Consider the following 45,086-nt stretch of genomic DNA (forward strand, 5'->3'; position numbering starts at 1 on the left):
CCATCTCTGGATGAAATTCTCTGGATGAATTCGTCCTGAACATAGAAACCTTCCTTCGGAATTTTTTTTATACCTTTTCAACAAAAAAAGGCTGTTGACTTTCTTTGTCAACAACCTCGGCGGGAGATTAACTTCTCCCGCTTTTTCTATGGACAACAAAGACAAAACTGATGGAAACTATTACTACGAGGAGGTGTCCTGGTGGATGATAAATACATAACTGCTTCTCAAGCAGCAAGGCTATTTGGATTTTCCCGTTTTTATGGTTCAAAGTTATCTAAGCTTGCACAGAAGAAAGGAAGGCCATTTCCTAAAAAAATAGGACGTTCTTGGATGGCCCCAATTAGTGAGTGGGAGAAAATTTTCAATGATCCCGATATTCAACCGAGGAAGGAGCGTAAGTCTGTACCAAAATCAAAGGCAAGTGGTGTTTCATCTCGGACTGATTTAATTACAGCTACTACTGCAGCTCAAATTTTAGGATGTTCACCTAGTTGGATGATGATATTGGCGAAACGAGGAAAGGAAAGAGGGTTTGAATGGCCTAAAAAAGTAGGCCGTTTTTGGTTAGCGACAAAGGAAGATTGGGAAAAAATCTATTCTTCTACTGAATTAAAAAGTTGGTCAAAAAGCAGGTAGTATAACAAAATTTTAAATAATTGTACTTGAATTAATCGGGTCATGTGTACTAATATTGATTATGTAGACATTACCAGTTGACAGGAGGGAAGGCTGGTTGAACGAAAAAGAGATTCTCGAGTTGTGGGATACTACCCGACGCACTCCACAGGATCCGAAGCGAGTTCTTGATTTATGGGATACCACACGAACAAACAACTATCAGTTTCAACAAATGAGAAACAGACAACGGATACAAAAGTTGGCGCTGATTCCTTTAGCATCTGGGGTAGCGTCCATTGTATTAGGGATTGGGCTTGTTGGATCTGCTTATGCGGAGGAAATCAATTTAGATCCGATTTTGAATGCAAAACCCGAAGTTCTGAACCAACCCGCGATCCCTGTAGATAACGTAGATAACACTGTTCCAAAACATGATAATAATGATACATCCTCTCCGAAGGAACCGAAGATCGGTTTTGATTTGAAAGATGATGGGCCTCAAAATATAAAACCAATCCATCATCAGAACCATCATCTGGATGATCAGACTGGTTCAGCTGAACCAAATATTAAAATAGATCCTCAACCTGATTCTCAAGATCAACCAGATGCATCTCAACCAGCACAACCGCAAAAGCAGCCATTGCCACCAGTAGCACCAGCACCGCCAGAGCCAAACACCAACTTATCACCGGCTCAAACGGATCCAAAGTCAGTGCAACAGCAACCGAATTTACCGAAAACGGACAAGGATGAAAAAACAAACTCTCCTCAAAAAGTAGTGAATAGTGAGCCTAAAACGGTCGCTGTAGGAACAGATTCAGAGCCACATACTTTGGTGACAACTGGGCCCACTCAAACAAAGGATACAAGTGTTGTTCAACTGGCTGCGTCTGAAAATCAAGTAGTGGAACCAGTGCAGAAAACAAAAGATGGCGTTAGTTTACCGAAAACAGCTACTCCGTACGGGAATCTCTTTCTTGCTGGATTTTCATTCTTATTGGGCGGTTGGTTGTTACAAATCTCACGGAAAATGAGGATATATGCTTAGGTTTTATTGGATACCGGTTGTGATTGGGATCTTTATGATGGGGTATGCTGGGTGGCACTGGTATCAGGCAATGGAAGTTCAAGCGGAGCCAATCAAACAAGAACGACCATCGCAGCCATCCCAAAAGCAAGAGCCAGTGAAGCTGTACCATCAGGTGCCTGCTATTGGGACACATATAGGGAATTTGGAGATTCCCCGAATTAAGGCAGTCTTGCCGATTATTCAGGGTGCAAATGAGGACGAGCTAGAAAAGGGTGTAGGCCACGTTTACGAAACTGCGCTTCCCGGGGAATCGGATACGGTTCTTTTGGCGGGGCACCGCGACACCGTTTTTAAACGCTTGGGTGAGGTGAAGGTTGGGGATCTCCTGATAGTCAAAACAAGAGCAGGAACCTTCACTTACCAGGTCAAAGGGGCTAAGATCGTTTCAAAAAATGATCGGTCCATCAAATCAACCTATCCCCATCCTCACCTTGTGGTTAGCACTTGTTACCCGTTTGGATACATTGGTCCAGCGCCTCAAAGATATCTCCTAATGGCTGATTTAGTTAGGGATAGATGATGATCTATCCCTTTTTCGATACAAAGAAAGGAGCTGAAGAAGTGAACTGGCGAATGGTTCGACTCGTGGCCAGTACCGGGCTCATAGTGTTTCTTGCAGCAAAAGGAGCCTTTGATATAGTGTTTCCTCACCAACAAAATGTGAGTGCTGAAAAAACTACTGAAAACAAAAATGCTCCCGTATTCGTAGAGTCTTCGCAGGGAGCAGAAAATTACGCAGTCTATTTTACAAATTATTGGCTTACTGGTGATATGGAGAGTGCCCAAAAGTATGCGGCTACCGGTTTTGAGATTCCAAAAGACGCACCAAAACCTATCAAGATTGAAACAATTTCTCCTTGGGGTGCTCGAAGCATTGATAAAAACAAAGTAAGTGTAATTGTTCGAGTGAAACCCGACAAAAGCAACCCAATTTTCTTAGATGTGCCGGTCGTAGTGGATCAAGGAAGATATGGGGTCATTGGATTACCTAACTTCATCCCGCAACCGGCGCCAGCCAATATGCCTGGGGATACAGATGTGAATTTGACGCAAGATACTCAAACACGTCAACAAGTGGAACAAGTGATTGAATCGTTTTTCCGTCAGTATACGGCCGGAACCCCTGATGATCTAACAAACCTGTATGCAGACGGAAAACCGAGAAAGGTATTGAGTGATTTGAGCGCGACTTTCCTCAGTATCAGCGATCTGGAGGTCAGTGATCCAACAAATAACAAGTTATATGCACGTTGTGTAGCACACTTGAACATTAATGGGGCCATTGTCCCGCAACAATATGAATTCTGGTTCGAAAAAGATGGGAATCGTTGGCTTATTGATTCAACCAATCCTGTGATTTCGACACCATAGAGAAAGGAGCATTTCAATGCAAGACGGTTTATCTAATTTCATGGGGAGGATTTATGATTGGTTGTACCCCAATATCACACAAGGATATATGTTAGCCTTTATCATTATTGTTTTGTTTCAGCTAGCGAATCGGCGTTTGCGTGCTTACCTTCCTCTTACGGTTCTTGGAATGGCGTTGGTAGGGATCTTTGTGCTTAAACCTACGGATACGATTCCGCAAGTGGTGAATTTTTTCTATAACCTGTTCAGTGGTGGTTCCGGTGCAAAACAATGACAAAGAATGGGTGCGGTCGTATGCGGCAGCATGGGATAGTTCTATTCGTGTTTACATCAATGTAAGGTTTTTTCCGCCTTTTTCGATAAGCTTTCAAGAGATGATTTTCTTCATCCTCATTGAAGGATTGATGCTGTTTTTAGATCAGGTATTGGGGATTTCCTTTGCCCTGCTGATCCATTATGGAGTGATTCCTGGTCTGGCAGTTTATTTCTTGAGAAAGTTGAAACTCGAAGGGAAATATCTGCATCATTGGCTTCTTTCAGTGGTCCGCTTTGTTTTCTCAGATAAGCATGTGAGCGGCAATTTGGAGCCGGTGGAATTGGATAAAGAAAAGCTTCGGTTGCTAAGTCGAAAAGCAAGTTGATTGGCGGTTCCGGTGAGCCGCCATCATCTTTATAAGGAGGGTTTGTAATGCCGTTAATTGCTCCTGTGCTTTTCCGGTCGGCAAATATGATCATTACGAAACAACGAACTGGCCAATGTTTTTTCAAAATCCCTCAAGTAAACTATTCTTTTTTGCCGGCGGACGAGAAAAAAGGATTGCGTAACCATTTGGCGTGGTTCATGAACGAGTTTCCGTACCCTGTGATCTGGATTCAGGTGCCGGTTCCTTATTCACCACGGGAATCCGTGCAATTTGACTTATCCAAAACTCCGCCCGAACTTCATCATGTGGCAAAAGAGGCGATGAAACAAACGGAACGCTACATACGGGAGCGGATCCCCACCAAATACAATCTTTATATTGCAGTTGATATGGAACCTGTTTCTGGAAACTGGTTAGAAGAATTGGGGCGAGGTTTTTATGAATTGATTCGTGATCCCTTTGTTTTGATTGATGAATGGATGGGAGGAGACTATTATCGACTTCCCTGGACCGAATGGAAACGGTTTGAAACGGCGGAAAGAGAGATCTATGAGTGGATACGCCAAAAGCTACATGGAGGAGTAGAACGATGCAGTGAGGCAGAGGTGCTTTGGCTAATTGAGCGTAGTGCCTGCAGAGGATATAATCCACCGCTTCAATCTGAGCCGATGGAACTGTTGGCTGAAGAAGACGGGTATATCTACGGCTCAAAAATCGATATGGATCGAGGTCTTCATGATGTTGACCTGTATTTTAACAAGCCAATTGGAATGATTCATTGGCAAAAAGATTGTGGTGGCGAAACCAAAAGGGGTTATTTTTCTTTCCTAGCGGTTTCCACACTTCCAGAAGGAGTGGAATTCCCCGGAAATGCAGAGGTTTACCATAAAATCCGTGAACTGGACTTTGAGGTAGACGTAATTGTCCGGACTGAGCCCATTCCGCCACAGGATGCGCGTCGGGAACTGAAGAACAAATTTGAGCTGATTTTAGGACAGATCACCCACACTGCAAGCAGCAAAAATAATGAGCTTGAAGGAACGGAAGAACTGGAAGGCGATATTTTACGGCGTGTAATGAACCGCGAATTGGACCGGAGGATTGCCACAGAAAAGATCCCGATCTTCAAAACGCAAATCCTTTTCGTAGTTTGGGGAGACAGTACAAAGGAAGTACAACGAAGGCGCAGGGATTTGCAAGACAAGATGAAGGAACTTGATTTGCGCTTGGAGATTCCACGTACCGGGCAAAAATCCCTTTACCATGACACATTACCAGGCGCGCCGCAAATGGATAAGTTTTATCTTGTTCGAACTACAGCCGAGTTTTTAGCTTCATTTATGCCGTTGGCCACCACGGAAGTGGGCGATCCGAGTGGAATCTATATCGGGAATACTGTGATGACAGTGCCAGGAGTTTCCGAAAATGCATTGGGACGCGCGCCGGTGTTCATGGATGTAGATCGGGCGCGGAACTTACTATCAATGACCTCCAGTTCCGTTTATGCCGGTTCGCTTGGTGCTGGTAAATCGATGCTGACAGGAGCTATCACCTATTACGAATTGCTTCGGGGGGTCCATCATCTCTTGCTACAACCAAAGGACGAACTTTGGGCCTGGCCGTATGAACTCCCGGAGTTAGCACCGATAACCAATATCGTTTCGATCTCCAACTCGGTCCGCGATAAAGGGAAATTTGATCCACTTGCCCGGGTGAGTGATGACCCAGAAGAGCGTTTGTATGCAAAAAAATTGGCCACCAGCTTGCTTTTGTTCTTGGCGGAGGAAAAGCCCAAAAGCTGGGCAGGGCAAGCAATTCAAACGGCGATTGACTTGGCACTAAAAGATAATCAACCCTCGATGATGCGAGTGTTGCATTATCTGGAAACGTATTTGCATGGGGAACTGGATCGGGAATTTGGGCTGAACCGGGATTTGGCCAAACACGAAGTAGAGCAGGTTTACTCCTTCTTACGCCGACAAGCAAGGGAATCACAAGCCCAACTCTTTTTCGGGGATGGAAGCGAAACTCCGATTGATGTCAGTAATCCGCTCACGATTATACAGATGCAGAACCTGGGGATTCCGGAAAAGGGCCGCGAGGATTACCGCTTAAACATGTCATTATTTATGGCGATTGCCGACTTTGCCCGTCGGTTCGTCAACCAAAGAACGAATGTGCCGCGATCAGTACTGTTTGAAGAATTGCATGCGATCAACCAAGCATCGGAAGGGCAACAAGTGTTGCGGGAATTGGTTCGGACGTGCCGTTCCAAAAATGCAGACCTCAAGATGGTCATCCATAACATGCGTGACTTGCGAATCGGATCGGAATTCAAGGGTGACGGTGAGGACGGCGGTGAGGAAATCCGCTCAAATTTGGGTTATCGCTTTGTCTTCCGAATGGGGGATGATGCAGAGGCTAAAAAAGCGTGTGAACTGTTGGGGATTGAACCCAATGACGAAAACGTAGCACATATCCGAAACCTTCGGACAGGTGAGTGGCTTATGGCCGATCTGGAAGGGCGTGTGGCAAAGGTACAGCTGGATCTGAGTGAGCTGAATCCACGATTATTCCGCTCGTTGGATACTCGTCCGGCGGCTAATCAACGTCGTGAGCGTGAATTTGGCCATTTGAGGAAAGTAGCAACACAACAATCACTGGAGGGAGTTCGATGAAGGCAATCCTGGTAAAAAAGAGGGCCTTGGTGGTCATAATCTTGGCCCTTTTTTTCTTAAGCGGAAGTGCAATTTGGATATGGAGCGACTCGGGAACAGCAACTGCTGATTTAACCCCATCTGAGCAGGCGGCACTTGATTTTTGGAAGGCAATTCATGTGGATGGGGACGCAAAAAAAGCAAAAGAGATTGATCTAAATAAAGCAGATTGGACATATGCGGTTTCTAAAAAAACAGTTAGCAAAGTGCTAATCATGCTATCTCCCGAAAAACCGGCTACAGATACAACAGCTCAAGTGTATATTTACAATCCCCAAAACGATAAGGGATACATGATTGATATGGTAAAAAGGGATGGAACTTGGAAAATGGATCACTACAAGTCCGCTCCTGGGTTATATGCGTATGTTGTGCGCTATTATCCAGATCATCAACGTGAGTGGAAAGAAGTGAAGCTCAGATGAGAAGATATGCTTTCCATTATCTTCTGCTGATTTTTCTTTTAGTAGTTCCCGGCTCTGCTCATGCTGCTGGTGCGATCGAAAACATGTTACCAGATCACTCTCCAATTAACGAGAATGGATCCATAACTGATGAGTTGTATGAAAAATTTGATGTAGATAATTACACGTTTGATGGAAACTATGACGTAACCAGTATTTTCAATAAAACACAAAACTTTGTGTTAAGCAATATTTACGTTGCTGAGATATTTCTATTGAAAGTTGGTATCTACATTTTCCAATGGGCTTCTCAGGCTCCGTTTTTTGATTACTTGGCATCTTGGACATCAGGTGCTGTCAAGTGGATGGGCGGAAACATATTTATAACCGTTCTCAAGTCGATATCTATATTGGTTAGCCTATGGATTTTGGTTGAAATCTTTCGGAAACGTTATGCAGACAGTGCTAAGTCTCTGCTTACTTCTCTTGTGTTTTTAGCACTTAGCATGGTGCTTTTCAACAATATGAACAGCGCGTTGCATTTCGTTAACAACTTCTCTAATCATATATCTGCACAGATCTTGGCAATCGTAGAGCCGTCTAAACAAGGCGATGTCAATAAAGAAGTAGTTGTCAAAAGCTCAAATAAGATATGGGAGAACTACGCAATTATTCCCTGGCAGTTTGGCGAGTTTGGGAAGTCAATGAAACCAGGCTCAAATATTTCTGCCGATTCCAAAGATAAAATTGCGAAGGATACTTATTTGATTTTAAGTGCGAATGATAATACCCGAAGTGATTACGTCGATAAGTGGACTGATGATCCACCACGGTATCCATCTATGAACAGTGATTCTGGCTTAACGGGTCGCTCAGTTGTGGTTATCGTTACCCTAGTTACCGATACGATCTTCGTGATTTTCCTTATCACTTTGTCACTCTTCCAGCTTTTCTACAAATTAGCGTTTCTCATCCTAGCCTTCATTGCTCCACTAGTTTGTTTATTTGCTGCTTGGCCAAGAAGCGGAGTATGGACTGTCATAAACTGGGGTTATAACTGGGTTGGTGCCGGGTTGTATGGGATTGTCGTTTCTTTCTTGATCGCTTTCTACCTGGGAATCTCTACAAAACTATATGAACTAGTACCGAAAATGGGTTGGTTTTTTGGAGGAATCGTACCCCAGTTAGTTTTGGTGATTATGTTGGTGATGTTCCGAAAACAATTGATTCAGTTTTTCCGTGCGCCAGTTAGACAAACAAAACGTGTATATGGACAAATGAACCGGTATTTTGCCAAAGGAGAACCACTTGTGTCTCAAAGCCGTCAATTTGCTGGAACCATCAATCGGGCCTTTGATAGCGTTGAAAAGAAATTACGTAGTCGACCAGCCGCTGCAAATTCAGGAAGTGGTCAAAGCAGTGGTTTTTCCAAACCTTATCTACAAAGCTCATTTACTGATCAAAACAAAAAAGAGAAATCGGCTTATAAATCTCAACCATTCCAGAACCAGAAATCTATTGATCCTGAAATCATTCCGCCTAAAGAGCTAAGAGAAGGACAAAAGCATGGCCCTACCATCATAGATGCAGAATACTCAGTGGTCGATGACCAAGAACCGCTTGGATTACCAGATAAACCAACACGAGGACGCATTATTAATGGCAAATTTCTCCCAGCTCCTGCTCAATTAACGACAGCTCCTCAGTCTACAACTCCTAAAGCAAAGCAAAAACCAAAAAAACGCAGGCTGGTGCAATTGAACGATGAGCAAAAGCGAAAATTGAAGACACAGGCCGTTGTGCTTGCCGGAAAAGCCGTAATGAAAATGGCTGCTTCCAAAGAGTCCAAACCAAAAAAATAAAGAGGTGAACCCATGAAAAAGCGTTTTTTTGTTGACTGGCCTAGAAAAAAACAACTCCTGTTTCTATTAGGCTTGTTGGTATGGGCTGTGTTGGCAGTTTGGATGTTCATGGATCAAGATGATCCAAAACCATCAAACATGAAAAAGACCCCGACCGATGCAGCGGTTTCGGGGTCTCAACCACCTCAATCCGAGGGTACCTCCAGTGTATCGAATATGCCCAGCTATACACAAGCAGATAAGCAAGCGGCTAAACAAGTGGCAGAAACTTTTGTCCCGCTTTACACCACTTATAAGGTTGAGCAAATCAACAGCATGGTCGAAAGTATTCGCCCTTATGTGACTGATCGGTTCTATGAACAGGAAAAGGAGAACGCGGCAAACGTTCGGCCTACAGCAGAGTTTTTTCAGTTCCGCTTTGTGAAGATGGACGGCTCATATATTGAGCCAATGGATAGTGACTTGTATTGGACCTCGACGATAACGGTGGAATCCATCCATGCAGATGGAAGCAAAGAGCAAGAGCAGTATGATTATGCGATCCGCCTACGCAATGAAGGGACATCCTGGAAAGTGGCAGAGGTGGAAATGCATGCAGTCTGAACCATCAACAAAAAAACGAAAAGGTATAGGAAAATGGATAGCTGTTGCTTTGTGCGTTTTTCTACTCATTGGCGGTTTTGTAACGGTAATAGGGGTAATCTTTATCACGACCATGCAGGAGTCGCTCGCACCGTTTCAATACACAGAGACACCTGGAGATGTTGAGTGGGCGATCACGGCAACCGGTGAAAAGTTGATCCCGGCTAAATATATTCCCATCTACAAAGCGGCTGGTCAAAAATATGGAGTGCCTTGGAATCTCTTGGCGGCTATTCATGCGCAGGAAACCTCGTTTTCCACCGATCTACGGATGAGCAGTGCGGGCGCAGTCGGAGCCATGCAATTCGAACCGTGTGCCTGGATTGGTTGGGATTACTACAAAAATGAGTGCGATAGCAAAGGAGATCTGAAACCGGGAGTAAACATCGATATCACAGATCCTCGCAACATTCACGGTGGACAGGGACTTGATGTTAACAGGGACGGAAAGGCCGATCCATACGATCCTGTTGACGCGATCAACGCAGCTGCAAAGCGCCTGGCCGCGGACTACAAACGGACAGGGAAGGATTGGTTTGCTCAAGGCGGACCAGTATGGCGTTACAATCCTAGCATGAAATATGTGTCAGATGTGGAACGCAAGTTTCATGAGTTTGCTCAGCCCTTGTTTACGGCTCAAGCAACGGCGCCAGCAGAAGGAAAAATGGGGGAGCTCATTAACGAAGCGAAAAAGCTGATCGGCGTAACCAAATATGTCTTTGGTGCCAACGATTTCCCCTATAAACTGGATTGCTCATCATTCACGATGAACTTGTACAAGCGCGTGTTTGGAATTGATATCGGGCGCGACACATTGACCCAAGTCACAAAAGGAGTTCCCGTAGAAAGAAATGAGTTGAAGCCAGGAGACCTTGTATTTTTCCGTGGGACCTATCGTCCTGGCGTCAGCCATGTGGGGATCTATATCGGTGGTGGCGAGTTCATCAACAATCAGGGCACCGGTCAAGATGTGCAGATTGACCAATTGAACCAGGGATATTGGGATTCGCATTACTACACAGCGCGGCGTGTGGTGAAATAGAGAGGAGAAGCAAGATGAGTCGTGGATACAATCGATACGGAAGAGAGCATGGTGGAAGCGGAATTGATTGGCTCATTCTCCCCTTTGGTTGGGGAGTGGTTGCGTTGATTGTATTGGCCCTAGTCTGGAAGAAGTATATCAGAGGGTGGCTGGCATCGCTCAGCCCGAATACACCAGCTGCACCCGGTGTATTACCCCATGTTGATTTGAGCTATGTTACTACCTTAATTGAGTGGATAATAGGAATCGGAATTTTAATCGGTGTTGGGATTCTGGTGGCTCCTTTCTTTTATCAAAAACGGGCCCAGAAGGATGTACGTTGGAAACGAATCATCCTGCATGCCGACACGCAGCACGACGGGAAACAGGCGGAGAGACTGGTCACATCCTTATGGGAAGCCAAACGGTCGTGGCTTAAACGTTTGTTGCGTGGCCGAGAATGGTTCCAACTCTTGGTTACATGCGTACCAGGCAATCATCTGGACGGAGATATCCTGTTGTATGTCGGGTATCCGCAAGATCGGGACCCCTATATTGTGAAAGTGATCTTGAACATTTACCCAAATGCTGATCTCATTGATATCCCCCATGATCAAGTGCCCCAACCTTTTCTGGAAAAGGGAGTAGGGGGAAAGCTGATCTGGCAATATCCCAAACAACCGGGATTACCATTGAAGCCGTTTGACGGATCGGAAGAGATCAGCCGGATTCTTAGCCACCTGACGCCGGGTTCGTATCTATCTATTGCATTTAGTCCAGTGTCTCTTCGTAAGTTGCGTAAGGCAGCAGAAGAGACTCGGGATGCCGTCATTCACAATCGCAAAGGCGACCGGTTTGCTTTTCTTCGTCCCTATATTGAGGCGACATTGAAAGCACTAGACCGAGACATGACTACTTCCAAAAAGGAAGAAAAAGAATATCCGGAAGAAGTAAAAGAAGTATTGGCCAATTTGAAAAAGCGTCACGCTGGTCAGACAGCTGCTTTTGATACGGAAATCTATCTTTGGCATGAGTCGGATGATAAGCGCATCGTGGAATCTATGGTGAATGCGATTAATGCCGCGGTAAAACAGTCCAATCGCTTGCGTTTGGATACAACTAAGAAAAGTCCGATCTGTTTAGCACCCTACCCTCGTTGGAAAAAGGTGATGACATGGACGGGGAGCGAGCTGGCCAACTTGATTCACTTTCCGAAAGGAAAAACCAAGTATGAAAAAGAGAACCGGATCAAACACATCATGGACCGTATCCCTCATTTAATCACTGGTCAAAACCCCATTGGGGCCGATGAGTTTTTGAAGGGGATTCCCTTCGGGTACTTGATTCATCCGGCCTATGTGAAGCGGATGCTTTATATCTCTGAAAAGAAACTCCGGAAAATGGCTTTGGTTCTTGGGAAAATTGGGTCTGGTAAGACGGCTTTGATCCTTATGATGATTCGCCTTCACTTGATTTGGAAATTGGTTCGGAAAGAACCCATGGGGGGACTTACCTTCATTGATCCGAAGGGAGACGGTGTTAAAACGGTTCTCACTTACTTTCGGATGCTGCGTGTGCAGGGGCATGAGTTTGATGAAAATAAGGTTCATTATTTTGATTTGACGTCCGATCAATATTGCATTGGCTTAAATCTTCTGGAACGATTGCCTGAGCAAACGGAAGATCAACAGATCTCCAACATCATTGGGATTTTGCAAAACGCTTATTCTACTGATTCCGCGTGGTTGAAAAAGTACGCACGGCCAACCATTCGGGCACTCCTGCGTGACAAGGTTGAGCAACACACCATTTTGGCCATTCCCGAGTTTTTACGCAAAGAAAGTCCATTACGTGACAGGATCAAGGCCCAGTTAAAGAAGGGGAGTACCAGTGACCAAGCACTTTATCGGAAATTAGAGGATTTAGAAGACAAATTTGGCGGTCATGAGGTTGAACCATTTCTGAATCGTCTGGATGAACTGATCGAAAATCCGGTCACACAACGAATTTTTGGCCAAAAGAAAACGAACTTAGAGATTATGCGCTATCTGGAAGAAGGGCACTTTGTTTTCATCAATGCAGAGGGATTAGCTGAGGATGAAGCGGCCATGAAGCTGGTGATGGGGATGATTGTGACGTTGTATCACCAAGCGGCTCAAAAACGGAAAAATCAATCACAAAACCATTACCTGATTGTTGACGAAGCGCATCAATGCCAAATTCCTGTGCTTTACCAACAAGTGATTCCCAAAGATCGGAGTAAGGGTCTAATCGCCGTTCTGATGACGCAATATCTGGATCAGTTTGTAGAGCCTTTGAAAAAAGCTATTACTGAAGTCGGTGGACATATATTTGCCTTTACGAGTGGATCAGAAACCGCTAAAAAAGTGCAAGAATACACCGGCAATCGATTTAAGGCAGAAGATATAGTTAATTTGCCGGAGTTAGAGGCCGCGGTGTATACCGAAAGTGATTCTGGACAGAGAGTATCTTTCCGGATTCGTGTAGAACCGCCTTATATCATGGGTATTGATGGAAAGCAGACTTATTATGGTCCGGAAGAAGATCGACAAGCGAGAGAAGAAAGCGAAGCTTTCCAAGGTGCTTTACAGGAATTTGGATTACGTTGGATGCAAAGGGACTGCTTATCCGTTGAGGAGGTACAGAAGCAAATTGACGAATATCGCGAAAAATTGTGGAACTTGGATCAACACGCGGTGTATTGGCAGCAAGAAGAAGTAAAAACACAAGAGCAAGAGGGACCAAAAGAAAAAGTTACATCTTCTACTCAAATAGAGGAGGAGAATGAGCTGGATCCATCAATAGTTGCTTGGATGAATCTAGAGGAATAGGAGGATGACACGTGACTATTATTGATGTGCTGAACGATCTTAGTCTAACGCGAAGCGAGGAGCTTTTAGGATGCGTCTATTTTGGGCGTATGATCGCCCCACATCAAGTTGCTCGCTTGATGGGCGTTGGAAATGACTATATCCTCAAGCTCAAAAAAGATCTTAATAAAAAGGGGAAAATGATTCTTTCTCATCAACCTGGTCGCCGCAGCCGTACCAGTATAATTTTCCCTGATCACTACAAAACAGGCCCTAGGATGTATGAACTGGGGCCTGCTGGTAAAAAAGTGGTGGAGGGTATCATTGGACGAAAAATCAATTACAGTCCCCTCACAGGCAACCAGAAGGCTCATTTCTATGGGATCAATGATATCCTTGTTCGAACGCTGGAATACCTCATTGATAGGGAATACCAACGTCTGAACGATGAATGGCCAGATGATAAGAAAAAAGAAATGGCGCGAGCGTATGCATTGGAAAAGGTACAGTGGTTTAATACACAAGAGACTTCCGAAATCATCGAATATGCATGGGCATCCATCTTAGACCCAAATCGTTGGAAAGGAAAAGAAAAGGACCGACAAAAGCTAATTGATGATTTGATCTTTCCAGATGCCCGCTTGATCCTCGAAGATCGGGCATACTGGATTGAATATGATAACATGACTGAAAATATCAAACCTGATCCAAATCGACCGAAGGTGCTCGAAAAACCTAATCAAACTTACGTTTGGGACAAATTCATCAAATACATCAATACCATGGGACCGATCGGAAACCGTGATATAGTCATCTGGGTGACCCCTAGTGAAAAACGAAAGCAGAATATGGAGCAATGTTGGGTAGAAGTGAAAAACTCTGTTACGGTCCAAAAGAAACGCCAACAAGTTGAACAGATGGGTGGAAAGTTTTTTCTACCTACGATGTGTTTTTTTACGCCAGGAGAAGAGCAAAATTTTTTGATTCAGCCCTGAGGAAAAAGATCCTTGGGGTTTAATCATGTCGAAAACAAATATACATAATATTCGATTAAATACTCCATATAAATGTACATATGAAATATATTTTCAATACAGATACAGTACATATGACCGTACATATAACTATACATATGTAGGTACATGTTGATTTTATTAAATCGCTCTAACCCGCTTTATATCTGTGGTTTCTATCGTGAACCCCACATCTGAACTTGCTTTCGAAAGTTTCATCTTTCGTTCTCCCCCACTCGCTGCACTCGTTCCTCCGCCCTCAATCCTCACTTTCGAATCGCCCGAACCGCTCAACGCATCGCCTTCGTTTCTGCTTGACCGGTTCTCTTTCCCCCTATCCCCTTCTTCTCCCCCTCCTCCCTTCTAAAAAGGTCATCGAAAGAGATGTCGATCAAATTATTCTAAGCCAAAGGGAAAATGAAAAGGAATCATATCGGCGACTTTCACGTTGCATGCAAAGAGCGAGCGCCAAAGGTATCATCTCTCCAGAATCAAACTTCAATTAAGCGGATATTTTTTGATTTAAGTTGTACATATCGTGTGATAATATACAATTAATCAAATTGCCTTAGTGATTCCCAATATTTTAATTTGTGCAACCCATTCGAACGCAGGGCAAATTCAGGTAATAAAAAAATATCTTGCTCTAGTGTTCGCGCAACTTCAATTTCTGCAAAATTTTGCCCTTGCAACTTCTCGTGTAAACCATATATTGAAATTTAAATATTTGTTTGGGGAGGAAAAAATGGAAAAAAGCCATCAAAACCTATTACAAAATTTAATTAATACAGGAATTGGTAGAAAGTTACGTAGAGATTCCAAAGAAGTCAAAGATTTAGATCGAATTAATCAAATATTAAGTGAATCACGAATAGGATATTTGGGTTTGTATGATCAAGAAGGTACCTACGTAGTTCCATTAAATTTCACTTGGCATAACAATAAGATATACTTTCATGGAAGTAACCAAGGACGAAAAATAGATGCTATAAAAAATAATAACATAATTACATGTTTTACCGTTTCTCAAGAATACGGTACCATTGCTGATCCAGTACCGGCAGAGACCGGAACCTCTTACTTTAGTGCAATGGTTTTTGGTAGAGTCAGTATAGTAAAGAGTTTAGAAGAAGCAACATCTGCACTCCAATCTATGTTAGATAAGTATGTCCCTGGATATTACCCTAATCCAGTTCCTCAAAAACACGTTGAAAGATATCGATCTTCAACTGGAAGTTCTACAGTAGTTTTTAGGATTGATCCGATAAAAATCACAGCCAAAGAAGATATAGCCAGTTCTGATAAGTTATTTTATCCCGGAAGAAAACAGAAAGAGGATCTAAAACCAAATAGATCTTAATTTTTTTGCTAGGGTGAAATTGAAATTAATTCTCCGAGCCATCCTGTGGATGGTTCTTTTGTTATTACAAACAACCGAGCAGCGAAGGAAGGTGTGGATGTCACAGCGCTTGGCAAACTCTCATCTAGCGGCGGACAACTCATGACAGAACTTGAAAAAGTCCGCCTTGGTCTCCAAGCAGGGAGTTTGAAATGCAGATTAAAGAGGAACCTGCCATCTCGGAATGCCATCGAGTGACAGGTTCCATGAGTTATTTCATCAAGGCAGCGGTACCGTCCATGTGGAGGTGGAACGCCTTGTCGACAAGCTTACCCCCATTAGCCGGGTCTATACTTCCATCGTACTCTCTTCTCCAGTTCCCCACCGCATGATTTTACCGATAGAAGAAAGCACCGAAGATATTTAAATTTTTTGATTTATACTAGCTTGAAGGTGTTTTTTCACGTTTGGTGAATCAATGACTCACCTTTCTGGATAATTTGTTCTTTCTCTGTTTCCGCCAACTCATGTATGACAGACAAACGACAACTACAATAGCTGGAATCCATATCGCCGTTCCAATGAACGGATAAGCCAAAAGGCACATAAGGCATGCTAGCCCTGCACACAGTTTCCCAACGGCCGACTTTAACAGCTTGATGCCTGCTGCCGTCCCAAGAATATATGTCGCTATCCCGAGTGAGTTTGGAATATAGACGAGCGTATTCATAGAGAGATGAAAAGCTAAAGTCACCACCAGTCCGGTTCCAGAAAAGATGGCCACGAGCAAAACACCGCGATCGGGTGTTGAATACCTTTCATTAACGTGATCAAGCCATTTTGGTGCGACACCTTCGTGTGCCAGAGAGTAGGCCAGTCTGCTAATGCTCGCCACAAATGCATTTGTCGTCCCAAGACAAATCAGCAATGCCACCAGGGCCACTACCTTTTCACCGCCTCCACCGAATGTCAGATTCATGACCTGTGCCAGAGAAGCACTGTTCAGAGCCTGGCTGGCTGTTGATATTGCCGTAGAATATGAGTGTGTGCCGACGACCGCAATGGCAACGCCGATATACAGAAGCCCTACAATAATGAGCGCACCAAACGTCGCACGTAGTACGTCCCGCTTCCCGTTCTTGAATTCCGGTGCCAAACTGGTAATGGCTTCCCAACCGAAAAAGGACCAAAAAATCATCATGGCCCCGTTTCCAATGGCACGAAGATGGCTAAAGGGTTCAGCTGGGGTAAGGTTGTATAGTCTGACGTGCGGAATAGCGAATATGATTACAGCTAGCAGAATTAAGACCACTAATCCGCTTACCGCTAGTTGCACTTTTCCACTGGTTTTGAGGCCAAAATAGTTGCTGATGATTGCACTAACTAAGAGGACAACCGCTACGATGAAAGTGCTCCAAGAAGGCAAATGAAATGCATAAGTGACATAGACGCCCCCCGTCAGCGGAACGATAAACTGCCCTGCCGCAGCGGCCACAAAGTAAAACCATCCAATGACTGCACCCATATAACGACCAAACGCCTTTTCCACGAATGTTGAAACGCCACCGGCACTCGGGTAAGCACGAGCTAACAGAGCAAAAGCATAGGCCAAGGGGAAACTAAGGGCAATCATGATTCCCCATGACAGTAAAGCATTGTTCCCTGCTACACTACCGGTCAACCCTGGCAAAATGAGAATGCCTGAGCCCACAACGGCACCTACATACAGAGCAATACCCTGCCAAACAGATATGGATTTTTGAAAGGCTCCCACGAGGCATCAGCTCCTTTTAGTGCTAATTTAGATGAGGATGGTTCGCTTCCTTTGTATCACAACCGCACTTTGCATGCTTTCGTATTCTTGCTGTCATGTACAGCGATACTGTCGTACATCGCGTATTTGACCGGCAAGTTTCGGATCCATTGGCTTGATTGGCTTGAGGTGTGAGGCGAACTTTTCTCATCTCGATCTCTTTTCCAGTTCTTTTTAACAGAATAATGATTTCAAGTCCTGATTTAAATATAAAATTAAACGATTTCTAGGGATATCGCTTACAATTTGTACACGATTATCGTTATATAACTTAAAATAATAATCTTTAATTACCATCTTCAGGGGCTCAATTAAAGAACGTCGCATCATCATCATATACCCATGAACTAATTTCATCATATGATGATTTCCGTTTGGATGCGACGATAGAAGTGCTATTGACCCCATATATTGATCCCTTTTTCTTCGAGTTCAACCTTAGAAGACCCATGAACAGGAAAGAATTCGGCCCCGCTCAGGATCCGCAATTAGCCTTTTTTAATGCTTCTACAAAAGCGTTACGAGCCGGAGAGGTCATACGTTTTTCGTACTCTATGTATTGCTGTTCTTCAATCCATCCCGCCTCGTCGGGGTCGACGACCCAAAAAGGCTCTTCGTTTTTGTTCCATTCTTCCCATTCGGCTTTCCATTCCTTATAAAGAGCTTCAGCCTCTTTCCGTTCATGGTCACTGAGGCCCAATTCTTTCGCGAAGATTTCTTTCGCTTCTTCGAAGCAAATAGGATCTTCATTTTCCCACTGACTAACCAACAAAAGCGTTGACCTTTTGATTCCGTACTCTTTCATTAACTCTCTGGAGGACATATAACGTCCTCTCCAATTCACCCAATGTTGAATCTCTTTGAACTCAAACAATAATGTGGCATAACGTTCCTTTCTCAACTGATGATTATTGCGAAAAAAGTTAATCATCAATATCCTCCTCAATTAGTTTCCGCCTAGCTCTAGGTGCAGGCAACTGGTCTATAGAGTGTTTTGTTATTAAAGCAACTTCAGTTTTTCCTTGATTTGCTCCCGACTCACCTGGGTATAACGAGCGGTCGTCTGGATCGCTGGTGCGCCTTGCTTGGTAATGTGGCCAAGGTAGTAGGCGATTTCCTCCAACGTCCATCCAGCTTCCCGACATCGGTGCGCAAAATCATGGCGCAGATCGTGGAAGGTAACATTCTTAATTAATTCCCATTCACCTTTGGTGGCTTTTTCTTTTAGTGTACGTAACCAGTGATGAATCCCCGCTTCCGTAAGCCGACCGGACCGCTGCGAAGTAAACACAAACTCGCTGTCTTGGTGCCTGTCATCATTCAATCGTTCCTGCAGATACTCATAAAGCGGCCTTCGTGCCTGATTCAACAGATCAATCTCCCGTTGTTTCCCTCCTTTGTGTCCTACGCGCAGCCATCCGGATTTGATCGTCAAATGGGTATCCGAAATCTTCAGCCAGGACACATCACTGACGCGGCAGCCGGCCCAGTAACCCAATGCAAAAATGGCTTGGGACCGCAAATCCCCCTGCCTCTCAACCAACGTCCGAAGAACCAGCCGCTGGTCATCCGTCAGAATGCGCGGAGCCATGAGGGGATGCGGAGGGATTTCCACGCGCCGAGCCGGGTTTTTATCCAGCAACCCTTGATCCATGAGCCAAGTGCAAAAATGGCTCACCGCGGCCCGCATCTTGTTTTTGGAGCTGACGCTATAGGGTTCTTCCCGTTCTTCCCCTGTGACCTTATCTTTTACGGTTCGTTTCCGGTTGAGGAACATTTCCACCGCAACTGTGGAGATCATATCCGGACGAAACCGGCCTTCATGCATCGGCCGATCGGCCAACCATTTTACAAAGGCAGCAACGATGTACCCATAATCCTCTGCTGTCTGCCCTTTCTTGTCCTGGAATAGATGGGTCCTATATGTATCTAGAAATCGATCTTCTTCCCGTTGGAATGGAATGACATTCACGGATACCCCTCCTGAAAAATTCTGTTACGAGTTTTTCGCGACATTTTGGAATCGAAGGTGTCGCAAATCCGCATTCTTTTGTGTTTATTATACCCGAACTCGTAACAGAAGGGATATTCTATTACGAGTTGCAGGAGAAAAAAGGGGTTATCTCGAATTAATCGGTGAAAGGAGGTTATCGCATACGTGCTATAATTTGTATGAATATTTATCGCACGCATGAGGTATAATATGAATAAGGATAATTATCAGGTCGAGCTTCATTACATTAAGTATCCCGATGGAACTCAGCCGGCGATTGAGTTGATTCGTAAAGTCATTTATTTAGGAAAACGAGATCCGTTGTTTGCACGTTTGGCTCGACATATTCGTTATGCGTTAAAAACATTGGAGTTACGAGGGGTCCCTGACTGGAACATACAAAATTTTTCTTATGAATGGGCGATCCCTACTGAGAAAGGTCTGTCTGTTCGAGTGGATCCACTAGTCAAACGATTGAACCATGCGTATCCACTGTATGAATTGCGGATCAATGAATGGCGGTATCGGAGGCAAAAAATTGCAAGGGGATATGGGTTTCGTTTGATATTCTTCACCCATTACCAAGGATTTACGCAGCATATCTATTTTACTAATGGAATGATCAAGCGAGAACGATCGCCGGCACAATTTGAAGAACTAATTGCGGAAGCATTGGAGATATATCGGGAGTTTGTCAAAAACAAATGGAAATAGGGGGATGTATATGTGGAAAGTGAGCGACATAAAGCATGAGGATTTGATGAGGGAATTAGAAGAAGTTCCTGGGGTTAAGGAATTCATGGAAAGCTTTCCAGTTCTAATTGCTCACCAGATTTATGCCCGTCGTATCGACTTAGGATGGACACAAAAAGATTTGGCTGAGCAAGTAAAAAAGGTAACAGGCGAATCGGTGCCGCAATCTACTATTTCGCGTGTAGAGGGGGCATCACCAGGGATCAAGGCGGAGACCTACGACAAGATTCTTCGGGCCTTGGGCATGACCGGTATGAAAATTGAATTTGGACAAGGTCTGGATGATGCTAAAAAAGCGGACGTCCATATTAAATCCACTTCATTTGTTTAATAATGCTGCTTGAAAAAGAATGGAGGTCACTCCCTTTGTGTGGCTTCCTTGGCATTAACTGCTTCGTCGGGAAATGTTACTTTTTCAGGGAATAGTGAGTTCCTTGCTGAATGTAGCTACTTCCGCCGCCTCCTTTGTTGCCGCCACCACCGCCATTTCCTCCGCCGGTACATGCGGTCCCCACCAACATCAAGGACATTACAATCAAGATTGCAGGTAGAAATTTTTTCATGTAGATAACCCCAATTCACTTTAATTTGGGATAAAGGTAGCGAGCGTCGATTTTGGGGTCATTTGCCCGAGAAATGCGAAAAAAGGGGTAAGATCCTTAAAGGTTTACTTTTAAGGAGTGTCATCTCAACGCTGTTTATGTGTTTATAAACATTTCAATTTCAAGTTTACAAACGTCCTTGAGAGTTTAGCACCTTCATCAACCCCACACCAACTCATCATTAAAGCGAATCACCCATCTTCTAGCAGGCATTACACCATCAGAAATCATTCAAGGCAAATTGAGCGAAGATATAAACCAACTCATTAACTTAGTGAATAGGGAACATAAATAATTCACAGATATCTTCCAAATTGCAAAATGAACCATCGGTCTTACGACCATAACTTAAAAACAGCGGCCGAATGAGCCGCTGTTATGAAAAGCATGGTATAATAAATCCAAAACTCTTGTCCTCCGCTTAGTATTTCATCAATACTGAGTTTTTTCTATTTATCCATTTGGCGAATCACCTGCTGCATGATCTTTGAATGACTTGCGCATGAGTAACCTTCTTAAAAGAATACATGCGCTTTTGTCAGTACAATCTATTAGTCGCCAGGCGGGTCACCTGCTGAATGACGCTTTACAAGCATGTTTTCACCCCCTTTAAAGACTTCTAGTTGGGAATAAAGTAGATCCATCGCTACATTTTGTAATTGAGGGTCTCCTAATTGGATGAGGGCTTTTCCAAGAAAAAGGAGAATTTCGGTCTTCTTATCATCTAATTGATGCTGTTTGGCCTTATCCAGCGCTTGCTGAAAATGGGTGATGGCTTTATTCGCATCATACGAAAGTGCACATTTCCCCAAGCCGATCAAGGATTCTACTTCCAAGAAGATGTCACCCTTTTTGCTATACTTCAATGCTTGGGAAAATTCGTTTTCCGCTTTCTCAATCTCCTTTTGTCCATATTGTAGCGTTCCTAGATGATTGTGTATATAGGCGAGTAGGTAGGATCGTTTGATTTTATTTCGTAATTTAAGCGCCGTCTGGAAACAAATTTCCGCTAAATGTGGTTTGTTGGTTTCAATATAAATTCCGCCTAACGTGGTCCATAACTCAAATGTACGTTCAATATTCTGGTCGATTCGTGCCAGTTCAATGCCTTGAAACGCAATTTCAATTGCTTGGTGAAATTGCTTTGATTTGGCCAGTAGTTTTGACTTGATTTCGAGATAGTTGAGAGTTGCTTCTTTGGAATAGCTCAACAGTGAGCTGGCTGAACCGTATTTTTCTAAGAGTTCGTGCGCTTCTCCGATGCGATTCATTTTTTCGAGGTAAATCACCTGACTGACTATGATTAAGTCTTTGTAATATTTTCTTTCTCCTTCCAAATCAAAAGAGCTTAAAGCCTTTTTGGAATACCGGATGGCTGACTGAAATCGGTTTTGTAGGTATTCGATCCGGCTCAATTGGTGTAAACATGCGCTTTCCAGATTACTTGTGCGAGAAGACGGATATTGATTTAGAAGTTGAATTCCTTGTAAAAAGTGATATTGCGCTTTCTCCCACTTTTGACGAGAATAATAAAATTTCCCTTTCAGGTATTCCATCCAGATCTGGAAAGGATGACCCGATGGAAGATAAATGGATTTTAAGAAATCCGTACTTAAGTCATCCCGCAGCGAGATTAAACATTCAGCAGCAGTCAGGCGCAGTGTCCACTCTTCGAGGATAGCGCCATCTTCGTCTTGATTTTCCTGAATTGTGAACTGTTCCATTATCTCTTCTGCATCGAAGCCGAGCTTATTTAATAGGTGTGTGATTTTGTCAACGCCTACACTATTACCTGTTTCGATATAGCTAATCATAGCCTGAGATAACACGTCATCAATCAAATCACCCTGTTTCAACTTTCTTCTCCGCCGTTCCTTTCGGACAAACTCCCCCAGGGCCGAGCGATCCAATCGCTTCGTTTCCACTGTAACGTACCCTTCGTCTTGATTTTCCTGAATTGTGAACTGTTCCATTATCTCTTCTGCATCGAAGCCGAGCTTATTTAATAGGTGTGTGATTTTGTCAACGCTTACGCTATTACCTGTTTCGATATAGCTAATCGTAGCCTGAGATAACACGTCATCAATCAAATCACCCTGTTTCAACTTTCTTCTCCGCCGTTCCTTTCGGACAAACTCCCCCAGGGCCGAGCAGTCCAATCGCTTTGTTTCCACTGTAACGTACCTCCGAAAAAAATTTTTTCCACTCCTCCACTAATTCCTAACTAATATCATTTATTTTTTCTTTCATTTTTTTAAAAAACGGTCAATTCCATTTTATATACCGCAGTATAAGTGCTTTATAACGATTATATTCAATAATATAAAGAAAGAGTCAGTAAATTTTATCAATTCTATTTTATATTATAGATTTTAGTTAAAAGTAATTCAATACCAAGGAGACGGTTGTAAGAAAACAATTGGAAGTAACCGCCATGAATGGTCAAAAACCGATAGTCTCGATTGTAAACTAGTGTCAATTGCATTGTTGGAAAAGAATAAAACGATTCTCATTCCCCTCAAAATTAACTGAGGAGGAAGTTGATCGGGATATAGAAAAAGAAGAACAAAGGATAAGGGGAGAGGTGGCCGATCCGGCCCGGCATATCTCCCCGTTGCGGCCTCACGATTTACGACACACTTTTGCTGTTCATCTGGCACGGGAATTGGCCAGGCAAGGGCGGAATGTCCGGTATGAGCTGGAACGGCGGTTGGGCCATCGATCAGATCAGTACCTGGCGCTTTACACCAACCCGCCGGAGGAAGAGGCAGCGGGATTCGTGGAGAAGTTATAAGGGATTTATTAAAAACAAAAGGGGTGAAATCTGGCAACTCACCTTGCCTTTGGGCCTCCAGATAAAATTCACGGAGATAAATTTCTAGACTACGTCTAGTTAGATTGAAGTAAATTTCATTGACCAATATTTTAAATATGATAGTATGAAAGTAACTTAATTAGCGAGAAATCGCCGGGTAAACGTAATTAAAAAGAGGTTGCAGCCCTTAACTGCAACCTCTTTGGTTTTTATGTATATTTTTTTCATCTAACGGGCAACTTTATAGCTAGACTTGCATAGTTGTGCCTTAAATATATTTGGCATAAATTTTCGTCGCTCCTCGGCACTCCTTGACCCCTGTTTTGTGGGGACAGTTTATATATTAGGATAATATAAGAAGAGATTATTACAATAAATGTAAAATTAATAAATGAAGAATTTGTAGGGGCTGATGCACATCTTTAAGTGATACAAGCCATCTCTTTTGTATAATTCAAACTACGAAGATGAGATTTATGATCAAGAAGAGATGAATCAACTAAACAAATACCCATGCTTAAAAAAGGTGATCATGTACCAACAAGAACAGAAAATTTTCTTTCGGACCGAGGAAGCAAAAGAGTCCTTTTCGCAAAAAATAGCCATCTTATCCCTATTCAATACCATTTCATCGAGAACTGAGGTTAGTGATAAGGATCCCGCCTACAGCGGTTTTTTTATGTAAAACAGATGTAGAATGAATCTTGTTCCTTCCGCTTCTTTCAATCGTGAAAATTTTCCCACAATACTCTACTTCTCCCAGTCCTAGCATGGTAAATCTACGTTTGCTGTATTACCAATAAATCAGAAAGTTTGATCATTTTCAACGTCATCTTCTAGTGGCAACATGATACGGTAGGTAACCGGGGAAGAAAGTACGACAGATGTATAGACCCGGCTGATGGGGATAAACTTGTCGACGAGCTGTTCTAATTCTTTCATGGATCGTACTGCTGCTTTCATGAAATAACTATTAGAACCTGTCACTCGATGGCATTCCAAGATAGCAGACTCCTCTTTAATCTTTTTTTCAAACTCGCGGCAAGGCACCTTTAAGTCTCCTACTTGAATGATAATGAGTAGCTTGCGATTTACTTTCTCAGGATGAACATAGGCGGTGAATCGTTCAATAATTCCGCTATCCTGTAAACGTCGAATTCGTTCCGCTATTCTTGGAGGACTCAAGTGTAACTCTCTTGCAAGTTGGCTGAACGAGATTCGTCCATTCTGCTGTAAACGCTCCAAAATCTTTTTATCTAATTCATCCATAAAATTCACCTCCATTCCTGCAAAAAGCCGCATTTGAGGTAAAACGTTGACGAAACTCTTTTGGAGGCAGGTACCCATACGCATATGTGGTCGTTCTATATTATAGAATCGTATGTAACGATCGATGTCTTTCTTGGCTTCCAAGAAGGTAGAGTACTCCTGAAGCCAAACGTTTTTTTCTTTCAACGTCCGAAACTAGCGCTCAATGTGCACATCAGCATCGGGGTTGTTGTAGCCCGTACATTCTTACTTGATCGGCGTCTTTCAAAGATTTGACATAACGGCGGCTGGTCATTTAGCATCCATTGTCATGCGGATTGTAAGGCCTCGGCTTTTGACTCCTTGAGGAAAACGGTTTTCCAACGCTTGGTTGACAGTAGCAGAAGCTCATCGGTTCTGCAGAACCGTGAGAAGGAATAATCAATGTTATACGAATCAATGACGGCAAACAGCTAACCCCAGCCGTCACGTCCGCACCATATCTTCGTCATGTTGATTTGAAAATGCTGATTAGAGCCGATCACCAGGACCCGGCCTGATTGTTTTTTTCTTTTCGCTGTTCTTCCTTTGGAACGGGTTAACAACCCTAGATCTTTCATGAAGCGGTACACGCGCTTGTGATTCACACGAAGCTGATACCGCTTGTATAGCCAAACCCGGATTCGGCGGTACCCGTTGGTTGGAAATTCTCCGCAAAGTTCCTCGATCTTCTGGCGAAGCATCGCTTCGTCAGAGCGCTCACGCTTTTTGGACTTGTACTCTTTGAGCAGAGCATACCCATATGTGCGGTTAATGCGAAGGGTAGCTGTGATTTGTGGGACCGAATACCCCTCGCCGTGCAGGATCCGCACCAAATCTCTGGTCTTTACTTTCGGTCCCAATTCGTCTTTTTTCGGAGAATCTAAATCTGGATCTCCTTTTCATCAATGAGTGCTTTGGCCTTCTCCAGCTCCTTTTCCAACTCTTGTTCACGATCGGATATCCCTGTCTTCAAGGCACCGAGTCCCCCTTGAATAAAGGTCTCCCGCCACTTGTAACACTGAGTTTGCACAATTCCATACTCTCAGCATACTGCAGAGATATTTAGCTCCGGGTGCCATTCCAGCTAACACAATCTCCATTTTTTATTCAGCAGTCCATTTTCGCCGCTCCATAAAAAATAACCCCTTTCTTACTCCTTCCATTATACTTTATCTTTTGTCTGGAAGTGTATGGGGTCGTCAATATACTACGGTGACAATTCCATCATGCAAGCTTCTCAAATACCCCAAGTTATGGATACATAAAGATCTTACTAAAGAAGCTGGGTTCTCTTTTTCGTCAAGTGCAGATGGATTTTGGTAGTTAATCCTAAACCAACTTCTTTCCAAAGTGTCATTTTAGAAGCACTGATTCTTCTTTATATATATCCCAACTCGGCTCTTTTTTTTGCTACTGTTGCATGCTGATAGCGAACGGTGGTAGTGTTTACAGAAACAGTCATTTCAGTCGAATACCGGATCTTTGTTACGTTTGCGAATTAGCCAGTAGTTGCTCTATGTCTGTCTTTTTTCCAACGGATCGTATTATAAGGTTGCTGTTGGGTAGTACGGCAAACAGAGCGATTTTTTCTCACTCTTGCTTTGTCAATTTTCCAAGTCTCATCATTGATGTCTTCCCTTCGGAGGCTTTTTCTTTTTTAGTGTATCAAGGATGTAATGCTACCCTCAAATGCGACAAAATCAAGCAACTTGAGTGGAGAGATCTCCAGAATAAGCCTCTATTGGGGTTACGTATCCAAGTGCAGAATGCACTCGCTCATAGTTGTAAAAACAAATATATCGATCAATAGAAGCTTTTGCTTCTTCTAACGAACGGTATTCATTGGGCCATACCTCTTCTTCTTTAAGAGTTCGGTACCAGCGTTCCATTTTGCCATTGCTTTGAGGATGGCGGTAAGAAGTACGGATCGGAGTAATTTCAAGTGTTTTTAAGGTTTGAACAAAATCTCTGCTGGTAAATTGGCTACCATTGTCTTGAACCAGCTTCAGTCCATTGCCACGTACTCCATTAGGAAATGCATGATTTACTGCTTTTTCAAGCACATGAATTGCTTCATCATCTCGGCAGAACCGATTCTGCTCCCAAGCTACGATTCGACGATCATAGGCGTCAATAATGCTGAACAAGTAAGCCCAACCCTCATCTGTCCAAATTTTTGTCATATCAATATGCCAAACCTGGTTCGAGCCAGTCAGCGTCATATCCCACGTCTGACGAGCCCTTTTCGCTTCATATCGTTTGACGGGGAGTAAGCCTTCGGCTTTCATGACACGGTATACGGTTTTTAGATTTACCCGAATGCCATCTCGACACAATAAAGCCCAAATTCGCCGATATCCATAAGTCGGATACTTTTCACATAAGGGTCGAACGTGTTGCCGAATTTCTCTTTGGCGAAAACAGAGTCGAGTACGAGTAAATTGAGTAACCTGGGTTCGGCGGCGATAAAATGTACTTTTATGAATTCCAACGAGACGGCATACAGTTTCCACCGGAAACTGAGCTTCCTCTACCAATTCAAAGAGCAACTTCCATGCTTCGGGTGTTAAAGATCGAGCGTTTTTTTAATTGAGCCAGCTTCACTGTTAATTTACCGATAAGTTGCTCATATTCTGCTGTTTTCGCTTGTAATTGCTCACGCTCTGTTTTCCTGCCAACCCTTCCAATCCACGTTGAAGAAAAGTGTCTTTCCAACGGTAATAGAGGGTTTGACTGATATTGTGCTGACGGCATAATTCAGCGATTGAAACGTCCCCCTTCAACCCAGCTAATACGATATTCATTTTTTCTTCCGGGGTCCATTTGCGACGCTTCATACCGATTTCCTCCTCCAGTTTGATTCTATCAAATTGGAGAACTCTACACAGTAGACCGTCGCATTTTAAAAAGGAGCGCTATAAGGACAAGATCCAATTACGAGACATCCCTCTATTATTATAGTTCTACTATGTAGTATGCAATCGTCGTCGAGTGATTTTTAAGCATAGGTCACCAAGTGCAATCTCAAAACTACTTTATTATGAGAGTATGTTCTAATGTTCTTTCATTAGTAAATTGTCTTGTGTGTCGCCTATCTCAGAAAAGGAAAATACTCGTTCACCATTGATTTTTACTACTTTACCTGGATATCCAACGACTGTTGAATTTGGCGGAACATCCTTTACCACAACCGTACCTGCTCCAATCTTGGAACCTTCTCCAATCGTAATATTACCAAGGATAATACAACCTGCCGATAAAAAGACATTATCTTCGATCGTGGGGTGGCGTTTACCTAGATCCTTACCTGTTCCTCCTAATGTCACTCCTTGATAAATAGAAACATTATTTCCAATCTCACATGTCTCTCCAATAACTATTCCAGTTCCATGATCAATAAACAAATGGTGACCAATTTTAGCTCCTGGATGTATTTCAATTCCTGTCCAAATTTTAGCCACGTGGGAGATAATTTTGGCCAGAAAAAAACATCTATTTTGATAAAGTTTTCGTGCCAACCTATATGCCCATATGGCATGCAAACCTGAATTGGTCGCTACCACTTCCCAAAAACTTTTAGCAGACGGATCTTTTTCTAAAACAACTTCTACATCTTCTCTAAGTTGTTTTACTAGGTGAAAAATCATCTCCTTCCGCCCTCCCTTTCGGCAATATTCGGATTATTATAAAATTATTAATTTTCATATGGTAAGTGAATATCAGTAGTAAATCGTATAAAATTATTATTGCAAGTATTTTCTGTCAATAAACTCACCCCCCTGTCTTTAGTAATTATATATAAATCCCATATGAAACAAATCAGTGATGACGTTTATCCTGGTCTTATTTCCTTATGATTTGAAAGTCTACTTCTTATTTTTCTTCCTTAAAATAAAAATATTCATAAGGAGTTAGAGACGAGAATGGATAATCAAATCGGGCACATGATTAAAATGGCACGCAAAAAAATGGGATTAACACAAAAGCAGTTAGCGGAGGGAATTTGTACCCAAGCCGAGATTAGTCGAATTGAAGCAGGAAAGACACTTCCGTGTGCAGATATTCTTTATAAGATCTGCAAGAAGTTAGGAATTCAAGTTGATTACCTCTTCACTAACTCTTGTGACGAGGATTATCTAGCAATGACTATGCGAGTATTAAGAGAGCTTGTCCAGGAAAAAAATATGATGAGCTACTGTATTTAGTAAAAAAGGAACAAAATAATCCTTGTTTTCAAGAACCTTATTATAAAAAGTTCTTATTATGGCATAAAGGCATTGGAGAATATTTTTCTAACCAAGGATGTAAAGAATCAGCCTTGGCCGATTTAGAAAAAGCCTTGTCTATCAAGGTAGCTGATATGAATTTGGATGAAATCAACATCCAAATCCGCATGTCCATTGCGAATATTTTATCCGAGCAAAATAAGATAGAATGTTCCATCTCTATTTATCAACAATGCCTAACGAATTGGAATCAACTTATTCAGCCACAAGATCCCTATGTTAAATTACGAATTCTTTTTAATCTTTGTTTAACTCTATCTAAGATCAATCAATTCGAAAATGTTTTGCATTATGGTCAAAAAGGAATCAATGAATGCTTAAAGTTTAGAACTAATTATCTATTAGGAGAGTTTTATTATTATATGTGTTATGCATCTTTTCATCTATCAATTCCCCTAGCATTAGAGTATGGAAAAAGAGCCTATTTCATTTTTTATGCCACAAACAAAACTCAATATCTCGATAAAACTAAACAATTATTAAAAATAATCAAAAAATTGGATAAATGATTTTATGAGTATTTTCATATTTGAGTGTCGAAAGAAGAGATAACATACGATTTGTAACTTTTTTCCCTTTCTTATTCCTATAATAGGAACAATGTCTAAAATTACAGATTTGCTATAGTAATCATAGACTAACAGAAAAGGGAGGGTTTATCCTATGAAAATCAGAAAGTTGGATCGCAATAATTTAACATTTGAGTACAATCTCTTTGCGCAAAGAACGTTTCCCTGGGAGAATGTAGTAGCTGCTCCATTCGAAGGTGCTTGGTGTTTTGTGCCGCCCGGTCAACAATCACTCCCTCATCAACATGAAGAAAAAGAAGTTTTTATCATCGTTAAAGGTCAAGGAACAGCAGTTTCAGATGATGAGACCTGTGCAGTAGAAGCAGGTGATGTTATTTATTTTGAGCCTGGAACAACGCATAGCGTCATTAATACTAGTGACGAAGAACTTGTGTTTTTCTCAATCTGGTGGTGGGATCAACATCAACATGATTCTAAGCTCGAACTGTAACAGTTAAGGAGGTAGATTATGAGTAAACATCGATATTTAGTTACATCGGCTCCACCAACACCAAATGGAGAACTTCATATCGGACATTTGGCAGGGCCCTATTTAGCTGCCGATGTTTTTACTCGCTACAAACGACTAAAGAATGAAGAGATTTTATATATTTCCTATTCTGATGATTACCAGGAATACGTAGAGCGAACAGCAGCTGAACAAAAGTTCTTGAGTATAGATCATGTCTCTACCGAAAATGCGACGAAAATCATAAAAACGTTCGAGCTAGGTAATATGAATCCTGATTATTTTTTCATTCCTAAATATCACAAAAAAACACATTATAAGATCATGCAATCGATCTTTCAGGATCTACTGAACAAGAACTTGCTTGAATTACGAAAAGTCCCTGTTTATTACTGTGAAAAATGCAAAAAAAAGTATTTTGAAGCGTTCGCTCGAGGAGAATGCCGAAATTGCGGAAATCTCTCAGACGCAACATATTGTGAAAATTGCTGTTTCCCTCAACCCCCTGCTGGGCTTAAAAATGCCTTTTGTACACAATGTAACCAACCTCTAACTATCAAAGAAACTGAACGGTATTTCTTTCAAATCAGTAAACTTAAACCCAAATTAATTGAATATCTAAACAATCGTTCTTGGCGGCAAGAGATCATTGATCTTTGTTATTCAATAATCGAGCAAACTGATTTAGACACCCCGATTACGCGGCCAACTTACCTTGGTGTCCCAGTGCCAATCGAAGATAAACAAGAGCAGCTACTAGACACATGGTATGGTGGAGCCTCAGGCTACATCAGTGCTACTATCGAGTACTTTAAACAGAAAGGGCAAGAGGAACAATGGAAAACATTTTGGTTAGATCCGAAAACGAAGTGGATCGCTTTTCTTGGTTCTGATTGTACCCATTCTCATGCCATCCTCTATCCTGCCGAACTGATGAGCACTGATAAATACATTCTGCCGGATACCATTATCACCAATAAATTCTATCAATTAGATAATAAAAAAATCTCTACCAGCCGTCGGCATGCTATTTGGGGATCAGATATCCTGAAGAAAATTCCTGCCGATATCGTTCGACTCTACCTTTGTTACACATGCCCTGAACGAGAAGAATCAAATTTTTCGATGAAAGAGTTCAAACACCTCGCTCAAACAATTCTTGCTAAGATATGGAATAGATGGCTAAAGAAACTTCTCCAAGTAGCACATCAAGTAGGAGAATTTTCTTTGCAAATCGATGAATTACAACTCATTCATCCTCAATCGAAGAAACTCATACAACAATTACAAGAAAATGTCAAACATATGGAGTATTTTTTGGATGAACGTTATTTTTCCTTGCAACAAGCCGCGCAAACGATTCTAACCATTGCCGATACTGCATCTAATCATTTTGTTGTCTTGCAACAAACCGGATTTAACAACCAAGCTGATCTCGCTCTAAATCTCAAAGCTGCTTATACATTAGCGATTCTTGCTGGCCCCATTATGCCCGACTTTTCTTTCAAACTCTTGCACTGTTTGGGGTTGGATCCACAAAGGATTATCTGGGAACACTTATATCATACTAATCAAACGATTCGACCAACTTTAGCGAAGGATCCTTTTTTCCCTTCTATACAAAATGAAGTTTTCGACTCCTTATACTTACAAAAGGAAGGAACAAAATGAATCAACCGATTCGTCTTGGTTTTGCCGGAGCTTTGTCTGGAGAAAGAACGGCACAAACTTCACAATTCGTAATCGGAGGAGAACTAGCAGTAGAGCATCTACAGCATCGTTATTCTCAAAAGATTATTGTGAACTGGAAAGATGATATGGCTCGGGCGGATCGAGCAATAGAAGTAGCACACCACTTCGTGAAGCAACGTGTTGATGGCGTTGTTGGACATTTTAGTAGCGAATGTGCATTAGCAGCTGCTAATATTTATCGCCAGCATGGTATTCCCCTTATCGCTCCAGCATCAACACATCCTTTACTATCAGATTATTCCAATGTATTCCGCCTCAGCCACAACGATGATACAGTTTGCTATTACCTAGCAAGTTGGTTGCTAAAAAAAGTGCCACTTTCATCCTTATTGTTGGTTCGCGATGAAAGCCTATACTCACACGAATACATTACAAGATTAAAATTCTACTTATCCACTTTGACGGCAAATACCGTCGATGTTTTCTATTTCAATCCATATAGTGAAACTAAATTACCTCTTACCACGAAACAAACGATCTTTTTTTGTGGACGAACCCATAGAGCTATCCAATTGATTAATTTATTAGAAGTAGAAGAGAAAAAGGTGGATGTATATTTTAGTGACGATGCGTATAATCAAGAATTTTTAGACAATGTTTCCTATCCTAATATTCATGTGATTTCCTCAGGTCCTATTCCAAAAACAGAGCGTACCCATAAATTTCACCACGATTATGAACTACGTGCACAAGGAAAGCCTGGTTTTTTTGCTGCAGCGATGTATGCCGGTGTTGAAATTATAGTACAAGCTTTTCATGAAAAAGTGAAAACATCATCTGATTTAATTCACTTAATTAAGACAAAGAAATGGCCTACTCTTCTTGGAGAAGTTAAGTTTACGACAACTGGTGATTTTCCACATCAAAACATTGGCATCTGGAAAATAGAAAATAAAAAATTTGTACCTACAGATACAATCCACTTTAGATAGGAGAGAAAAAATATGAATACCATTTATGACTTAATTGGAATTGGTTTCGGTCCAGCAGGTATTGCTTTGGGTGCCGTGATGGCAGATGAAGATGAAATGCAAGGTAAACGTCAAATGGAGCGTCTCTTTTTAGAAAAAGAACCTGACTCCAGTTGGCAGTCCGAAATGTTAATCCCTAATACTGATATCCAGCATCATTATTTACGGGATTTTGCAACCCCACGTAACCCACGCAGCCGTTTTACGTTTGCTAATTATCTTTATGAGAAAGGTAGGCTATTTTCGTTCGGGCACTTAGGAAAAAACCCAGGTCGTTTGGAATGGAACGATTATATTCTGTGGGTAGCCGACCAATTATCTGAGGATGTACGCTACCAAAATCAGGTGCTTGGAGTTCATCCAATTCTTGAGGATGGGAGAGTTGATTTGTTCCAAGTAAAAGTTCGCGATTTAACCAGTAACACTGAAACAAATTATCTTTCACGTAATGTATCTATCAATGTCGGTCGTATTCCACATGTGCCAAATATCTACCAATCTTTATTGGGTGACAATGTCTTTCATTCTTCTAAATTCTTATCCAAAATAAAAAGACTGGATGGTACCAACACTCAATCTTTTGCAGTCGTCGGTTCAGGCCAAAATGCCATAGAAATTATCCTTTACCTTGCAGATCGCTATCCTGACGCCACTATTTATTCAATTAATCGTGGACCAGCTTTCCGTATTGTCGATCTAGGTCATTTCAGTAATGAAGTGTTTTTTCCTGAGTTTACCGACTATTTTTATTCTCTTACTGAGGAAAATAAAGAAAAATTGTTCAATAGTATTCGTTTAACTAATTATTCCGTTGTGGATGTAGATGTAAGCCAAGCTTTATATTGGCGCATTTATGAGGAAAATATTATGAACAAACAACGTATTCATGTTACAAAATTCCAACAAGTTGTTGCTATAGAAGAGCATTCTAAACACTATAAACTCTATCTCGAAGATTTATACAATAAGGAAAGGAGTGAGATTTCTGTACAAAATATAATCTTATGCACAGGTTTTAAAGAAGAAAAGGTCCCAAAAGTACTTCAGCCACTCCAACATCTATTAATGCAAAATGAAGATGGAACACTGCAAATTACGCGTGATTATCAGATTTTGACCGATAAAATCGTCCGTGGAAGACTCTACATCAATGGATTAACGGAAAGAACTCATGGTATTAGTGATTCTACTTCGTTCAGTATGATGGCTCTAAAAGCAGAAAGAATTTATAAACAAATAAAGGAGGAATTAAATTGTCAAACTGTTTTCCAAAAGTAACCCTTTCCCCTGTTTGGCCACAGTTTACACCATTAACTATCAAGTATGCACGCGGAATTTACCTCTACGATGAAAAGGGAAGAACCTATTTGGATATGACTTCTGGTATCGGGGTTACCAACACTGGCCATTGTCATCCTCGAGTTGTAAAGGCTATCCAAAATCAAGCTGAAAAATTAATTCACGGTCAAGTGACGATTATTCGCCACGATCCTATATACCAATTAGCTGATGAATTAAGCCGTATTCTACCACCAACACTCCAATCCTATTTCTTTACAAACAGTGGGAGCGAAGCTGTAGAAAGTGCCATTAAGTTAGCAAGACATGCAACAGGAAAAACCAATATTATCTGCTTTCAAGGAGGATATCACGGCCGAACTGTAGGGGCGATGTCCGTGACAACTGCCAAGACAGTCTATCGAATGCACTATCAACCGCTAATGCCAGGTGTTTATGTGGCTCCATTCCCTCATTCCTATGACGAAATGGATGCTTGCTTAGACGCTTTCAAGCTTTTGCTTGCAACACAAACCGCCCCTGAAGAAACAGCGGCGATCATCGTCGAGCCAGTTCTCGGCGAAGGAGGGTATGTTATACCACCGCGCGAATTTTTCAGTAATATAAAGGAAATTACAACAAACCATAACATTCTCTTCATTTTTGATGAAATTCAAACGGGTTTTGGACGGACAGGTCACTTGTTTGCCTATGAACATTTTGATGTTGTACCCGATGTATTGATTATGGCTAAAGGACTTGGTTCGGGGCTTCCTATCAGTGGAATAGCTGCCAGTCACGAATTAATGAGTCGATGGTTGCCTGGATCGCACGGGGGAACTTATGGTGGCAATCCTGTTGCTTGTGCTGCCGCGGTAGAAACGATACGTATCATTAATGAAGAAAATCTCCTCAAGAATGCCAAAGAAATGGGTCAACGATTGTTAGAAGGACTACAACAAATTGCTAAGGGTTCCACGTTGTTCAAGGAAGTACGAGGTTTAGGGCTGATGATTGGTTGTGAAGTTGAAGGCCGAACTCCACAAGAAAAAAAAGAACGTGCAGCTCAAATTCGGCTACACTGTTTAAACAAAGGATTAATTTTATTGACATGTGGTACGTACGATCATGTTATTCGTTGGATTCCACCTCTAACGGTTCAACCAAATGAAATCGATGTTGCGCTCACTGTCTTCGCTGAAGCTATTAAGGAAGTGGATTGCCGTCATGCGTAAGATACCTACCTTTTTAGTTGTGGGCGGAGGAGTGATTGGCGCAAGTATCGCTTATTACCTATCAGAGACTTTTCCTAATCAAGTCGTCTTGTGCGAGAAATCGTCGCCTCCTGGTATTGGAGCCACCGCTATGTCTGGCGGTCTAATCCGAATGAATCATACACAATTCCCATTGATTGATATGTCATGGAAAAGTTACCAGGTTTATAAAGAGATAGGTTCTTCCTGCGGTTTTCAGCAAACCGGCTTTGGTTTGATTATCCACAAAACTTATGCTCGAGAGGTTGAAAAAGCGGTTCTTTACATGAAAGAAAGTGGAATACCCGTTATGGTATTAAATAAAAAAGAAGTATCCAAATATAATCCATTCCTTTCTATAGGTGACGATGAATTTTTAGTATATGAACCAATAAGCGGCTTTGCTGATCCTAAGAAAACCGCACTGTACTTCATCAATAAAGCAAAAGAAAATGGACTTCGGTTATACGAAGGAACTAAAGTGGACGATTTTATCATTTCTAATGGAGAAATAGTCGGTGTCAGAACTAACATTGGACCTCTACATGCTAAAAATATAATTTTATGTGGTAATATTTGGACAAAGAAACTTCTCAAACAGATCAATTGCTCTATTCCACTCTATTCAAAAAGAATCGGCTTAATGTTTTTACACAGCCACCCTTCATTTACAAAACAAATGCTCACAGTAATTGATGATACACTAGGCACCTACTATCGCCCTGTCTTTCCAAACCGCCTTTTTGTCGGCCTAAAAACAGAGCAAACCAATCATCAAACACCGATTTATGACATACCAAACCTATCAGAAATCCATCAGACATATGATTTAATTTCCAAGCGATTCCCTGGGATCAAACCAAGCCAAGTCGCGGGAGGACGAATCAGTTTTGATTCATACACTCCAGACCAATTTCCTATCGTCGGAAAAATAGCTACTTATCAAAATCTTTTCATTGCTACCGGTTTTAATGGTGGTGGATTTAAAATTGCACCTGCAATCGGACATTGGTTTGTCAGTTACTTTACCAATGAACAGAAAGAAAATCATCCATTCAACATAGATCGTTTCTCATCAGGGCAAGTTTTAACTAGAGATATTGCATATGCTCATATGTAAAACACTATTTCGTTACTCTAGGAGGGCTTGTCTTCATGAAACCTATCCTTGTCATGAAATTTGGTGGAACTTCACTTAACACAATAGATAAGAGACGACGAGTGGCAATTAAAGTCGCTCAAGCACTCACAAATGGTTTTCAGCCTGTGGTGGTAGTATCAGCCATGGGCCGAAAAGGTGAACCTTATGCTACTGATAGTCTTGCTCAATTTTTGTCAACCTCTGTCCTGTCAAGAAATCATGCTCATCTGCTAGCGTGTGGAGAAATCATATCCAGCGTCACTATCGCAGCTGAAATCAGTAATTTTCACCCAGCTGTTGCTCTAATTGGAAAAGAGACCGGCCTGCAAACGGACTCCGGTTATGTGAATGCGAAAATTAAACGAATCGATCCCACCTGTATTTTAGAATGGATTGAAAAGAATTATATTCCGGTCATCGCTGGATTTCAGGCTACTAATGTAAATGGGGAACTGACGCTTTTAAAAAGAGGAGGGAGCGATGTTTCCGCCACAGCTATTGGATGGGCCCTTCAAGCTACTGCGATTGAAATCTATACCGATACTCCAGGCATGATGACCGCCGATCCAAAAATTGTACCAAACGCCAAAGTAATTCCTGAACTTACCTATAGACTTGCCTATCGGTTAACTTCTCAAGGGGCGAAAGTACTTCATTGTGAAGCGATAGAGTGGGCCCAATTACGTTCTATTCCTATCTACATTAAATCATTAGATGATGATACTGAGCAAACAAAAATATCTAACACTTTATCAGCTAACGATCAAAAGTTACCTGTGTTTATCACCAACCAATCCGTTGATTCTTTCACAGATAAGATTTCACTTATTCTAAATACAACGAATGTTTCAAATCGCATCCTTTTTCCACTTAGTTATAAATTCAATTGGAAAACTATGATGTTTAATCAACATCAACTCACTTTTTTTGTCTCTGCACACAAGACAAAACATCTCATCAATTACCTACATGATGAGATCTACTATAATTTAGCAGAGGTGAAATTCATTGGATAGAAATTGGTTTATACGAAAAGTGACTTGTATTCTTCAATCCTCTCTGACTCCAGAACAACAAGCAAGTACGATAGTCGATGAGCTTATCCTCCCTTTACGCAATATTGATCTCGCGTCTGATAGTTATCTTTCCCATCTCGAGCGCCAATATTTCATTTTGCAAACAGATGTATATGGCAAAATGAAAATAACATAGATCTCCCTCCAAAGAAATTGGCGTTTCATTTGAAGGGGATTATTCGACGGGAGTGGGTGGGTCAATTCTTTTTCGGCGATCCTGGGTCAATAATACGCCATCGGTAACAGACAGCCATATGAACGATTATATCCACTTCAAACTGGCTTTAACAGAAAATGAGCCACGTATTTAAACCCTTTATGGAGGGGGCTTGGTCCGAGTTAAGTGATTGCCAGCTATCTCATAGTAACCTAATAAAAAAGACTTGAGGCTTGGTATTAGCCCTGGTATTATCCCCTCTAGGTAGACAGTTTAAAAAAGCCCATCATGTATATTCGGGTGTTACACTCTACTTGGAGGGAATTTCTATGGCTAAAAAAGGCCATTTCGTCGTAACAGTTTTAATGACGTTTTAAGAGAACTAAACAGAAATCATCCGAGTTTGCAAAGGTCATAAGAAAATCCATCGAGGCGAGTACGATGGATTAAAACTCAGCGACTTAGCTTATGAACTAGATAGCCATTTTAGGTTCATGCGGTGAAAGCCGCATGTACGGTTCGGGAAGGAGTTGATGCGCTTATCGGCACTCGGCTCTCTACTTCACCTGGTTCTACTCTTTCCCAGTTCCCTATCCGATTATTTTGCCGATGGTAGTAATCCTAGATGAATTTAAACATTTTTATTTAGCCTCGATTGGAGGTATTGTTCTATATCAGGTAAATCATTATCCAAAACCCACTGAATCCAGGCTTCTCGCTCATATCCCAATACATATAATTCCCAAATACAGAACATTCTTCCGGTAGAAGTCACATTGTGGAACACGTTGGATCCCGGAGATGCTATGAAAGAATAATGGTATAACTCATTTTCGTTCCACCACCAGTCTACAAACAAAAAATTCCCATCGTCCGCTGCATGGATTCCCATAAAACCCACTCCGTGACGTCCTTCTTCGGTTGCTTGACTGGGAAGGATAAAAGAAATCGTGTCCTTGGCAGCTTCAATAAGAGTCTGTTCTAAATTTCGGGATGGACTGGTAATACCATATACTTTAATGTTCCAGTCTCCTGGGCTCCAAAGCTCCAGAAACGCGATAGCCCTTTTTTGATAGGGCTTCATTGCCAATCGATCGTTTCCCACATTCATTTGTACTCCTTTCGAACTTGTAAATAGGGTGACTGAACCCCAAAATTGCGGAATATCATGATTGTCTATCTCTTCTTACACAGAGAAAGAAGTCATTAAATTACCACTTGTTGTTCATCTTGTCGATCCTGAACTTCTTGCGGTAACATGAAGCTAAGAACTACCGCTCCTCCCAACATAATGGTCGCAATTAGGAACGAAAGAGCGTATCCTCCTGTTAAATCGAATAGCCATCCTGGAATGAAAGCACCCAACGCGGAGCCCACCTGATGGCCAAAAGAGAGCCATCCCAATACCAATCCCACATTCATTGACTGAAAATATCTGGTTGCTAATAGCGTGGTGGGAGCCACGGTGGAAAAGTCCACTAACCCGAAAAGGATAGAAAAAAACCAAAGTAAATACGGTTGATGGATGTAAATAAGGAAGAAAACCGTGATCGCCCGAACAGCATACAAGGTAACTAACATCCACCGATTGCTCCAACGGTCAGCGAAATGTCCCGAGGCCAAGGTTCCCATCACATTGAACAAAGCCAATAGACTTACAGCTGTTCCCGTCGTTGCGGAGGAAAAGCCATGGTCATGGGCGAAAGGAACGAGGTGCGTATCCATTAAGCCTGTAGTGGTAAAACCGCAAACGAAGTAGGGAAGGATTAGACACCAAAAACCTCGATGCCGCCAGAAAGAGAGGTTAAAACCTTGTGTCTTTGCTTTTTTTGTCACAATGTCTGATTGGTTATTATGCGATCCTCCATAGGGCTGAAGACCCATGTCCGAAGGGCGGTTTTTCAGAAACAGCAGAAGAAGGGGAAACGTTAAAAAAACAAGGATACCTCCCAAGGTGAGGGACGCAGCTTCCCATCCTTTCTCCTGGATGATCCCCAGAGCCAAGGGCACCATGAAAAACTGGCCGGCTCCAAACCCCGAGGTGATAATGCCTAAGGCCAATCCCCTCTTCTTATTGAACCAATTTGTTACCGCAATAGAAGCAGCAACACTCGATGCGCCTCCAAATCCAATAGAAGCGAGGATACCGAACCAGAGCCACAATTCAAAAGGAGTGGAGGCAGTCACTGTTAAGAGAGTTCCTATACCAGCAATTAAAGCACTATAAGAAAGAATTCGGCGAACTCCCCATCGATCAATTAATTTTCCTACCAAGGGCTGAGTCAACCCATAAAAGATGAAACTTAACGTTCCGATAAAAGAAATCATCCCTCTCCCTGTGGAAAAGGATTGTTCCCATGGAACAATGAATGAGCCAAACGACAAACGGGCTCCCTGTACGGTTAAAAGGGAGAAAAAGGAGAAGAACAGTATCCACCATCCATAATGTATTTTTCGCATCTCGATCTCCTTTCCAGTTTCTTTCTAACATAATAAAGGGTTCGATTCCTAAGTTGAATATAAAATCAAACGATTTAAAAGAGAATTGCTTATAATTTTTACGCATTTATCGTTGATACCCATTTTCCGTATCTTCAACGACACCCATGATACGTCCTGAAAATACTTCTGCCAGCTCATTTAAAACCCCTGCAAAGTAGCCACCGACATCAAGCAAGGCGACATCTTGGCCTTTTGCACGCTTTTCCAAATAATCTAAATCCGTATCTAAGTTCGAAAACAGGTTGAGGTCCATCGTGGGGTGGTTTTTCTTCGCTGTAGGATTCATTTTCCTCGGATTGTTCCTTTACTGCTGTGGGTAACAAGTCTTTTTCAGTTGATTTTGCTTTTCGCTCAAAAAGATCATCTCCTTTGAATCAAAGTATCATCCTTCTGAACTTATTGTATAATCATCTGAAACAAATATCAATAGTCTGATACAAAAAATCAGTAAATTGATACTGGAGGATAATCATGCTACAATTTAGTTGAAATTATGAATAAATAAGGAGTCGCTAAAAATGAATAATCCAATAAAATGTCACCTAAGTAGGATTATGGGTGAGCAAAAAATAAATATGGCTGAACTAGCGAAACGAGCAGGCGTAGCTAAAAATACTGTTCGTAGCTTGTATTATGAAACGGCTAAAGGGATCACATGGGATGTACTTGCAAAGCTGTGCAAAGCATTGAATTGCCAACCCGGAGATTTAATTGAATTAAAAAGCCAGGGCGATGAATAAGTCACGCCCTGGCTAATTTGCTTTTCGTAAGTAATAATTGATTTCTCAACTTAATCGCAATACAGGCCTTGGCAACCCTCGTGTACGTTCCTGAGATTTAATTGTTAGTTTACCGTTCGGATAGACTGTAACCGCCTTAAATACTTCGCGAACTGGAAAGCCGTTTTCTTCATCAATGGAACGTAGAAAAAATGTGCCGATACCAGGAAGCCAGTATTCACGTGATTTTTTGCTGAACCGGAGTACAACACCATAATCTCGTAATGACAGTGCAAACCATTCTTCCAGATTATCTGGAACTTCCTGTAACCGAGCCTGTAGCCTTCTCAAAACCCGCGGCTTAACTTTGATGATAGCAAGAAGAAAGTCTGGACGCTTATTAGCACAATCAACACAAGCCAAGTGGAGAGACTCAATCTTATTTTCGACCGTATCTGGATTGACCGGTAACCAATAGGCCACCTTCCGATCCATGGGACGCTTGCAGACCTCGCAACGCCCGTCCTCCGATTCCCACACAGCAAGGCGAATATCCCTAGTTATAAGGGGTTGTCTTTTTTTTATCTTTTTCATTATTATTTCCCCTTCCAACTGTCTGGATTAGAAACCAGTTTGTAGACCCAAACCATTCCCAAACAATCTAAATTTCTAGGCTAACCAGAAAGATATACCTGATCTTTGGGAATACTGCAATAGGAAATTAGCCCTTGGGTCAGCCTGGATCAGCCCAAGAGAATTTATTTCTGCTGATTCACCCAATCATAAAATGAGAAGTTTTCTGGTACAGCTGCTTGTTGCTCTTGAAATGAAGAATATAAGTTTTGAAATACTCTTTTAATAGTGATAGCAACACGCCATCCATTTGTAATTTCATGATTAATTGCCCCTACCAAATTCTTAATCGGTTCCTCAGTAGATGCAAAATAACAATAAGTATTAAAAAGTGCTTCCTCCAGGTCTTTGCCATGATCATTAGCTAAGAGAATCAATTCCAACCATTCTTCATTTGACAAATTGTTCACTTTATTTCCGAAAAAGCGGCGAGCCATGTCCTTATATTTTTTTATTTCTTCCCCAACAACAACAACAACAGAAGAAAGAGTAGTTTCTGTATGTAAGTGATCTCTGGTAGTAATCTTTGTATTGTAGTCTCTGTTAGTAATCTCTGTTAAAGAATTGCCTGTTTCGGTAAATCCGTTTTTCCTGCCTGTGTAAGTTTGAATTTCCCCATTGTGTAATTCCGTTTTTACACTTTCCGTAAATTCCAAGTCTGACGCGGGGTTTGGCGCTTCCCCTTGATTTTCAAGGGATACAGCTTGCTCTTCGGTAGCATTTTTTGTATCAGATTCGGTGGAACCCCTTGATTTTACTGGTTTTCGCACAAAGTGTAAATTCGAATTTCCACCCTCAACGATCATTTTCTTTACATTGTTTTTCCACTTTTCAAGTTCAGCATGATAGACTTCAAAATTGGGTCGTAAGTGCGTAGTCGGGTTTCCTTTAAATTTGTATCTCTTTTTAATGATCAATTTTCTTTTCTCAAGGTCTTTGATAGCCCGATCATATTGTCTTTCGGTAATACGAATCTCATTCCACCAGTCAGTTCGTTCCTTCACTAGCCAATAATGCCCATCTTTGAAAATTCGGAGTTTAGAGTTGCCGTTTTTATCCGGTGCAAACCAAAATAGAATTTGGCTCAAAAGTGCTCCTGCTACAAGATCGCCAGCAATATCTACATGTGCATGGAGAATATGGGTGAAATTATTATCATAGGCGGCTTGTGCCATGATTTCCAATTCTTCTTCTGAGTAATAAGTTTTTTGATCTTCACTCATTAAAAAACCTCCCCTTAACCGAAAGCGATCAGCCGCTTCCTGGCAAGAAGAGGTTTTATCCTGTATAGAGAATGACGATTCTCTCTATTTTCTCCCTAATTTAGCTATCCCCTTAATGATTGAAAAAATTAACAGTTGATTTATCCTCTGAAAATCGATACACTAAGGGTGATAGCTCAAGCGAATAATGATTTTTCTCTCTATACAGGGTGATTCCTCTTCTTGGCGGGAGCGGGAATCACTTTTTATTTTCGTTTGACAAAATCTTACCAAATTCTATCGTATTCGTCCATGTATTTTATAGACTGATAGATGAAAAAGTAGAGTTAAAGGGTGCCTGCGATTTTTTATTTGTTTTTACCAGAACTAACGTTCTCGTTTGTTATTATAACTAAAAAAGTCTCGTATTTCATAAGAAAGAAAAGTTCAAAAATAACAAAAAACGCCCGAATCGTTAAGAAGATTAGGCGTTTTTTTGTTGGAATTATTCCTCGCCTTTAACTTTTTTTGAGAGAGTGAGTAGTTTATCAGCAATCCACTCGCGCAGTCGCTGGATGATGGATCGCTTCGGCTTTTGTTCCTTCTCCCGATGGCGATAGTAATAGGATTTCTGCCGACAAGACTTCGAGCAATACCTCTCCGCCTCCTTCCTTTCAGAAACAAAGGTTTATCCACAGAAATCACAGGTTTTCCCACGTCGGACAGCTGTCGGAAATGGATGGGCAGCATTGCGACCTCACCCTACTCGCGGCCACCACGTGCCGCGGCTCACGTCGGAGAGGTACCGGCGGTAGCGTGCGGCAGCGTGCAACGTGGTGCCCGCGGGGGGCGAAGGGGTTTTGGGTCAGCTGCATTTTGGCTGGAAGCTCGGGCGGAATGGGCAATATCAATTGCAGGAAATCTATTATTCTATGCCGAAAAGACCTAATATTATGATAGCGAGGTGATCAAGCATGAGTTGGTTGAATGCCTCAAAAGGGAATTGGTTGGAAGCAAAGCCGAAGGAGCATTTGGCTGGTGGGTACGATTGGTTTGATCCAAAAAGTCAGCCTGTTTCGACTTTGTTCAAGCAACCAGCAGGCAAAGTTACTCCAAGTAGTTTTTTTACAAAACTAGGCAACAAGCCGTTTGGGTTAAAATAGTCCTCGTAAGAGACGGCCGCATCCTAGGCTGTCTTTTTCTATTGATGAAGTGATAATCCTACCCGCCTCCTTCAACCCGGTCGAACAGAAGCTGCTTTGTCACCCCAGGCACTGGTGGGAATGGCAGCTTTGGATATCAAATGGATTGCGAATTTGGAAAAGCCAAGTAATTCAACTAAATACGAAGGGGTAAATTTATCATGATATGGAAACGCATCTCATTAGTTGTGTTTATTTTATTATTGATAGCAGGATTCTTGGGAATTTATTATTTAGCTTTTGATTATGGGGTAAAAATTACATATCAATTAAAAATGACAGGAAAGTTAGAATCGGAAGAAACTGCGGCTATTCTTAATGCGATAGTATCAATTCCTGGGCTGGTGTTTACTTTAGTTGGAACTGTAGGTGTTACAGCTTACTTTAGTTATCGAACCTTAAGAATAACAGCAAAATATAACAATGAAAACATAAAATTAATGAAAAAAACTCAAAGACAAGGTTTAAGAGACAAGATATTGGAGAAAAGGCTTCATATCAGCCATGAAATAGAGAAGAAAACTGCTTTGGCTAAGAAATATTTGCGTGGTTTCATGAATCATTTTAATATTAGTGATTGGAAGAAGTTTGAGGAATATAATAAGTACCTTGTTGATTTTTATTATGATAACTTCCATTACTTGCACATGTATGTACAAAAGTTAATTCAAGCATGGTTATTTTACATAGAGGCGGAAGAAAAATGGAATGATATAGATTCACCGTTTGGAAAAATAAGCATTGATTGTTACCAGAAATATTATTTAGATATAATTAATGATAAAGATAAGATAGATAAAATAAAGAATGAAAATAAGGATGTTTCAGAAGAGAGGATAAATGATCTAATAAATGATATTTCTCAAGTAAGATTCTTAATTCGCTTGCTTCCTCAAGAGTATTTACCAGAATATTTGCCTGATGTCGGAAGAAGAATGATTTATGATGATAGATATAATGACCCCATACGCTTCCAGACGAAAGATAAAGTATAATGGAAGGAAGCAAGAAAGGGGTCGTTTTTTATGGGGCGGCGAAAATGGACTGCTGAG

At 41.7% G+C, this 45,086-nt stretch carries 45 protein-coding genes; 30 read left to right on the forward strand and 15 right to left on the reverse strand.

Annotation, left to right across the window (positions count from 1 at the left end; all coding sequences use genetic code 11):
- Positions 1 to 201 precede the first annotated feature (201 nt).
- From I8U17_RS14035 to I8U17_RS18835, 15 genes are all read left to right on the forward strand, one after another.
- Positions 202 to 639, forward strand: coding sequence for a hypothetical protein (locus tag I8U17_RS14035; protein WP_198059594.1), 438 nt, complete (start codon positions 202 to 204; stop codon positions 637 to 639).
- A gap of 97 nt (positions 640 to 736) precedes the next feature.
- Positions 737 to 1,672 carry a hypothetical protein gene (locus I8U17_RS14040; protein WP_198059595.1) on the forward strand — a complete coding sequence of 312 codons (936 nt, stop codon included), beginning with the start codon at positions 737 to 739 and terminating at the stop codon, positions 1,670 to 1,672.
- 70 nt (positions 1,673 to 1,742) lie between these two features.
- Positions 1,743 to 2,234: a class D sortase gene (locus I8U17_RS14045; protein WP_232331113.1), complete on the forward strand. Its 492-nt coding sequence runs from the start codon at positions 1,743 to 1,745 to the stop codon at positions 2,232 to 2,234.
- Positions 2,235 to 2,275: 41 nt separating this feature from the next.
- Positions 2,276 to 3,085 (forward strand): conjugal transfer protein, encoded by an 810-nt coding sequence (locus I8U17_RS14050; RefSeq protein ID WP_198059597.1) that lies wholly within the window; start codon positions 2,276 to 2,278, stop codon positions 3,083 to 3,085.
- Between the two features lie 16 nt (positions 3,086 to 3,101).
- Positions 3,102 to 3,359 carry a hypothetical protein gene (locus I8U17_RS14055; RefSeq protein WP_198059598.1) on the forward strand — a complete coding sequence of 86 codons (258 nt, stop codon included), beginning with the start codon at positions 3,102 to 3,104 and terminating at the stop codon, positions 3,357 to 3,359.
- Positions 3,346 to 3,726 (forward strand): TcpE family conjugal transfer membrane protein, encoded by a 381-nt coding sequence (locus I8U17_RS14060; RefSeq protein WP_198059599.1) that lies wholly within the window; start codon positions 3,346 to 3,348, stop codon positions 3,724 to 3,726. The genes I8U17_RS14055 and I8U17_RS14060 overlap by 14 nt, the downstream gene beginning before the upstream one ends.
- 47 nt (positions 3,727 to 3,773) lie before the next feature.
- Positions 3,774 to 6,407 carry an ATP-binding protein gene (locus I8U17_RS14065; RefSeq protein ID WP_198059600.1) on the forward strand — a complete coding sequence of 878 codons (2,634 nt, stop codon included), beginning with the start codon at positions 3,774 to 3,776 and terminating at the stop codon, positions 6,405 to 6,407.
- Positions 6,404 to 6,871, forward strand: coding sequence for a hypothetical protein (locus I8U17_RS14070; RefSeq protein ID WP_198059601.1), 468 nt, complete (start codon positions 6,404 to 6,406; stop codon positions 6,869 to 6,871). Before I8U17_RS14065 ends, I8U17_RS14070 begins: the two co-directional genes overlap by 4 nt.
- Positions 6,868 to 8,712: a hypothetical protein gene (locus tag I8U17_RS14075; protein ID WP_198059602.1), complete on the forward strand. Its 1,845-nt coding sequence runs from the start codon at positions 6,868 to 6,870 to the stop codon at positions 8,710 to 8,712. The genes I8U17_RS14070 and I8U17_RS14075 overlap by 4 nt, the downstream gene beginning before the upstream one ends.
- A gap of 12 nt (positions 8,713 to 8,724) precedes the next feature.
- Complete coding sequence (locus tag I8U17_RS14080; RefSeq protein WP_198059603.1) at positions 8,725 to 9,315, forward strand: hypothetical protein; 591 nt, start codon at positions 8,725 to 8,727, stop codon at positions 9,313 to 9,315.
- Positions 9,305 to 10,396 carry a C40 family peptidase gene (locus I8U17_RS14085; protein WP_198059604.1) on the forward strand — a complete coding sequence of 364 codons (1,092 nt, stop codon included), beginning with the start codon at positions 9,305 to 9,307 and terminating at the stop codon, positions 10,394 to 10,396. Before I8U17_RS14080 ends, I8U17_RS14085 begins: the two co-directional genes overlap by 11 nt.
- Positions 10,397 to 10,500: 104 nt before the next feature.
- Entirely contained in the window at positions 10,501 to 13,227 is a 2,727-nt protein-coding gene (locus I8U17_RS14090) for a type IV secretory system conjugative DNA transfer family protein (protein ID WP_198059605.1), read from the forward strand.
- 11 nt (positions 13,228 to 13,238) lie between these two features.
- Positions 13,239 to 14,201, forward strand: coding sequence for a hypothetical protein (locus I8U17_RS14095; RefSeq protein ID WP_198059606.1), 963 nt, complete (start codon positions 13,239 to 13,241; stop codon positions 14,199 to 14,201).
- 763 nt (positions 14,202 to 14,964) lie between these two features.
- Positions 14,965 to 15,579, forward strand: coding sequence for a pyridoxamine 5'-phosphate oxidase family protein (locus I8U17_RS14100; RefSeq protein ID WP_198059607.1), 615 nt, complete (start codon positions 14,965 to 14,967; stop codon positions 15,577 to 15,579).
- A 191-nt stretch (positions 15,580 to 15,770) separates the two neighbouring features.
- The gene (locus tag I8U17_RS18835; RefSeq protein ID WP_198059608.1) at positions 15,771 to 15,950 is read left to right on the forward strand and encodes an Lrp/AsnC ligand binding domain-containing protein; all 180 of its coding nucleotides are present in this window, start codon (positions 15,771 to 15,773) and stop codon (positions 15,948 to 15,950) included.
- A gap of 83 nt (positions 15,951 to 16,033) precedes the next feature.
- On the opposite strand, the gene I8U17_RS14110 is transcribed toward I8U17_RS18835, so the two are convergent.
- From I8U17_RS14110 to I8U17_RS18840, 3 genes are all read right to left on the reverse strand, one after another.
- Positions 16,034 to 17,332, reverse strand: coding sequence for an APC family permease (locus tag I8U17_RS14110; RefSeq protein ID WP_198059609.1), 1,299 nt, complete (start codon positions 17,330 to 17,332; stop codon positions 16,034 to 16,036).
- 514 nt (positions 17,333 to 17,846) lie between these two features.
- Positions 17,847 to 18,302, reverse strand: coding sequence for a hypothetical protein (locus I8U17_RS14115; RefSeq protein WP_198059610.1), 456 nt, complete (start codon positions 18,300 to 18,302; stop codon positions 17,847 to 17,849).
- A 69-nt stretch (positions 18,303 to 18,371) separates the two neighbouring features.
- A complete protein-coding gene (locus tag I8U17_RS18840; RefSeq protein ID WP_198059611.1) occupies positions 18,372 to 19,343 on the reverse strand; it encodes a tyrosine-type recombinase/integrase in 972 nt (323 codons plus the stop codon).
- A 231-nt stretch (positions 19,344 to 19,574) separates the two neighbouring features.
- On the opposite strand from I8U17_RS18840, the gene I8U17_RS14125 reads away from it, so the two are divergent.
- Together I8U17_RS14125 and I8U17_RS14130 are read left to right on the forward strand one after the other, a co-directional pair.
- Positions 19,575 to 20,078: a hypothetical protein gene (locus tag I8U17_RS14125; RefSeq protein ID WP_198059612.1), complete on the forward strand. Its 504-nt coding sequence runs from the start codon at positions 19,575 to 19,577 to the stop codon at positions 20,076 to 20,078.
- Positions 20,079 to 20,088: 10 nt separating this feature from the next.
- Positions 20,089 to 20,448, forward strand: coding sequence for a helix-turn-helix domain-containing protein (locus I8U17_RS14130; RefSeq protein ID WP_198059613.1), 360 nt, complete (start codon positions 20,089 to 20,091; stop codon positions 20,446 to 20,448).
- A 76-nt stretch (positions 20,449 to 20,524) separates the two neighbouring features.
- Here I8U17_RS14130 and I8U17_RS14135 read toward each other — a convergent pair whose 3' ends face one another.
- Positions 20,525 to 20,680 carry a hypothetical protein gene (locus tag I8U17_RS14135; RefSeq protein ID WP_198059614.1) on the reverse strand — a complete coding sequence of 52 codons (156 nt, stop codon included), beginning with the start codon at positions 20,678 to 20,680 and terminating at the stop codon, positions 20,525 to 20,527.
- Positions 20,681 to 21,270: 590 nt separating this feature from the next.
- Positions 21,271 to 22,893, reverse strand: coding sequence for a tetratricopeptide repeat protein (locus I8U17_RS18845; RefSeq protein ID WP_198059615.1), 1,623 nt, complete (start codon positions 22,891 to 22,893; stop codon positions 21,271 to 21,273).
- Between the two features lie 305 nt (positions 22,894 to 23,198).
- Here I8U17_RS18845 and I8U17_RS14145 point away from each other — a divergent pair, with 305 nt between their 5' ends.
- Positions 23,199 to 23,513 carry a tyrosine-type recombinase/integrase gene (locus I8U17_RS14145; protein WP_198059616.1) on the forward strand — a complete coding sequence of 105 codons (315 nt, stop codon included), beginning with the start codon at positions 23,199 to 23,201 and terminating at the stop codon, positions 23,511 to 23,513.
- 825 nt (positions 23,514 to 24,338) lie between these two features.
- Here the strand turns inward: I8U17_RS14145 and I8U17_RS14150 are convergent.
- From I8U17_RS14150 to epsC, 5 genes are all read right to left on the reverse strand, one after another.
- Positions 24,339 to 24,803 carry an Lrp/AsnC family transcriptional regulator gene (locus tag I8U17_RS14150; protein WP_198059617.1) on the reverse strand — a complete coding sequence of 155 codons (465 nt, stop codon included), beginning with the start codon at positions 24,801 to 24,803 and terminating at the stop codon, positions 24,339 to 24,341.
- A gap of 452 nt (positions 24,804 to 25,255) precedes the next feature.
- Positions 25,256 to 25,684 carry an IS3 family transposase gene (locus I8U17_RS14155; protein WP_198059618.1) on the reverse strand — a complete coding sequence of 143 codons (429 nt, stop codon included), beginning with the start codon at positions 25,682 to 25,684 and terminating at the stop codon, positions 25,256 to 25,258.
- Positions 25,685 to 26,524: 840 nt separating this feature from the next.
- Complete coding sequence (locus I8U17_RS14160) at positions 26,525 to 27,373, reverse strand: IS3 family transposase (protein WP_304650721.1); 849 nt, start codon at positions 27,371 to 27,373, stop codon at positions 26,525 to 26,527.
- Between the two features lie 57 nt (positions 27,374 to 27,430).
- Positions 27,431 to 27,661 (reverse strand): transposase, encoded by a 231-nt coding sequence (locus tag I8U17_RS14165; RefSeq protein ID WP_198059620.1) that lies wholly within the window; start codon positions 27,659 to 27,661, stop codon positions 27,431 to 27,433.
- Positions 27,662 to 27,877: 216 nt separating this feature from the next.
- The gene (gene epsC / locus I8U17_RS14170) at positions 27,878 to 28,471 is read right to left on the reverse strand and encodes a serine O-acetyltransferase EpsC (RefSeq protein WP_198059621.1); all 594 of its coding nucleotides are present in this window, start codon (positions 28,469 to 28,471) and stop codon (positions 27,878 to 27,880) included.
- Positions 28,472 to 28,747: 276 nt separating this feature from the next.
- On the opposite strand from epsC, the gene I8U17_RS14175 reads away from it, so the two are divergent.
- From I8U17_RS14175 to I8U17_RS14215, 9 genes are all read left to right on the forward strand, one after another.
- Entirely contained in the window at positions 28,748 to 29,029 is a 282-nt protein-coding gene (locus I8U17_RS14175) for a helix-turn-helix domain-containing protein (protein ID WP_198059622.1), read from the forward strand.
- Positions 29,020 to 29,619: a hypothetical protein gene (locus I8U17_RS14180; protein WP_232331119.1), complete on the forward strand. Its 600-nt coding sequence runs from the start codon at positions 29,020 to 29,022 to the stop codon at positions 29,617 to 29,619. Before I8U17_RS14175 ends, I8U17_RS14180 begins: the two co-directional genes overlap by 10 nt.
- Positions 29,620 to 29,773: 154 nt before the next feature.
- Positions 29,774 to 30,130 (forward strand): cupin domain-containing protein, encoded by a 357-nt coding sequence (locus tag I8U17_RS14185; RefSeq protein ID WP_198059624.1) that lies wholly within the window; start codon positions 29,774 to 29,776, stop codon positions 30,128 to 30,130.
- An 18-nt stretch (positions 30,131 to 30,148) separates the two neighbouring features.
- Entirely contained in the window at positions 30,149 to 31,819 is a 1,671-nt protein-coding gene (locus I8U17_RS14190; RefSeq protein ID WP_198059625.1) for a class I tRNA ligase family protein, read from the forward strand.
- Entirely contained in the window at positions 31,816 to 32,832 is a 1,017-nt protein-coding gene (locus tag I8U17_RS14195; protein ID WP_198059626.1) for an ABC transporter substrate-binding protein, read from the forward strand. The genes I8U17_RS14190 and I8U17_RS14195 overlap by 4 nt, the downstream gene beginning before the upstream one ends.
- Before the next feature lie 12 nt (positions 32,833 to 32,844).
- Positions 32,845 to 34,149 carry a SidA/IucD/PvdA family monooxygenase gene (locus I8U17_RS14200; protein WP_198059627.1) on the forward strand — a complete coding sequence of 435 codons (1,305 nt, stop codon included), beginning with the start codon at positions 32,845 to 32,847 and terminating at the stop codon, positions 34,147 to 34,149.
- Entirely contained in the window at positions 34,125 to 35,384 is a 1,260-nt protein-coding gene (locus I8U17_RS14205; RefSeq protein WP_232331112.1) for an aspartate aminotransferase family protein, read from the forward strand. The genes I8U17_RS14200 and I8U17_RS14205 overlap by 25 nt, the downstream gene beginning before the upstream one ends.
- Entirely contained in the window at positions 35,377 to 36,522 is a 1,146-nt protein-coding gene (locus tag I8U17_RS14210) for an NAD(P)/FAD-dependent oxidoreductase (RefSeq protein WP_198059628.1), read from the forward strand. Before I8U17_RS14205 ends, I8U17_RS14210 begins: the two co-directional genes overlap by 8 nt.
- Before the next feature lie 35 nt (positions 36,523 to 36,557).
- Positions 36,558 to 37,559: an amino acid kinase family protein gene (locus I8U17_RS14215; protein WP_198059629.1), complete on the forward strand. Its 1,002-nt coding sequence runs from the start codon at positions 36,558 to 36,560 to the stop codon at positions 37,557 to 37,559.
- Positions 37,560 to 38,407: 848 nt separating this feature from the next.
- Here I8U17_RS14215 and I8U17_RS14220 read toward each other — a convergent pair.
- From I8U17_RS14220 to I8U17_RS14230, 3 genes are all read right to left on the reverse strand, one after another.
- Entirely contained in the window at positions 38,408 to 38,887 is a 480-nt protein-coding gene (locus I8U17_RS14220) for an isochorismatase (RefSeq protein ID WP_198059630.1), read from the reverse strand.
- A gap of 95 nt (positions 38,888 to 38,982) precedes the next feature.
- Positions 38,983 to 40,236 carry an MFS transporter gene (locus I8U17_RS14225; RefSeq protein ID WP_198059631.1) on the reverse strand — a complete coding sequence of 418 codons (1,254 nt, stop codon included), beginning with the start codon at positions 40,234 to 40,236 and terminating at the stop codon, positions 38,983 to 38,985.
- Between the two features lie 106 nt (positions 40,237 to 40,342).
- Positions 40,343 to 40,564 carry a hypothetical protein gene (locus tag I8U17_RS14230; protein ID WP_198059632.1) on the reverse strand — a complete coding sequence of 74 codons (222 nt, stop codon included), beginning with the start codon at positions 40,562 to 40,564 and terminating at the stop codon, positions 40,343 to 40,345.
- 232 nt (positions 40,565 to 40,796) lie between these two features.
- Between I8U17_RS14230 and I8U17_RS14235 the strand changes: the two genes are divergently transcribed.
- Complete coding sequence (locus I8U17_RS14235) at positions 40,797 to 41,018, forward strand: helix-turn-helix domain-containing protein (protein ID WP_198059633.1); 222 nt, start codon at positions 40,797 to 40,799, stop codon at positions 41,016 to 41,018.
- A 45-nt stretch (positions 41,019 to 41,063) separates the two neighbouring features.
- On the opposite strand, the gene I8U17_RS14240 is transcribed toward I8U17_RS14235, so the two are convergent.
- Together I8U17_RS14240 and I8U17_RS14245 are read right to left on the reverse strand one after the other, a co-directional pair.
- Positions 41,064 to 41,591 carry a hypothetical protein gene (locus tag I8U17_RS14240; RefSeq protein ID WP_198059634.1) on the reverse strand — a complete coding sequence of 176 codons (528 nt, stop codon included), beginning with the start codon at positions 41,589 to 41,591 and terminating at the stop codon, positions 41,064 to 41,066.
- 164 nt (positions 41,592 to 41,755) lie between these two features.
- Entirely contained in the window at positions 41,756 to 42,853 is a 1,098-nt protein-coding gene (locus I8U17_RS14245) for a hypothetical protein (RefSeq protein WP_198059635.1), read from the reverse strand.
- A 953-nt stretch (positions 42,854 to 43,806) separates the two neighbouring features.
- Between I8U17_RS14245 and I8U17_RS14250 the strand changes: the two genes are divergently transcribed.
- Entirely contained in the window at positions 43,807 to 43,995 is a 189-nt protein-coding gene (locus I8U17_RS14250) for a hypothetical protein (protein ID WP_198059636.1), read from the forward strand.
- Positions 43,996 to 44,195: 200 nt separating this feature from the next.
- Positions 44,196 to 45,029, forward strand: a complete 834-nt coding sequence (locus I8U17_RS14255; RefSeq protein ID WP_198059637.1) for a hypothetical protein — start codon at positions 44,196 to 44,198, stop codon at positions 45,027 to 45,029.
- Positions 45,030 to 45,086 lie beyond the last annotated feature (57 nt).

The sequence above is a fragment of the Thermoactinomyces sp. CICC 10521 genome (assembly GCF_016055135.1).
Classification (GTDB): Bacteria; Bacillota; Bacilli; order Thermoactinomycetales; family Thermoactinomycetaceae; genus Thermoactinomyces_A; species Thermoactinomyces_A daqus.

Bases quoted from the DNA above. Each gene is read 5' to 3' on its own strand.
- I8U17_RS14085 (WP_198059604.1), top strand. From the start codon at position 9,305: ATGCAGTCTGAACCATCAACAAAAAAACGAAAAGGTATAGGAAAATGG.
- I8U17_RS14080 (WP_198059603.1), top strand. From the start codon at position 8,725: ATGAAAAAGCGTTTTTTTGTTGACTGGCCTAGAAAAAAACAACTCCTG.
- I8U17_RS14125 (WP_198059612.1), top strand. From the start codon at position 19,575: ATGAATAAGGATAATTATCAGGTCGAGCTTCATTACATTAAGTATCCC.
- I8U17_RS14135 (WP_198059614.1), bottom strand. From the start codon at position 20,680: ATGAAAAAATTTCTACCTGCAATCTTGATTGTAATGTCCTTGATGTTG.
- I8U17_RS14200 (WP_198059627.1), top strand. From the start codon at position 32,845: ATGAATACCATTTATGACTTAATTGGAATTGGTTTCGGTCCAGCAGGT.
- I8U17_RS14190 (WP_198059625.1), top strand. From the start codon at position 30,149: ATGAGTAAACATCGATATTTAGTTACATCGGCTCCACCAACACCAAAT.
- I8U17_RS14100 (WP_198059607.1), top strand. From the start codon at position 14,965: ATGGAAAAAAGCCATCAAAACCTATTACAAAATTTAATTAATACAGGA.
- I8U17_RS14185 (WP_198059624.1), top strand. From the start codon at position 29,774: ATGAAAATCAGAAAGTTGGATCGCAATAATTTAACATTTGAGTACAAT.
- I8U17_RS14175 (WP_198059622.1), top strand. From the start codon at position 28,748: ATGGATAATCAAATCGGGCACATGATTAAAATGGCACGCAAAAAAATG.
- I8U17_RS18835 (WP_198059608.1), top strand. From the start codon at position 15,771: ATGCAGATTAAAGAGGAACCTGCCATCTCGGAATGCCATCGAGTGACA.
- epsC (WP_198059621.1), bottom strand. From the start codon at position 28,471: ATGATTTTTCACCTAGTAAAACAACTTAGAGAAGATGTAGAAGTTGTT.
- I8U17_RS14215 (WP_198059629.1), top strand. From the start codon at position 36,558: ATGAAACCTATCCTTGTCATGAAATTTGGTGGAACTTCACTTAACACA.
- I8U17_RS14070 (WP_198059601.1), top strand. From the start codon at position 6,404: ATGAAGGCAATCCTGGTAAAAAAGAGGGCCTTGGTGGTCATAATCTTG.
- I8U17_RS14065 (WP_198059600.1), top strand. From the start codon at position 3,774: ATGCCGTTAATTGCTCCTGTGCTTTTCCGGTCGGCAAATATGATCATT.
- I8U17_RS14115 (WP_198059610.1), bottom strand. From the start codon at position 18,302: ATGATTAACTTTTTTCGCAATAATCATCAGTTGAGAAAGGAACGTTAT.
- I8U17_RS14045 (WP_232331113.1), top strand. From the start codon at position 1,743: ATGGAAGTTCAAGCGGAGCCAATCAAACAAGAACGACCATCGCAGCCA.
- I8U17_RS14055 (WP_198059598.1), top strand. From the start codon at position 3,102: ATGCAAGACGGTTTATCTAATTTCATGGGGAGGATTTATGATTGGTTG.
- I8U17_RS14075 (WP_198059602.1), top strand. From the start codon at position 6,868: ATGAGAAGATATGCTTTCCATTATCTTCTGCTGATTTTTCTTTTAGTA.
- I8U17_RS14150 (WP_198059617.1), bottom strand. From the start codon at position 24,803: ATGGATGAATTAGATAAAAAGATTTTGGAGCGTTTACAGCAGAATGGA.
- I8U17_RS14250 (WP_198059636.1), top strand. From the start codon at position 43,807: ATGAGTTGGTTGAATGCCTCAAAAGGGAATTGGTTGGAAGCAAAGCCG.
- I8U17_RS14235 (WP_198059633.1), top strand. From the start codon at position 40,797: ATGAATAATCCAATAAAATGTCACCTAAGTAGGATTATGGGTGAGCAA.
- I8U17_RS14210 (WP_198059628.1), top strand. From the start codon at position 35,377: ATGCGTAAGATACCTACCTTTTTAGTTGTGGGCGGAGGAGTGATTGGC.
- I8U17_RS14255 (WP_198059637.1), top strand. From the start codon at position 44,196: ATGATATGGAAACGCATCTCATTAGTTGTGTTTATTTTATTATTGATA.
- I8U17_RS14225 (WP_198059631.1), bottom strand. From the start codon at position 40,236: ATGCGAAAAATACATTATGGATGGTGGATACTGTTCTTCTCCTTTTTC.
- I8U17_RS14245 (WP_198059635.1), bottom strand. From the start codon at position 42,853: ATGAGTGAAGATCAAAAAACTTATTACTCAGAAGAAGAATTGGAAATC.
- I8U17_RS14130 (WP_198059613.1), top strand. From the start codon at position 20,089: ATGTGGAAAGTGAGCGACATAAAGCATGAGGATTTGATGAGGGAATTA.
- I8U17_RS14220 (WP_198059630.1), bottom strand. From the start codon at position 38,887: ATGAATGTGGGAAACGATCGATTGGCAATGAAGCCCTATCAAAAAAGG.
- I8U17_RS14240 (WP_198059634.1), bottom strand. From the start codon at position 41,591: ATGAAAAAGATAAAAAAAAGACAACCCCTTATAACTAGGGATATTCGC.
- I8U17_RS14195 (WP_198059626.1), top strand. From the start codon at position 31,816: ATGAATCAACCGATTCGTCTTGGTTTTGCCGGAGCTTTGTCTGGAGAA.
- I8U17_RS14230 (WP_198059632.1), bottom strand. From the start codon at position 40,564: ATGAATCCTACAGCGAAGAAAAACCACCCCACGATGGACCTCAACCTG.
- I8U17_RS14165 (WP_198059620.1), bottom strand. From the start codon at position 27,661: ATGAAGCGTCGCAAATGGACCCCGGAAGAAAAAATGAATATCGTATTA.